The following is a 55,846-nucleotide window of genomic DNA, read 5'->3' on the forward strand; positions in this document are numbered from 1 at the left end:
CTCGAGCTGCTCCCGGAGACGATGTGGGTCGAACCGCTCTGGAAGACGCTGCTGAGCAACAAGGCGATCCTGGCGGTGCTGTGGGGCATGTACCCCGGGCACCCGAACCTGTTGCCCGCCTATCTCGATGACCCGCACGAGCTCACCGAGTACGTGCGCAAGCCCAGGCTCGGCCGCGAGGGCGCGAACATCTCGGTGGTCGGCGCAGGCATGGAGACGACCACCGGCGGCATCTACGGCGACGAGGGCTTCGTCTACCAATTGCTCGACCCGCTACCGGAATTCGACGGCATGCGCCCTGCACTCGGAGCCTGGATCGTCGGCGACACCGCCGCAGGCCTCGGCATCAGGGAAACCTCCGGGCTGATCACCGATGACGGCGCCGCCTTCGTGCCGCACCGGATCCCGCAGCCGTGACCGCACTCTGGAACCCGACGCATACCGAACGGAGCGATTGATGACGACTGAGGTGCTGGCCCTCGGCAGCGACTACTGGTCCGATCTGGGCAGGGGCGTCTCCGCGATCGCGCTGTACGCGATCGTCGGTCTGGTGCTGATGGTCCTCGGCTTCTACGCCATCGACTGGACCACGCCAGGTCATCTGCGGACGCTGGTGCGCGAGGGCAGGCCCAACGCCGCGATCGTGACGTCCGCGGGCATGGTGAGCATGGCGCTGATCATCGTGCTGGCGATCTACGCCTCCTCCGGCCGGCTGGTCGAGGGCCTGATCTACACGCTCGTATTCGGCCTGTTGGGGATCGTCGCGCAGGTGTTCTCGGTGCGGTTCATCGAGCTCGTGACCGGCATCGACATCGGCGAGGTGCTCGCCGAGGAGCGCTTCACCCCCGAGGTGCTCGTGGTGGCGGCCGCTCACGTCGCGCTCGGTCTGATCGTGGCGGTCGCAATCCTGTAGGGGCGCCCCGCATCCCAGGCTCCATGCTCGAGGTGCTCAAGCGGGTCATGCCATCTGCCAAGCGCCCCTGACCCGCCGTAGCGGGAGCGGGGCGACCTCAGGCGACCGGCTCGCGGTCGCGGGCCTCGGATCCGGGCAGTCGGCGCTCGATGATCTCGCCGTCGAAGAACACGCGGTTGCGGCTGCGCCACCACCACATCAGCTGCAGGCCCAACAGCATCGACCCGACCCCGAGGATGAACACGCCACCGACCTGCCAGTGCGGGGCGAAGGGCATCGTCCAGCTGGTCTCGCCGTAGTCCGAGGCGAACGAGGTGACCGCCGTCCAGCCTGCGGAGAACAGCAGCATCGCGCCGCCGAGAAGGGGGAGGATGCCCCGCATCCACAGTTCGCGTCGGCCGTCGCGCAGCGTGTCGCGGTACAGCCAGGCGCAGGACACGCCGGTGATGCCGTAGTAGAAGCCGACGGCGATCCCGATCGCGGAGACCGAATCGAAGATCAGGTTGCCTGCGGAGACGAAGTTGAACGCGATGTAGAGCCCTGCGGACACCCCGCCCATCGCCAGGGTGGACACCGTCGGCGTCAGGAAGCGGGGATGCACCTTCGCGAAGCTGTCCGGCAGCGCCTTGAACACACCCATCGACAGGGTGGTGCGTGCGGTCGGCAGGATGGTGGTCTGCGTCGACGCGATCGCCGAGGTCAGGATCATCAGCAGCAGGACGTGCACGAGCAGCTGCCCAAGCAGGCCCTCGCCGAACACCGCGGTCCCGATCGCGGCGAAGAAGTCGTCGAAATGCTCGGGATTGGCCAACCCCGTGCCCTCGGTGCCGACACCGGCGAAGGACTGCGCGGCGACCGTCACCAGCACGTACAACGAGACGAGCACGACGGTCGAGATGACCGCGGAGCGGCCAGGAGTACTCCGCTTGTCGACGGTCTCCTCGTTGACGGACACCACCGAGTCCCAGCCCCAGTAGATGAACACCATCAGCAGGATCGCGTTGACGAACGTGGAGAACGAACCGATCTCGAACGGGTTGAACCAGCTCCACTGCGGGGTCAGGGCCGCCGCGCCCGCGTTGCCCAACCACACCCGGACGAGGGCGACCACCGCGAACACCACAAGCGCGACGAACTCGATCGTCAGCAGCACCGACTGGAAGCGAGCCGAGATGTCGATGCCGCGGAAGCACAGGTAGGTCATGGCGAGCATGAACGCGACGCCGAGCAGGAGCACCCAGACGCTGGTCGCGTCGTGGCCGATCCCGTCCGCGCCGAACAGCAGGAAGGTGTACTGGCCCGCTACCTGGGCCATGCTCGCCATCACCAGGACGTCCGCGACCACGATGGCCCAGCCGGCCATCCAGCCCCAGGACGGGCCGAACGCACGCGTGGCCCAGACGAAGGTGGTGCCGCAGTCCGGGTCGGCGCGGTTGAGCTCCTTGTAGCCGAACGCGGCGAACAGGATCGGGACGAACGCGAGCAACGCGACCACAGGGGCCTGCAGCCCGACCGCCGCGACGACGAGGCCGAGGGTGGCGGCGATGCTGTAGGCGGGGCCGGCCGAGGCCACCCCGATCACCACGCTGGAAGTCAGGCTGAGGGCCCCCGCCCTGAGCCCCTTGGAACTGGTCACGTCATCGATCACTCGGGGGAGAGTAGTGCAGGGTCCGTGTCGGCGCCGAAGGCTACCGTCGACGGCGTACCCGACAGTTGAGGAGTAGCGATGAGCGCCGTCACGACGAACCAACCGCTTGGCACCCCCACCTGGATCGACCTGGGCATCCCCGACCTGGATCGGGCGATGTCGTTCTACGGGCAGGTCTTCGGCTGGGAATTCGACATCGGCCCCGAAGAATCCGGGCGGTACACGATGTGTCTGTTGCGGGGCAAGAAGGTCGCCGCGCTGATGCCGAACCCCGACGAGAACGCGACGGATTTCTGGTGGAACGTCTACCTGGCAACCGACGACGTCGACGAAACGGTCGCTCGATCCAGGGACGCGGGCGGTGCCGTGCTGGTCGAACCGATGGACGTGATGGGGCAGGGCCGGATGGCGATCATGCGCGATCCCTCGGGTGGACAATTCGGGCTGTGGCAGGGGCAGGCGCACGTCGGCTGCGAGTTGGTGAACGAGCCGAACACGCTGCTGCGCAACGACCTGGTGACGCCGAGACCCGGCCCGGCCCGCGACTTCTATGCCGCGGTGTTCGACTTCACGCTGGACGGGAACGACGACCTGCCCGGCATGGACTTCACATTTCTACGCCGACCGGACGGACACGAGATCGGCGGCATCGTGGGTGACCCGGCCGCGCCCGCATCGGCCTGGGGCACGCTGTTCCAGGTGGACGATGCGAACGTGGCCGTCGCCGCCGCCCGAGCAGCCGGGGGCACCGCGGACGACCCGACGGACATGCCGTACGGGCGGACGGCGGAGGTCACCGACCCGTTCGGCGCGAAGTTCACGGTGGGCTCCCCGGTTCCCGGCGCCCGGGGGTAACTCGAGGGCGTCGGGGCGGAGGTCTGGTGTTCGCCCCGGCGCGGCGTTCAATGGCCGATTCGGTCGGTGCGGTGCAGTAACGTCATTCGCCATGCATCTCAAGAGTCTGACGCTGAAGGGCTTCAAATCCTTCGCGTCCGCCACGACTCTGCGGTTCGAACCGGGCATCACCTGCGTGGTGGGACCGAACGGGTCCGGCAAGTCGAACATCCTCGACGCCCTCACCTGGGTGATGGGCGAGCAGGGCGCGAAGGCCCTGCGCGGCGGCAAGATGGAAGACGTCATCTTCGCGGGCACCTCCGGAAGGCCCCCGCTCGGCCGCGCCGAGGTGACGCTCACCATCGACAACTCCGACGGCGCGCTGCCGATCGAGTACTCCGAGGTCTCGATCACCAGGAGGATGTTCCGCGACGGCGCGGGCGAGTACGAGATCAACGGCAGCTCGTGCCGGTTGATGGACGTCCAGGAGCTGCTCAGCGACTCCGGCATCGGCCGGGAGATGCACGTCATCGTGGGTCAGGGCCGCCTGGCCGCCATCCTGGAGTCCCGTCCGGAGGACCGCCGCGCGTTCATCGAGGAGGCCGCGGGCGTCCTCAAGCACCGCAAGCGCAAGGAAAAGGCCGTCCGCAAGCTGGACGCCATGCAGGCCAACCTCGCTCGGCTGACCGACCTCACCACCGAACTGCGTCGTCAGCTCAAGCCGCTGAGCAGGCAGGCCGAGGTCGCGCGCCGCGCGCAGACCGTGCAGGCCGACCTGCGCGACGCCCGGCTGCGGTTGGTGGCCGACGACCTGGTCACCCGGCGGGCCGAGCTGGCGTCGCAGTCCAAGGACGAGGCGATGGCCCGAGCCCAGCAGGAGCACGTGCAGGCCGAGCTCGAGGCGGCGTCCGCGGAGCTCGGTGCTCACGAACAGGCGTTGGCCCGTCTGACCCCGAGCGCGGAGGCCGCGGGTCAGACGTGGTTCCAGCTCTCCGCGCTGGCCGAGCGGGTCAACGCCACGATCAGGATCGCCAGCGAACGTGCCCGCCACCTCGACAGCGCGCCCACCTCGAGTCGCGGGCAGGACCCCGACCAGCTCGAGGCGCAGGCCGAACGCGTCGCGGCGGAGGAGGCGGAGCTGGTGGCCGCGGTCGAGATGGCCAGGGCCACCCTCGATGCCGCGAAGGACACGCTGACCGAGTACGAGGAGGCCTCCGCCGCTGCCGAGCGGGCGCACATGGCCGCGGTCAGGGCCATCGCCGACCGTCGTGAGGGCCTGGCCCGGCTCTCCGGCCAGGTGGACACCCTCCGCACCCGGGCGGACTCCGTCGACGCCGAGATGGCACGGCTGACGCTGGCCATCGAGGATGCGCGCGCCCGCGGCGATGCCGCGCAGGCGGAATTCGAAGGCGTGCAGGCGCAGATCGGTGATCTCGACGAGGGCGAACTCGGGCTCGACACCCAGAACGAACGCGCCGTCGCCGCGCTCGAGGCGGCCACCGCCCGGGTCACCGAACTGCAGGACGCCGAGCGCGCCGCCGGCCAGGAGGTCGCGTCGCTGCGGGCCAGGATCGAGGCGCTCTCGATCGGACTGCAGCAGAAGGACGGCGCCGCCTGGCTGATCGAACATCGCTCCGGGGAGGGATTGATCGGCCCGCTCGCCGGGATGTTGCGCATCCGGCACGGCTACGAGGTCGCGATCGCCGCCGCGCTCGGGCCCGCCGCCGACGCCATCGCGGCACAGACGGTGGCGGCGGCGCGATCGGCCGTCGCCGCGCTCAAGGAGGCCGACGGCGGCAGGGCCGCACTGGTGGTCGGGGATGGCGCCCCGGCGGCGCCGCGTGACGACGCCGCGCTGCCCGGATCCGCGCAGCGCGCCCTCGACCTGGTCGAACATCCCGACAACCTGCGCGGGGCGCTGGGCGCGCTGCTCGGCGAGGTGGCCGTGGTGGACACGCTCGAGGAGGCCGCGGACCTCATCGCAGGACGGCCCGGCCTGCGCGCGGTCACCAGGGACGGCGACCTGCTCGGGTCCGGCTGGATGACCGGTGGCTCCGACCGGCGGCCCTCCACCCTCGAGGTGCAGTCGGCCATCGACGCCTCCACGGCCGGCCTCGCGGACGCCGAGCGGCGCGCGGACGAGCTCTCCGCCGCGCTGTCGGGGGCCACCACTGAACGCGAGCTCCGCGCCGAGTCCGCGGAGCAGACCCTTGCCGCGCTCAACGAGTCCGACGCGGCCCTTTCGGCGATCTACGAGCAGCTCGGCAGGCTCGGCCAGGTGGCCCGCGCCGCGCACGCCGAGTCCGATCGGCTGGCGGGCCAGCGCGCCGCGGCGGAGGCGGGCCGTGAGGAGGCGGTCGCGTCGTTGCGGGAGCTGGAGGAGCGCCTCGCGCTGGCCCAGCAGGAGCAGTCGCTGGACAGCGATCCGGCGGCAGGGGATCCCAGCAGCGGCGAGCGGGAGGCCGCGGCCGCGGCGCTGGCCGAGGTGCGGTCCGTGGAGATGGAAGCGCGCCTGACCCTGCGGACCGCCGAGGAACGAGCGGAATCGGTTCGTGGCAAGGCGGATTCGCTTCGGCGCGCGGCCCAGGTGGAGCGCGAGGCCAGGGCTCGCGCCGAGCGGGCCATGGCCGCGCGACAGAACGCGGCCGCCGTCGCCGCCGCGGTCGCCGAGTCGGGCCAGCGGGTGGCGGCTCACCTGGAGGAGGTGGTCGCGGCCGCCGTGGCGCACCGCGACGAGCTGACCCGGCAGCGGACCGAGCGCACGCAGCAACTGGAGACGGTCAAGGAGCGGGTGCGGCAGTACACCGGCCAGCTGACCGCGCTGACCGACGCCGTGCACCGCGACGAGGTGGCACGGGCGCAGGCCGCGCTGCGGATCGAGCAGCTCGAGGAGACCATCTCGGAGCAGCACGGTATCGGCCTGGACGACCTCGTCGCGGAGTACGGACCCGACGTTCCGCTGCCTCCGTCGGCCCTCGAGATGGCCGAGTTCGAGCAGGCGCGCGAGCGGGGCGAACAGGTGGTGGCGCCTGCACCGATGCCGTACGACCGGGAGACCCAGGAACGGCGGGCCAAACGGGCCGAACGGGACCTCGCGACCCTCGGCAAGGTCAATCCCCTTGCGCTGGAGGAGTTTGCGGCGCTCGAGGAGCGCTACAACTTCCTGGCCACCCAGCTCGAGGACGTCAAGACCGCGCGCAAGGACCTGCTCGGGGTGGTCGCTGACGTCGACGCCCGGATCCTGCAGGTGTTCACCGATGCGTGGCTGGACGTCGAGCGCGAGTTCGTCGGGGTGTTCGCGAAACTGTTCCCCGGCGGCGAGGGCAGGCTGGTGCTGACCGATCCGTCCGACATGCTCACCACCGGCATCGAGGTGGAGGCGCGTCCGCCGGGCAAGAAGGTCAAGCGCCTCTCGCTGCTCTCCGGTGGCGAGAAGTCGCTGACCGCGGTGGCCATGCTGGTGGCGATCTTCCGTGCCCGTCCCTCCCCGTTCTATGTGATGGACGAGGTGGAGGCCGCCCTCGACGACACCAACCTCCGGCGCCTGATCGGCCTGTTCGAGCAGCTCCGCGAGAAGTCGCAGCTGATCGTCATCACGCACCAGAAGCCGACCATGGAGGTGGCCGACGCGCTGTACGGCGTCAGCATGCGCGGCGACGGCATCACGCAGGTCATCTCGCAGCGCTTGCGAGGGCAGAACCTGGCCGTTCCCCAGCCGGTTGCGGAGTGACGAGCGGGTCCCCGACCGCTCGCTGACCGGGGGATCTCGCGTCGCCTCCCTGCGCCGGATCGGTGCCTGAAAGGATGGGGGGCGTGACTACCGGAGCTTGGATCGCAATCGCGGCCGTCGTGGCCGTCCTTCTCGTCGCGCTCGTCGTGGGCTGGGCGCTGTACCGGAGGCGGCGGGTCAGCCTGCAGCCCACCGAGCAGGCACCCGGTCAGATCGGAGAAGCGAAGGACCGTTCGGGCGGGTACAAGCCCGAGAGCGGGTTCAGCTTCAGCCAGGGCGCGACGGCCACCGCGCCGCCCGTGTCGCGGCCGACTCCGCCGGTGGCGGAGCCGGTCGAGGAGCCGGTGACGGAGGTGCCGCCCGCCCCGGTCGAGCCCGCGCCCGCCCCGCCTGCTCCCGTGGAGGAGGCGCCTGCGGCCGCTTCCGCCCCCGAAGCCCCCGCCGAGCGCGCTCCGGTCGAGGCGGCCCCTGTCGAGGAGGCGCCTGCTCCGGCTCCGGCAGAGCCTGCCCCCGCCGAGGAGGCACCTGTGGCCGCCCCAGCCCCGGTGGAGGAGATCGCGCCGACTGCGGGCCGGCTGGACCGGCTGCGCGGCCGGCTCTCGCGCTCGCAGTCCGCGGTCGGCAAGAGCCTGCTGGGTCTGCTCGGCGGCGGCGACCTGGACGAGGACTCGTGGGAGGAGATCGAGGACACGCTGCTGATCGCGGACCTCGGCAGCGCCACCACCGAGCAGATCGTGACCAGGCTGCGGGCCGAGATGGCCGCGGGCACGGTCAAGACCGAGGCGGAGGCGAGGGCCCTGCTGCGCGCGGTGCTGATCGACGCGCTCCATCCCGAGTTCGACCGCTCGATCAGGGCGCTGCCGCACGATGCGACGCCAGGGGTGCTACTGGTCGTCGGCGTCAACGGCACCGGCAAGACCACCAGCACCGGCAAACTGGCGCGGGTGCTCGTCGCGGACGGTCGCCGGGTGCTGCTGGGCGCCGCCGACACCTTCCGCGCGGCCGCAGCCGACCAGCTGCAGACCTGGGCCGAGCGGGTGGGCGCCGAGGTGGTGCGTGGTCCCGAGGGCGGTGACCCCGCCGCGATCGCCTTCGACTCGGTGACCAAGGGCATCGAGACCGGGGTCGACGTCGTGATCGTGGACACCGCGGGCCGCCTGCACACCAAGACCGGGCTGATGGACGAGCTGGGCAAGGTCAAGCGGGTGGTGGAGAAGCGCGCCGTCGTCGACGAGGTGCTGCTGGTGCTCGACGCCACCGTCGGTCAGAACGGGCTGGTCCAGGCCCGGGTGTTCGCCGAGGTCGTCGACATCACCGGCGTGGTGCTGACCAAGCTCGACGGCACGGCGAAGGGCGGCATCGTCTTCCAGGTGCAGCACGAGCTGGGCGTTCCGGTGAAGCTCGTCGGGCTGGGCGAGGGTGCGGACGACCTCGCGCCGTTCGAGCCCGGCGCCTTTGTGGACGCGCTGCTGGGCTGACCCGAGGGGTCAGACCCCGGACTCGGCGAGCACCGTCAACGCGTCCGCGGTCCGGGCGCAGAACGACTCCGCGTCGATCAGCCCGACCGTGAGCCCGCGCACGGTCGTGGCCGACATCAGCAGGTCGAAGACCGCGTTCGCGGTGGCCTGCGTGGTCTCGGCCGTGCGCTCCGGCGCGGCCGAGGCGAGCAGGCGGGTCATCGCCTCCCTGGCGGGCAGTTCCGAGCGGCCGACCAGCCGTTCGTAGACGCCTTCGTGGTGGTGGTAGGCCGAGAGCAGGCCGGGGATGGCCGACCGGGTCGCGGGTTCCGCGATCCGGTCGAGGAACATCCGCGTCCACGCGAGCAGGTCCGCGCGCAGGTCGCCGGTCGCGGTGGGCAGCTCCACGTCCTGCATGCCGAAGATCGCGTCCTCGACGATCGACTCCCTCGTCGCCCAGCGCCGGTAGATCGCGGCGGTGCCGACCCTCGCGCGCCGGGAGATCGCCGAGATGGTGGTCTTCTGGTAGCCCGATTCCGTCAACAGTTCGCGGGTGGCCTCGAGGATCGAACGGTCGACCTCGGGGTCGCGGGGCCTTCCTGCGCCCGGCTGCTGGATCTGTCGATCCCTGTGTTCGCTCACATCGGCGGACAGTACCGGAGAGTTTTCGCCGAAAGTATTACGTTGCGACATGCTCCGTATTATATTTCGCGGACCCTCCGTCCCAGAAAGGCTCGCCATGATCACGCCGCACGACGAACTGCTCATCCACCAGCTCCCCACCACCCTCGATCACGTCTCGCAGAGCGACCTGCGCTGGACCGAGCGCATCGTGATGTACGGCTTCGACAAGTCCGGCGAGGTCAGCATCATGACCGGCATGGCGAAGTACCCGAACCGCAACGTCATGGACGCCTACGCCATGGTCACCCGCAAAGGTGAGCGGGCCCGCGTGGTGCGCATGTCCACCGAGCTGAACCCGCAGACCGGGGCCCTGAACGCGTTCAGTGTCGGGCCGTACACATACGAGATCGTCGAGCCGCTGCGCAAGGTGAGCTCCACCGTCGAGTCCAACGAGCACGGCCTGAGCCTGCAGCTCGACTTCACCGGTGACTTCCCTGTATACGAGCAGACCGCGGCCTTCCACCGCAGCCGGGGTCGGGTCCGCGAGGATGCGCGCCGGTTCTACCAGAACGGCACCATCACCGGCTGGATCGAGATCGACGGCGAGCGCATCGAGATCGACCCCGACAACTGGTGGTTCGGTCGCGACCATTCGTGGGGTGTGCGCCACGGCGGCGGTGGCGGCAGCCTGCCCGAGGGTGGGAACATGCAGCCCTCCGAGGTGCCGGCCGGGGTCCTGTACTACATGGGCATCTTCCAGTTCGACGACGAGGTGGTGCACTTCGCGCAGCGCGAGACCCACACCGGGGAGCGTTGGCAGTTCGAGGGCGAGGTGCTCTTCCCGATCGACTCCGGCAGGGAGCCGCTGCCGATCATCGACGTCGAGCACGACCTGGACTTCCGCGACGACCTCCGCGTCGTCAAGTCCGGCACGTTCACCGTGCACCGCGCGGACCGCTCGACCGACGTCATCGAGGTCAAGCCGGTGTGCGACTTCTGGCCGGGCCTCGCCGGGTACGACGAGTACAACGGCTACGCGTCGGGCATGTACCGCGGCAAGGACTTCAGCGACAGCTTCGACGTCGACATCACCGACGTCGACGAGATCCGCAAGGTGAGCATGCTCAGCGAGACGCTGGTCGAGGTCCGGATGGGCGACAAGGTCGGACACGGACTGGTCGAGATGGTGTTCATGGGCGTGAACCCGCGCTACGGCTACACCGACTGGAGCGCCAACCGATCCGGCAACAACAATGGCTGAGCGGGTCACGCCGGAGAACCTGGCGGCCGCCCTCGAGCCGATTGTCCGACAGCGCATTCCGGGTGCCCAGAACGCGAAGATCGTCGACTTCAAGCGCACCGAACGCGGGTTCTCGACCGAGACCTACCTGTTCGACCTCGAGGGTGCCGAGCACGAGTCGGCCGGGTACGTCTTCCGGCGGCCGCCCGAGATCTCGCTGTTCCCGGACTACGACCTGCGGCGCCAGTACCTGGTCTCGGAGCGGCTCGCGCCGACCGATCTCCCGGTCCCCGGCGTCCGGTGGATCGACGCGGACGACAACCCGCTCGGAACTCCGTACTACGTGATGGACCGCATCGGAAACGCCGAGGCGCCCAGCGATTTCCCCTCCTACCACACCGCAGGCAACTACTTCGAGGCCGACGAGCAGGGTCGGGCAAAGATGTGGTGGGAGTGCATCGAGACGATGGCGCAGGTGCATCTCCTCGACCCCGAGGAGCTGCGGCTCGGGTTCCTGGCGATGCCCGAGTTCGGGGACAAGCCGGTCGAGCAGATCGTGAACTACCTCGACTGGGCCGTGCGCTGGGCGGCGCCGGAACTGCCCCCGGCGATGGAGAAGGCCCTTGCCTGGCTCGAGGCCAACCGCTACGAGCCGGAGCACGTGACGCTGGTCTGGGGCGACGCCCGCATGTCGAACATCCTGTACACGCCGGAGCTGACGGTCGCCGGCGTCCTCGACTGGGAGATGGCGTACCTGGGCGACCACGAGGCCGACCTGGCCTGGGTGCTGTTCCTGGACTGGGCGTGCAGCGAGAACGAGGGACACCCGACCCTGCCCGGCACCCCGACGCGGGAGGAGACCGTCGCCCGCTACGAGGAGCTGACCGGCTGGAAGGTGCAGAACCTGCAGTTCAACGAGGTGCTCGCGGCGGTCCTGCTCTCGGTGCCGCTGCTGCGTCTGGCCACGCACCTCCAGCTCGGCCCGCATGCCGACATCTCGGCGTTCTGCGTGCGCCGGCTCGAGCAGCTGCTCGACGGGGAGTGAGAAGGGGTCTCGAGAACCCTCTCGGTGCGGTCCGGGCCGTCGGTGGACGCCTAACGAATGAGTAACGAAGCCGCGTGGCCCGGCCCGGCCCGGCCTCCGCACAGGGACATTCACGAGGGCGACAGGTTCGTGAAACGCAGAAGCAACACATTCCCCCGATGCGTTCACTCGAGCGAAACACGGCAGCGTCACAGCGGAAACACCGGATCAGCAGTCTTCACACCAAGTCGAAAGCCGCAAGGGGCGGGACGACAGAAGGAGGAGGCTCAACGTGGAATTTCCCACAATCGGGGCGCCGGACACCGGGGACACCGCGTGGATGCTGATCAGCGCCGCGCTCGTGTTGCTGATGACGCCGGGGCTCGCGTTCTTCTACGGCGGCATGGTCCGGGCCAAGAGCGTGCTGAACATGATCATGATGAGCATCGGCGCGATGGGCGTCGTGGGCATCCTCTGGGTCCTGTACGGCTACTCGGTGGCCTTCGGTGAGGACAAGGGTGGCCTCTTCGGTGATCCGTTCCAGTACTTCGGCCTGAAGGGCATCTTCGGCGGCGCCTACCTGGCCGACGCAGACTCCGGCGCAGGCGTGGCGATCCCGCTCGTCGGCACCATCCCGGCCACCGTGTTCGTCGCCTTCCAGGCGATGTTCGCGATCATCACCGTCGCCCTGATCTCGGGCGCGGTCGCGGACCGCCTCCGGTTCGGACCCTGGCTGCTGTTCGCGGGCCTGTGGGCGACCATCGTGTACTTCCCGGTGGCGCACTGGGTCTTCGCCTTCGACGGCGTGACCGCGGAGAAGGGCGGCTGGATCGCCAACCAGCTCAAGGCAATCGACTTCGCGGGTGGTACCGCGGTGCACATCAACGCGGGTATCGCCGGCCTGGTCCTCGCCATCGTCCTCGGCAAGCGCCGCGGATGGCCGGGAACGCCGTTCCGCCCGCACAACCTGCCGTTCGTGATGCTCGGCGCGGCCCTGCTGTGGTTCGGCTGGTTCGGCTTCAACGCGGGATCCGCTGTGGGCTCCAACGGGATCGCCGGTGCCACCTTCCTCACCACCGTCATCGCCACCTGCGCCGCGATGCTGTCCTGGCTCCTCGTCGAGCGGATTCGTGACGGGCACGCCACCACCCTCGGTGCCGCCTCCGGCATCGTCGCCGGTCTGGTCGCCATCACTCCCGCCTGTTCCTCGGTGAACGTGCTCGGTGCGCTTGCCGTCGGCATCGTCGCGGGCGTCCTCTGCGCCCTCGCGGTCGGCCTGAAGTACCGCTTCGGCTACGACGATTCGCTCGATGTCGTCGGTGTCCACCTCGTCGGTGGTCTGGTCGGCACCCTGCTGGTCGGATTCGTCGCGACGGCGGAGGCGCCCGCGGGCGTCAAGGGACTGTTCTATGGTGGGGGCTTCGACCAGCTGTGGCGTCAGGCAGTCGGCGCGGGTGCGGTTCTGCTGTACTCGCTCGTCGCCACGACGATCGTCGCGCTCATCGTCAAGTACACGATCGGCCTCCGGGCCAGCGACGAGGCCGAGTCGCTCGGCGTGGACGAAGCAGAACACGCTGAGAACGCATACGATTTCGCCGCGCTCGGCGGAAGCTCGGTACCGGGGCGCTCGACCGTCAGGGAGGCATGAGAAACATGAAGCTGATCACCGCAATCGTCAAACCGTTCACCCTCGAGGACGTCAAGACCGGCCTGGAGCAGGCCGGGGTGCTCGGTATGACCGTCAGTGAGGTCCAGGGCTACGGCCGCCAGAAGGGCCACACCGAGGTTTACCGCGGTGCCGAGTACTCGGTCGACTTCGTGCCGAAGGTTCGCGTCGAGGTCGTCGTCGACGACGCCGCCGTGGACAAGGTCGTCGAGGTCATCGTCGAGGCCGCGCGTACCGGGAAGATCGGAGACGGCAAGGTGTGGGTATCGCCCGTCGAATCCGTCATCCGCGTACGCACGGGTGAACGGGGCGCGGATGCGCTCTGACCCAACAGGGTCCGGATCTGGTGGCCCCGATCCCGCCGCGACGTCGGCGGGATCGGGGCCACCCGCGTCCGGGGGCATGGTTGCCGCCGACGACCTGGTCCGCGCCCGGAAGCAGCTGCTGGACGGTGGTTCCCGGAGCCGCCGCCTCGACACCGTCGCCCTTCGCCAGGCACTGGTGGACCTGCACGAGTTCTGGCTGACCACCAAGGGGGCCGAGCTCGGCATCAAGCCGGACAGCGGATTCGCCATCGTCGCCGTCGGCGGGCTCGGGCGCCGCGAACTGCTCCCGTACTCCGACCTGGACCTGGTGCTGCTGCACGACGACCTCGACCCGGCCGTCGTCTCCGAGGTGGCCGACCGGCTCTGGTATCCGCTGTGGGACGCGCACATCAAGCTCGACCACAGCGTGCGGACCGTCCCGCAGGCGCTGCAGGTGGCGTCCTCGGACCTCACCGCGGCCCTCGGCCTGCTGGAGGCCAGGCACATCGCGGGCGATGTGGAGCTGAGCAACCTGCTGATCGGCGGGGTGCGGCGGCAGTGGCGCACCGGGATCCGTTCGCGTTTCGACGAACTCGTCGAGCAGTCCCGCGCGAGGTGGGCACGCAGCGGCGAGATCGCGCACAGGGCCGAACCGGACATCAAGAACGGTCGCGGCGGGCTGCGCGACATCCAGCTGCTGAGCGCGCTCGCGATCGCGCAGCTGACCGATGCGGTGCCGGGGTTGGGGCCGCAGACACCCGGCGGCGGACTGGCATTCGCGCACGAGCGGCTGCTGGACGTGCGCACCGAACTGCACCGGGTGGCCGGACGCGCCCGCGACCAGCTCCGTGCCCAGGACGCCGACGAGATCGGCGCGGCCCTGCGGATCGGGGACCGCTTCGACCTGGCCCGGATGCTCAGCGACTCGGCCCGCACGATCAGCTACTCCGTCGACGTCGGGCTGCGGACGGCGGGCAACGCGCTGCCACGCCGGGGTCTGTCGCGGCTGCGCCGGGTACCGGTGCGGCGACCCCTCGACGAGGGCGTCGTCGAGCACGCCGGTGAGGTGGTGCTGGCGCGCGACGCCAAGCCGAACAAGGACCCGGGGCTCATCATGCGGGTGGCGGCCGCGGCCGCGCAGACCGGCATGCCGATCTCCGCGTCGACGTTGAACCGGCTCTCGGACAGCGCACCCGAGCTCAGGGAGCCGTGGCCGAAGGAGGCCCTCGACGACCTCCTCGTGCTGCTCGGGTCCGGTCGGAACACGATCGCGGTGATCGAGGCACTCGACCGCACCGGCCTGTGGGGGCGGCTGCTGCCGGAATGGGGTGCGATCCGCGACCTGCCGCCGCGGGACGCGGTGCACACCTGGACGGTGGACCGGCACCTCGTCGAGACCGCCGCCTACGCCAGCGGGTTCACCACCCGGGTCTCGCGGCCCGACCTGCTGGTGCTCGGCGCCCTCCTGCACGACATCGGGAAGGGGCGCGGCGGCGACCACAGCCTCGTCGGTGCCGAGCTCGCCAACCAGATCGGCAATCGGCTCGGGCTGTGGCCCTCGGACGTGGCGGTGCTCAGCGCGATGGTGCGCTACCACCTGCTGCTGCCGGAGACCGCCACCCGCCGCGACCTGGACGATCCGGCGACGGTCCGGATGGTCGCGGAGGCCCTCGGCGGCGACACGGTACTGCTCGAACTGCTCTACGCGCTCGCCGAGGCCGATTCCCTGGCCACCGGTCCCGGTGTGTGGGGGGACTGGAAGTCCTCGCTGATCCGGGAACTCGTCCGGCGCTGCCGGATGGTGATGGCGGGCGAGCACTTGCCGACGCCGGATCCGATCGACCCGGAGCATGCGGCGCTGGCGGCGGACGGGGGAGTGCACGTGCTGCTGCAGCCGGCGGAGGGCGCGCACACCTACGTCGTCACCGTCGTCGCGCCGGACACCCCTGGCCTGCTCTCGGATGCCGCGGGCGTGCTGGCGCTGCACTCGCTGCGGGTGCTCTCGGCCTCCCTCGGCAGTCACGAGGGGGCCGCCGTGAACTCGTTCACCGTTGCGCCCCGGTTCGGTGCGCCGCCGCAGGCAGGCCTGCTGCGCCAGGAACTGATCCGGGCCATCTCCGGGGAACTGGACCTGGTCGCGATGCTCGAGGCGAAGGAGAATCAGGCGCTGGCCGAACAGGCCCTCGAGCGGGGAGCCGAGGGGGTGCCCGTCCAGTACGCGCAGGCGCCGCCGCGGATCATCTGGTTCGACACCCAGGTGGACGGCCAGGTGATCCTCGAACTGAGGGCCGAGGACCGGCTCGGCCTGCTGTGCCGGCTGGCGAGCGTGCTCGAGCGGCACGGTGCCGACATCCGCTGGGCACGGGTCTCCACGCTCGGCTCGTCGGTGGTCGACGCGTTCTGTCTCCATCTCGGTGACACCGACTCGCGGGTCACCAGGGAAGAGTTCGAGGAGGCGATGCTCGCGGTGGTCCCTGCGCCCCGGCCGCGCACGGGCGAGGGCGCCGAGGATGGCGCCACGGACGGGGGCGCCGGGTAGAGCGGCTAGGCTTGACCGAAACGCCCACGCGACAGCCAGGAGCCCGATCGGTGTTCGAATCCCTTTCCGACAGGTTGACCGGTGCCCTCAAGGACCTCCGGGGCAAGGGGCGCCTCTCCGGCGCCGACATCGACGCCACCTGCAGGGAGATCCGGCTCGCCCTGCTCGAGGCCGACGTTGCGCTGCCCGTGGTGCGGGCCTTCATCGCGAAGATCAAGGAGCGCGCCAAGGGCGCCGAGGTCTCCGGCGCGCTGAACCCGGCCCAGCAGGTCGTCAAGATCGTCAACGAGGAGCTCGTCGGGATCCTCGGCGGCGAGACCAGGCGGCTCCGGTTCGCGAAGAACCCGCCGACCGTCATCATGCTGGCCGGCCTGCAGGGCTCCGGTAAGACCACCCTCGCGGGCAAGCTCGCGAAGTGGCTGACCGGGCAGGGCCACACGCCGCTCCTGGTGGCCTGTGACCTGCAGCGTCCCGGCGCGGTCAGCCAGCTGCAGATCGTCGGCGAGCGTGCAGGCGTGCCGGTGTTCGCGCCGCACCCGGGCACGTCGATCGGCGGTGGCGAGAACCCGCTGGGCGTCTCGGCAGCGGACCCGGTCGAGGTCGCCAGGCAGGGCATCGCTGAGGCCCGAACCAAGCAGCACGACGTGGTGATCGTCGACACCGCGGGACGCCTCGCCATCGACGACGAGTTGATGGGGCAGGCCGCGGACATCCGCACCGCGGTCGAACCGGACGAGGTGCTGTTCGTCCTCGACGCGATGACCGGTCAGGATGCGGTGCACACCGCGGAGGCGTTCAAGTCGGGCGTCGGCTTCACCGGTGTGGTGCTCACCAAGCTCGACGGCGACGCCCGCGGCGGTGCCGCACTGAGCGTCCGCGAGATCACCGGCGAGCCGATCCTGTTCGCGTCAACCGGCGAGAAGCTCGAGGACTTCGACGTCTTCCACCCGGACCGGATGGCCAGCCGGATCCTCGGCATGGGCGACGTGCTCAGCCTGATCGAGCAGGCCGAGCAGGTCTTCGACCAGAAGCAGGCCGAGGCCACCGCCCAGAAGATCGGTTCCGGCCAGCTCACCCTCGAGGACTTCCTCGAGCAGATGATGGCCGTGCGGAAGATGGGCCCGATCGGCAACCTGCTCGGCATGCTGCCCGGCGCCGGGCAGATGAAGGACGCGCTCGCGAACGTCGACGAGAAGCAGCTCGACCGCGTCCAGGCGATCATCCGGGGCATGACGCCCGCGGAGCGCGAGGATCCGAAGATCATCAACGCCTCCCGTCGGCTGCGCATCGCCAACGGCTCCGGCGTCAAGGTCTCCGACGTCAACCAGCTGGTGGACCGGTTCTTCGAGGCACGCAAGATGATGGCCGCGATGGCGGGCCGGATGGGGATGCCAGGGGCCCGCTCGAGCCAGCGCAGCAAGAAGGGCAAGAAGGGCAAGAAGGGCGGCAAGGGGCCGACGCAGCCGAAGATCCGCGGCGGCTTCCCCGGCATGCCCGGCGGCATGCCGGGCGGGATGCCCGCCGGGTTCCCCGGACTGCCCCCGGGCATGGACCTGTCGAAGATGCCGAAGGGGCTCGACGAGCTGCCGCCCGGCCTCGACGGCATCGACCTGTCCCAGTTGAAGCTGCCCAAGAAGTAGCCGTGGCGCCCGCCCGTCCAGGGTCCTTCCGGCTGCGCGGTGTCGGTCTGCCCGACGGGCAGCCGTTGGAACTGTGGGTCGACGGCGGGGTGATCTCCGATCAGCCGGTGCCCGGCGCGGAGTCCCTGTGCGAATCGGGCTGGATCCTGCCCGGGCTGGTCGACGCGCACTGTCACGTCGGCATCAAGTACGGCGGAGGTCACGAGGACGAACAGGGACTCATCGCGCAGGCCGAGGCCGAACGCGCTGTCGGCGCGCTGTTGCTGCGCGATGCGGGGTCGCCGGTGGACACCAGGGACCTCGACGCGCGCGAGGACCTGCCACGGATCATCCGGGCCGGTCGGCACATCGCGATGCCGAAGCGGTACATCCCCGGGCTGGCGGTCGACCTCGAGGACGAGTCGCAGCTGCCGGAGGCGGTCACCCAGCAGGCGCTGCTGGGCGACGGCTGGGTCAAGATCGTCGGGGACTGGATCGACCGCTCGGTGGGCGACCTGCGCCCGTTGTGGAGCGACGACATCCTCAAGGAGTCCATCGAGGCCGCGCACCGGGTCGGTGCCAGGGTCACCGCGCACGTCTTCTCCGAGGACGCGCTGCCTGGCCTGATCAACGCGGGCATCGACTGCATCGAACACGGAACCGGCCTGACCTCCGAGACGATCGAGCTGATGGTCGAACGCGGCACCGCGCTGGTGCCGACGCTGATCAACATCGACACCTTCCCCGGCATCGCGGATTCGGCCACCCGGTACCCCGTCTACGCGCGCCACATGCGCGAGCTGCACGCGCGGGTCCGTCGCACGGTCGGCGACGCGCACGACGCAGGCATCCCGATCTACGCGGGCACCGACGCGGGCGGCTCGATCGTGCACGGGCGGGTCGCGGACGAGGTCGCCGCGCTCGCGCAGGCCGGGCTCGGCCCGACCAAGGCCCTCGGCGCGGCGTGCTGGGACGCCCGGTCCTGGCTCGGTCGGCCCGGTCTCGAGCCCGGCGCGCCTGCAGACCTGCTCGTCTACGAACAGGACCCGCGCACCGGGCCCGAGGTGCTCGCCGCCCCTGACCTGGTCATGCTGCGCGGCCGGGTGGTCGAGGTGCGCGGTCGGGTCGTGTGATGCGGTCTATTTGACGCAGGGATCGGACCCGGCGTCGGCGCGACCGGTGAATCGGACCTCGCTGACCGAGGTGACGTCGTTGAACGGCGCGGATTCTTGGCCTGCTGCGTTCTTCACCGGCTGACCCTCCACCGTCTCGTTGATCGTCATCGTGACCGTCTTGGCCGCCTTGTCGACCTCGAGCGCCTGGATGCCGCGCTCCGGCCGGACCTCCTGGGCGACCGAGGTGCCGTCGTCGAAGGCCCAGGTCACCTTCGTGACCTTGCGATTCTGGGCGAACCGGTCCGAACCGTCCACGTCCTTTTTGTCGTAGCCGGGATCGATCCCGACGGAGGTGAGGTCCAGCTTGCACGCGAAGCTCACCGAGAGCACCTGGCCCTTCGTGCCCCCGCAGCGCCACGCGGTGGTGACGTCGCCGTCGGTGGCATTCGGGGCCTCGTAGGAGTTCTTGCGTCCTGTCGAGTCGACCGCGGGTGGGTAGGCGGCGCAGGTGGGGACGGCGCCGGTCGGGGTGATCGGGGTGCGGTTACCGCCGCCGTCGGCGTCGTCCCCGCCTGCACCGAGGGCGATGCCGACGGTGACGCCCTCGTCGGCCGTCGCCTCGCCGTCGGTGTCGCGGGCCAGCGTCCAGTTGAGCAGGAACCCGCCGCCCGCGAGCAGCACGACCGCGGCGGTCACGGCGGCGATGATGCCGAGCCAGCCCTTCCAGGACAGCGGCCCGCGCCCGGGTGCGGGCCCAGTCGGTGCGTCGAACCCAGCCGGTGCGTCGAAAAAGGGCTGGGCGGGCGGCGGAGGCGGTGGCGGCGGCGGGGGAGTCGCCTCGGCGGCGGGGCGAGGACCGTCGTCGGGGGTCACGGGGCCTCCACCTTCTCGGTGGCTTTACCCGCGGCCTTGTCCGCGGACTGCTTCGCGGCCTTGTCGGTCTTGTCCTTGTCGGTTGCCTCGTCCGCCGCCTTGTCTCCGGACTTGGCCTCGGGGCGGTCCGGACGTGCCTTCAGCGCGGCGTCCACCTCGGGGTCGCCCAGTTCCGCCAGCCAGTCCAGCAGGTCGGGGTAGGTGCTGGGGTTCGCCGCGACGTACGGACGCAACGCGGCATCGGACTGGGCGATGTGGCCGAGCGTCTGTAGAGGGGTGTACGGGTCGAGCGCGAGCGCCTGCGTGTACGGCTTGGTCGGCGCGGGCACCCCGACCGCGGGCGGCTGCGTCCCCTGCACCTCCGCGTCGGTGGGCTCCGCCGGTGCGGGCGGGAGGCCGGCGCCCTGATCGAGCACGCGGGCCGCCCGGGGCTGCACCAGCCCGAGGTCGTAGGCCAGGGCGAGGAATGCCGCCACGGTCTGCAGGATCGACAGGGCCAGGATCGCGATCCCGCCCCAACCGAGCGAGACGCCCAGGCTCTCGTCATCGGAGTCGTCGAAGAAGTTGCCGGTGAAGGTGGGGACGTTGCTGATCGCGATCAGCAGGAACAGGGCCAGCAGGGCGCCGACCGCGGCCGCGGCGGTCGCGATGGCACGCAGGACCGGCGCGGCGCCGGGGAACTGGGACAGCCGGGACACGGTGGACAGGCCGGCGCTGATGCCGGAGAACAGCAGGAAGACCACGACGAGCAGGGCCTGTGGGAGGAGGAAGCCGCTGATGTTGAACACGTCGCCCGAGGCTCGGACGACGAAGTACGGGCCGAAGCCGAGCAACAGATTGAGCAGACCGAGCGTGAGCACGGCGATGCCGAGTGCGTTCGGTCGGCCGACGGCCGGAACCGGTGGTCCCGCGGTGGGCGCTGCGAGCGGCGCGTTGGACATGATCCCCCTCGTGAACGAGCGACGACTTCGGTCGAATTCGTCACCGACCTGCGATGATGATGTGCCAACGAAGTCTAGGCCGAGGGTGAGCCCTGCGAAGCGAGAAACACCGGCGGCCGCCCGCGATTAACGGCGCGACCCCATCATCTGGCACAATGGACCGCTGTTCGCCCGTCTCCGGTTACGTACCGCGCGGCGGTCACGACAACCCCTCAACGCGAAACCGGGTGCGCAGGCCTTGCGCATCGCTGAATTGCGCCGTGACCATCTGAAAGGCTCCACCATGGCTGTCAAGATCAAGCTCATGCGGCTCGGCAAGATCCGTACCCCGCACTACCGCATCGTCATCGCCGACTCTCGCACCCGCCGCAACGGCCGTGCGATCGAGACCATCGGCAAGTACCACCCCAAGGAAGAGCCCTCCCTGATCGAGATCGACTCGGAGCGTGCGCAGTACTGGCTGGGTGTCGGCGCGCAGCCGACCGAGCCGGTCGAGAACCTGCTCAAGATCACCGGCGACTGGCAGAAGTTCAAGGGCCTGCCGGGCGCCGAGGGCACCCTGAAGGTCAAGGAAGCCAAGCCGTCCAAGCTGGAGCTCTTCCAGGCCGCGCTGGCGCAGGCCGACAGCGAGCCGGTGGCCGAGGCCATCACCCCGAAGAAGAAGAAGGCCGCCAAGGCCGACGAGGCCGAGGCTGCTGCCGAGGCTCCCGCCGAGGCCGAGGCCGCCGCGGACTCCGAGGCTTCTGACAAGTGAGTGCCGTTGTCGCCGATGCCGTCGAACAGCTCGTTCGCGGCATCGTCGCCAACCCCGACGATGTCCGGGTCGAGCTCTCGACCGGACGCCGTGGGCGGACGGTCGAGGTGCACGTGAACCCCGAGGACCTGGGCAAGGTCATCGGTCGTGGCGGACGCACCGCCACCGCGTTGCGGACCCTGGTCACCGGTATCGGTGGCCGTGGCATCCGCGTCGACGTGGTCGACACCGATCAGTAAATCAGTGGAGCTCGTCATCGGGCGTGTGGCCAAGTCACACGGCATCAGGGGTGAACTGGCCGTAGACATACGGACCGACGATCCCGAAGAGCGTTTTGCGGTCGGCACCGTGCTGCACGGCCGCAAGCCCCGCGAGCAGAAACTCACCAGTTACACGGTGGAAGCCGCCCGGGAACACTCCGGGCGGCTTCTGCTGCGTCTCAAGGGAATCGACGACCGCACGGCCGCGGACGCGATTCGCGGCACGCTGTTCATCGTCGACACCGCGGACCTGCCGCCGTCTGATGATCCCGACGAGTTCTACGACCACGAGCTCGAGGGTCTCGCCGTCCGGTTGGTCGACGGCACCCCGGTCGGCTCCGTCAACGAGGTGCTGCACTCGGCCGCGGGTGAGCTGCTCTCTGTGCGTCCGGAGGGGCAGAAGTCCGGCGAGATCCTGATCCCGTTCGTCGCGGCCATCGTCACCTCCGTGTCCGTCGCCGACGGAGTCATCGAGATCGATCCGCCTGAGGGACTTCTGAATCCGGAGTAGCTGTGCGCCTCGACGTCATCACGATCTTCCCCGAGTACCTCGAGCCGTTGCGAACGGCGTTGCTGGGCAAGGCCATCGACAAGGGCCTGATCTCCGTCGGCGTGCACGACCTGCGCGACTGGACGCATGACGTCCACAAGGCGGTCGACGACTCGCCGTACGGCGGCGGCCCCGGCATGGTGATGAAGCCGACCGTGTGGGGCGAGGCCCTGGACGAGGTGCTCGGCACCGAGGAGGACCCCGACACGCTGCTGGTGGTCCCGACCCCGGCGGGCGTGCCCTTCACGCAGGACACCGCGCACCGATGGGCGGGGGAGAAGCGCCTCGTGTTCGCCTGCGGCCGGTACGAGGGCATCGATCAGCGGGTGTTCGACGACGCGGCAAGGCGGGTGCGGGTCGAGGAGGTCAGCATCGGCGACTACGTCCTCATCGGGGGCGAGGCCGCTGTGCTGGTGATGGCCGAGGCCGTCGTCCGGCTGCTCCCCGGCGTGCTCGGCAATCAGCAGTCGCACCAAGAGGATTCGTTCTCCGACGGCCTGCTGGAGGGCCCGAGCTACACCCGGCCGGTGAGCTGGCGCGAGCTCGACGTGCCGCCGATCCTGCTCTCCGGCGACCATGCCAAGGTGGCCCGCTGGCGCAGGGACCAGTCGCTGTTGCGCACCGGCGAACGCCGCCCCGACCTGCTCGAACACGTCGAGCTCTCCGACGCGGATCGCGCAGTTCTCGAGTCCTGACGGTCGCGAGGTGTCGGGTGGTGTCGGCGCCTGCCGGTAGGGTCGATCGCCGTGACCTCAGCTGTGAACGCACCCGTTCTGAAATCAGTCAACGCACGTATCGCCACCGAACTCGACGTCCGGGAGGAGCAGGTCCGCGCCGCGGTGGACCTGCTCGACGGCGGCGCGACGGTCCCGTTCATCGCCCGCTACCGCAAGGAAGTCACCGGCACCCTCGACGACGCCCAGCTGCGTCTGCTCGAAGAGCGCCTGCGCTACCTGCGTGAGCTCGACGAGCGTCGGGGCGCTGTGCTCGAGTCGATCCGCTCCCAGGACAAGCTCACCGACGAGCTCGCGGGCCAGATCATGTTGGCGGACACCAAGGCTCGGCTCGAGGACATCTACCTGCCGTTCAAGCCGAAGCGTCGCACCAAGGCACAGATCGCGCGCGAGGCCGGGCACCAGCCCGTCGCCGACGCCCTGCTGTCGGACCCGACCACGGATCCCGCGCAGTATGACGCCGAGCAGCTCGAGGGCGCCCGCGCCATCCTGGTCGAGCAGTTCGCCGAGGACGCCGACCTGGTCGGCGAGCTGCGCGAGCTGATGTGGACCCGCGGCCAGGTCAAGTCCGCGGTCCGCAAGGGCAAGGAGACCGAGGGCGCCAAGTTCGCCGACTACTTCGAGTTCTCCGAGCCCTTCGGCAAGCTGCCCAGCCACCGCATCCTCGCCATGTTCCGCGGCGAGAAGGAGGAGGTGCTCTCGCTGACCCTCGACCCCGAGACCGAGGAGCTCCCGCTCGGCGAGGTCAGCGTCTACGAGGGCCGCATCGCAGGCCGGTTCGGCGTCGCGGACCGCGGCCGTCCCGCGGACCGGTGGCTGCTCGACACGGTCCGCTGGGCCTGGAAGACCAAGATGCTCATCACGCTCGGCATCGACACCCGGATGCGGCTGCGTCAGTCCGCCGAGCAGGACGCGGTCGACGTGTTCGCGATGAACCTCAAGGACCTGCTGCTCGCCGCCCCGGCCGGCACCCGCACCACGATGGGCCTCGATCCCGGCTTCCGTACCGGCACGAAGGTCGCCGTCGTCGACTCCACCGGCAAGGTGCTCGCGCACGACACCATCTACCCGCACCAGCCGGCCAACAAGTGGGACCAGTCGCTGGCCACGCTCGCCGCGCTGGCCGCCAAGCACAAGGTCGACCTGATCGCGATCGGCAACGGCACCGCCTCGCGCGAGACGGACGCCCTGGCGGCGGACCTGATCAAGAAGTTCCCTGAGGCCGGGCTCACCAAGGTGATGGTCTCGGAGGCGGGCGCCTCGGTGTACTCCGCCTCGGCGTACGCCTCCGCCGAGCTGCCGGACCTGGACGTGTCCATCCGCGGCGCGGTCTCGATCGCGCGCCGCCTGCAGGACCCGCTGGCCGAGCTGGTGAAGATCGACCCGAAGTCGATCGGCGTCGGCCAGTACCAGCACGACATCTCCGAGACGCTGCTGGCGCGCTCGCTGGCCGCGGTGGTCGAGGACGCGGTGAACGCGGTCGGGGTCGACGTCAACACCGCATCGGTGCCGCTGCTCTCGCGGGTCTCGGGCATCACCGGCTCGCTGGCCGAGTCCATCGTCGCGCACCGCGACGCGAACGGTCCCTTCCGGGCCCGCGCGGGCATCCTCGACGTGGCCCGGTTGGGCCCGAAGGCCTTCGAGCAGTGCGCGGGCTTCCTCAAGATCACCGACGGCGACGACCCGCTGGACGCCTCGGCGGTGCACCCGGAGGCGTACCCCGTCGTGCGGCGGATCGTCGAGGCAACCGGAACCGGGGTCAAGGAGATCATCGGCAACACCACGGCGCTGCGGGCGCTGCGTCCGCAGGACTTCGCCGACGAGAAGTTCGGCCTCCCGACCGTCACCGACATCATCGCCGAGCTGGAGAAGCCGGGCCGCGACCCGCGCCCGGAGTTCAAGACCGCGACGTTCGCGTCGGGCGTGGAGAAGGTCGCCGACCTCAAGCCCGGCATGACGCTCGAGGGCGTGGTCACCAACGTCGCCGCCTTCGGTGCCTTCGTCGACGTCGGCGTGCACCAGGACGGGCTCGTGCACGTCTCCGCGATGTCGCACAACTTCGTCAAGGACCCGCGCGAGGTGGTCAAGTCCGGTGACGTGGTCAAGGTGAAGGTGATGGAGGTCGACATCCCGCGCCAGCGCATCGGGCTGAGCCTGCGCCTGGACGACGAGCCCGGCGCCGCGAAGCAGGACGGCCCGCGCGGTCAGGGCGGTGGCCAGCGTCAGGGCGGCCAGCGGGACGGCGGATCCCGTCAGGGTGGCGGCCAGCGTGGCGGCGGGCAGCGAGGAGGCCAGCGTCAGGGCGGCGGCTCGGGCAGCAGCCCCGCGGGCGGCTCGATGGCCGACGCGCTCCGCAAGGCCGGCTTCGGCAAGTAGGCGGCTCCGCCGCCCGTGAGTCCTTTTGGTCCGCCTAGGGACCAGAAGGACTCACGGGCGCGCAGCGCCTAGTAGCCGCCGAGGCCCTTGCCGATCATCACCACACCGATCACCAGCAGCAGCGTCGCCATCACGGCCGCGTTGTTGGCGGTCAGCCAGGACTTGAGGTTCTGCAGCCAGGCCGTCGCCTTCTCCCGAGCGACGAAGTAGGCGATGACCGGCACGGCCACCGTGCTGGCGGCCAGGATCGTGAAGACCACCCCGGTGACCACCAGCGTGGCGCCGCTGACCCCGAGGTTGGCGACCGCCACGGCCGCGCCGACGATCATCAGCAGGTTCTTCGGGTTCACCGCGGACAGCGCGAAGCCGAGCCCCATCGCCTTGCCGGGGGTGACCTTGTCGATGGCGGCGAGCCAGCCGGGCATGGTCGGTTCCGCGCCGGGCGCGGGCCTGCCCCGCCACTGCTTGAGCGCCAGCCAAAGCAGCGCGACGCCGAGGATGATCTTGATCGTTGCGGTCGTCGCGTTCCCGTCCGACGAGGTGTCGAGGCCGACCGCGCTGGCGATCGCCACGATCACCGTGTACGCGACCGCGATGCCGAGAACCCAGCCGGCGGTGAACGCCGTCGCGGTGCTCCCCGCCTTCGGCGTCAGCAGCATGAGGATCGCGGCGATGATCGGGATCGGACTGATCGCCACGCCGAGTGCGAGCGGAAGGATGTCACCTATGGCTGTTCCCATGGTTGGCATGCTCGCAGTCGGAGGATGGGCGGGAACCACCCGAAAAGGGTGACTGCGGGTGGCTGCGCGTGGTGCGGGTGAGATGACATGCTTCGTTCCATGGCGTCGAACTCCCAGTCGTTGAACATCGAGTCCCCGAAGGCGGGATCGCTCAAAAACATGTCCTGGGTGCCGGGCGGGCTGTTCTGGATGGGCTCGGAGGACTTCTACCCTGAGGAGAGGCCCGTCCATCAGGTCGAGGTCGACGGCTTCTGGATGGACACCCACCAGGTGACCGTCGCGGAGTTCCGGCGTTTCGTGAAGGACACCGGGCACGTGACCGTCGCCGAGACCGCGCCCGACCCGGCCGACTACCCCGGCGCCGACCCGGCGCTGCTGGTGCCCGGCTCACTGGTGTTCACCCCGCCGCCAGGGCCGGTCTCGCTCGACGACTACCAGCAGTGGTGGTCCTGGGTGCCCAGCGCGGACTGGCGTCACCCGGAGGGCCCGGACAGCAACGTCGGCGGCCGCGAGCGGCACCCTGTGACGCACGTCGCCTACGCGGACGCCAAGGCCTACGCCGCGTGGGCGGGCAAGGAACTGCCGACCGAGGCCGAGTGGGAGTTCGCCGCCCGCGGCGGTCTGGACCGCAAGGCCTACGCGTGGGGCGACGAGTACACGCCCGGCGGGAAGCAGCAGGCCAACACCTGGCAGGGCCAGTTCCCGTGGCAGAACCTCGCCGAGGACGGGTTCGTCGGGACCTCCCCGGTCGGGAGCTTCCGGCCCAATGGCTACGGGCTCGTGGACGTCGCGGGCAACGTCTGGGAGTGGACCACCGACTTCCACACCGCCGACCACAGCGCGGGCGGGAAGAACGTCAACCCGGCGAGCTCGTGCTGCATCCCGCGCAACCCGAGGTCGGAGTCGGCGGCGCAGGCGGAGGGTGAGAGCTACCCGCGCCGGGTGATCAAGGGCGGATCGCACCTGTGCGCGCCCAACTACTGCCTCCGCTACCGCCCCGCCGCCCGCCAGGGGGAGACCGAGGAGACCTCGACCTGCCACCTCGGGTTCCGGTGCATCGTCAGGGCGCCCGGGCCACGCTGATGGACGGGTGGCTGCAGCGCGAGATCATCGAGCCGGGCAAGCTGCCGCTGCTCATGTTCTTCCTGGGTTTCATCGGCGGCTTCGCGTTCATCCGGCTCAGCGTGCGGATGATCCGGGCGAAGGTCCGGTGGTGGCCCGGCAACGTCACCCCTGGCGGCCAGCACGTGCACCACGTGGTGTTCGGCGTCGTGACGATGCTCATCAGCGGCGTGTGGGTGATCGCCGTCTACGAGGACGGCAGTTCGACCACCGGCGCGGTGCTCGCGGCGGCGTTCGGCATCGGCGCCGCCCTGGTGCTCGACGAGTTCGCACTGATCTTCTATCTCAAGGACGTGTACTGGGCCGAGCAGGGCCGGACCTCCGTCGACGCCGTGTTCGTCGCCATCGCCGTCACCGGACTGCTGCTCCTCGGTGCCAGACCGACGGCGATCCTGGACGTCGAGGACTTCCGCGGGGAACTCCCTGGGTGGGCGCGCGTGGTGGTCGCGCTGCTCACCCTGCTGAGCTTTCTGATCGCGGCCGTCGTGATCGCGAAGGGCAAGATCTGGACGGGCCTGTTCGGGATGTTCTTCTTCCCGGCCCTGCTGGTCGGCGCGATCCGGCTCAGTCGCCCTGGCGCGCCGTGGGCGCGCTGGCGCTACGGGGACCGGCCGAAGCGGATGCGCAGGGCCCTCGAACGGGAGAAGCGGTACCACAGGCCGGTGGTCCGGGCGAAGATCTATGTGCAGGACCTCGTCGCGGGCAAGCCGAGCGTCGAGCACGCGAGAGCGGCGACGGAGGAGGAGCTCGAGCGGACCGTGCGTGCCGCGCCCCCGGCCCCGCACCACGAACGGGTGCCTCGGTAGTCCGGATTTCGTCCCGTCCTGGTCGTCTGGCACAATTGACGGGTTGCCTGTACAGGCGACACCTACCTAATCGGAGTACGAACCAGCCGAGCACAGCGTGAGCAGTGCCGCTCGGTTCCTCTACTCGTGCGAAAACGCAAGGATGGAACAACCGATGAACACCCTGGACTTTCTGGACGCCCGCTCTCTCCGCGACGACATTCCGGAGTTCCGTCCCGGCGACACCCTGAACGTGCACGTCAAGGTCATCGAAGGCTCGAAGGAGCGCGTGCAGGTCTTCAAGGGCGTCGTGATCCGTCGCCAGGGCGGCGGCATCCGCGAGACCTTCACCGTTCGCAAGGTGTCCTTCGGCGTCGGCGTCGAGCGCACCTTCCCGGTGCACAGCCCCAACATCGCTCAGGTCGAGGTCCTCACCCGTGGTGACGTCCGTCGCGCCAAGCTGTACTACCTCCGCGATCTGCGTGGCAAGGCCGCCAAGATCAAGGAAAAGCGCTGATCTTTCTCACGCATTTTTCAGGTTGGCCCGGCCCCGGAACAGCACGACCGTTCCGGGGCCGGGCTAACCTGTTCCGGTGGTAAATACCCCTCAGGAATCGACGGCGCCGGACGGTGCCGAATCCCCCGAACCGACGTCGGGGAGGGTCGAGAAGAAACCCCGCTCGTTCTGGCGGGAACTCCCCGTCCTCATTCTCGTCGCGCTCGTGATGAGCTTTCTCCTCCAGACCTTCATCGTCAGGGTGTACCTGATCCCGTCGGAGTCGATGGAACCCACGTTGCACGGCTGCGCCGGCTGCACCGGCGACCGGATCGCCGTCGAGAAGATCAGCTACCGCTTCGGCGATCCGCAGCCCGGTGACGTGATCGTGTTCAAGGGCCCGGAGTCCTGGAACAGCGGCTGGTCGTCCACCCGCTCCGACAACCCGGTTGTCCGCGGATTGCAGGAGTTCGGTTCACTGGTGGGGCTGGTGCCGCCGGATGAGAACGACCTGGTCAAGCGGGTCATCGCGACCGGTGGTCAGACCGTGGAATGCTGCGACGACCAGGGTCGGATCCTGGTCGACGGCAAGCCGATCGACGAGCCGTACGTCGTCACCGACTTCCCCTTCACCCCCGGCACCCAGACCTGCGACACCCCGCTCAAGTCGGGGCGCTGCTTCGGCCCCGTCACCGTCCCCGAGGGCAACCTCTGGATGATGGGCGACAACCGCAGCAATTCCGCGGACTCGCGCTACCACGTCGGCGACGAGTACAACGGAAGCGTGCCCGTGGACAACGTCATCGGCAAGGCCGTCGCCATCGTGCTGCCGCCCTCGCGTTGGGGCCTCATCGATTCGCCTGATATCCAAGGACAGTGAGTACCTGGCCACCGAGGACGATCATCCGCAGAGCGGCTGGTCTGCGGACGATGGAATCCGCCCTCATCCGGAGCGGCCTCGGCCCCGTGGTCGGCGTCGACGAGGCCGGCCGCGGCGCCTGCGCGGGCCCGCTCGTGGTCGCCGCCTGCGCGCTGGGGCCCAAGCTGCATCCGGCCCTTGCGAACCTCGACGACTCCAAGAAGCTGACCGAGCGGATGCGGGAGGAACTGTTCCCCGTCATCACGCGGATCGCCAGGGCCTGGTGCATCGTGGAGATCCCGGCATGGGAGGTCGACTCGCTCGGCGTGCACGTGGCGAACATCGAGGGCATGCGGCGCGCGGTCGCGGGTCTGACGCTGTCCCCGGGATACGTTCTGACGGACGGGTTTCGGGTGCCGGGCCTGCCCGCGCCGTCGCTGCCGGTCATCGGCGGCGACGCGTCGGCGGCCTGTATCGCGGCGGCCAGCGTGCTGGCGAAGGTCTCGCGCGACCGCACGATGGTGGCGATGGACACGGAGCTGCCCGGGTACGGGTTCGCGGCGCACAAGGGGTACAGCACGGCCGCGCACACCGCGGCGATGGCCGCGCTCGGCCCGAGCCGGGAGCACCGGATGTCCTACGCGAACGTCGCCGCCGCGCGACTGATGCAGCGCGATCCGGTGCGCGAGGACCGCTCGGCACCCGTCGGGGTGGGCGAAATGTACACCGCGGCGGTGCGTGCGGGATGATGATGGTTCACCACAGAGCAGGAGGACGGCGAAACAGATGAGTGCCGAAGATCTCGAGAAGTACGAAACGGAGATGGAGCTCTCGCTCTACCGTGAGTACAAGGACATCGTCGGCCAGTTCGCCTACGTAGTGGAGACCGAACGCCGGTTCTACCTGGCGAACTCCGTCGAGTTGGTCCCGCACAACGCGGACGGGGAGATCTACTTCGAGGTGCGGATGGCCGACGCCTGGGTGTGGGACATGTACCGCCCCGCGCGGTTCGTCAAGCACGTCCGGGTGATCACCTTCAAGGACGTCAACATCGAGGAGCTGGAGAAGTCCGACCTGCGGCTGCCCGAGAACGGCCCGTTCGGGGAGTAGGGCGGATCCGGGTCAGGCGATCCGGACGCCGTTCTCCAGCATCGTGGTCCGCAGCAGGAAGGCGGCCTCGCCGCCGATGATCTCGCCGACCAGGACGAGGTAGCGGTCGACGAACTCCGGGCCGTGCGGGGCGAGCGCCGCCCCGCCCGGCTCGAGGTGATGGGCCAGCTCGTGCAGGACCACCAGCTCGCGCAGCGCCCAGGCGGTGCCGCGGGTGTGCAGCGGCACCGCGATGGTCGCCGCCCCCGGCTCGTAGTGGGCGGCGGCCGCCCCCGCCCGTGCGCGGACGGCGACGGGGACGTGCGCGCCCGCCCAGCGCTCGCGCACCCAGTTCAGGGCCAGCACCCGGTCCGCGTAGTCCTGCACCGAGTCGATCGAGGCGAACTTCCGCTCGACCGGCAGCGTGATCGTGGAGCCGAACAGCTCCAGCTCCCGCGCACCCCTGTCGGCGCGGTCGAAGACCGTGCGCACCACGGCCTCGGCCTCGTACACCCGGCTGCGCTGGCCGTCACGGTCGGTGCTCACTCGAGCTGCTTCGTCGCGGCCGCGAGCTCAGGGGCGTGACCGAGGCGCGCGGCCCGGCCGGCCCGGTCGCCCGCCCGCCGCGCGGTCGACGAGTGTCCCGCGGTGGCCTTGGATCCCCGCCACGTCCCGCGTGCCTGCGACGTCTGACGGTAGAAATCCGACAGCTCGAGCTGCTTGTCGCGCAGCACCAGTGCGGTGCCGGTCAGTTCGGCGCCCGTGGCGTCGTCCGCGCGCACCGCCTCGGCCTCGGCGGCCTTCTTGGCGGTGGCCAGCCGCTCGCCGATCCGGGCGGCGAACGCGAGTTGGAAGTTCAGCCGGGCGGTGACCCCCGCGACCGGCCGGTGCGCCCCCGACTTGATGAACGCGTCCGACGCCCGGACCATCTGCACGAGCAGGCTCGAGTACAGCGCCTCGCAGGCGTCGATGTCGGTGCCGAACCCGTAGGCGAACACCTGGGTCGAGTTGTGCGCGACGTCGCACTGCACGTCGTTGGCGGCCGCGATGCTGACGAACAGGTGCACGTAGGTGCGCAGGCCCTTCTTGCCGGTCTCGCCGATCGAGATGACCCGCTGGGTGGGGGTGGCACGCTGCTCGCGACGCGAGGTGTGCGAACGCGCGACGGCGAGGTCGATCGAGGTGGCGGTGGCCAGCCGCTGCGCGGCCTCCATGAAGGCCTGGGCCTCGTGCGGATTGGTGGTGGACTCGGCCTGGCGGAGCAGACCGCCGATCCGGGCCAGCATCTTCTCGGAACTCACCCGGACGAGCGTAGACCGCGGCACCGACGCGCGCCCCCGCCTATCGCGGGACGTCGAGCTCGAAGTACAGCGCGTCGGACCAGTGGCCGAGTCCGAGCTCGTGCAGGGGTTCCTCGATGCTCTCCTTCGCCGGCGGGAACACCCGCTGCCAGAAGTTCGGCTTGGCGGGCGTGAGCCGAGCCAGCGCGGCCTCCATCTCGGCGTCGATGTCCGCCAGCCCGGCCAGCAGCGCCGCGCCCTGCTCGGCGAACGGCTCGTCGTCCATCGCGAAGATCTCGCCGCATTCGAGGACGAAGTGGTCGTCGGGCCCGGTGTGGGCGCGCAGGAAGCGCAGCGCGTCCTCGGCCATCGTGCCGAGTCCCGGGTGGTGGATGCGGCTCAGGAACTTCTCGAGCCGGGCGATGCCGGGTCCGCAGCGCGCGGTGACCGCGATCAGGTCGGGGGTGTCGTCCCAGATGATCGACTGTCGGGCACGTGGGTCGACGGACACGAGGATCCGGGGGACCAGCGGTATCGCGTACGGCCACTCGGAGATGCCCGCGAGGCGCTGGGTGCAGTCCGCGGCCGGATCAGACTGTGGGGCAAGGGGAGTGGTGTAGAGGTACGTGCGGTTGGCCACGCCATTCCTGTCTGTGGTCGGGATCGGGTGACCGGCAGAGTGTAGGTGGCACCGGTGACAAGGACGGGTCTTGTGCGTTCTCCACAGGCCTGATTCCGTCCACAGGCACCGCGAGATCGGCCGCCGACGGGCGTGCGGCGTCCCGGCCGCGGTGCATCGTCTGGTCATGGCACGAAACCTGGAGCTGGGGGCATTGGGTGAGGACATGGCCGCGGGGCACCTCACCCGGGCGGGCATGACGATCCTCGCGCGGAACTGGCGCTGCCGGTACGGCGAGCTGGACCTGATCGCCCGGGACGGGGAGGCGGTCGTCTTCGTCGAGGTGAAGACGCGGTCGGGCCGGGGCTACGGCACGCCCGCCGAGGCGGTGACGTTCGCGAAGCGGGGCCGGATCCGCCGGCTGGCCGGGTTGTGGCTGGCCGAGCAGCCGCATGGCTGGCGGCAGGTGCGATTCGACGTGGTCGCCGTCGTCGTCGAGTCCGGCCGGGACCCGGTGCTCGAGCACCTGCGCGCGGTGTTCTGATGGCGCTCGGACGGGCCTACGCGGTGGCGGTGCGCGGGGTCGAGGGGCAGTTGGTGGAGATCGAGGCGGACATCGGGCGCGGGCTGCCGGGGGTGCACCTGGTCGGGCTGCCCGACACCGCGCTGCAGGAATCGCGGGACCGGGTGCGGGCGGCGGTCACCAATTCGGGTGAGCGATGGCCGGATTCGCGGGTGATCCTTGCGCTCTCGCCCGCGACCCTGCCGAAGGGCGGCAGCGGCTTCGACCTCGCCCTGGCCTGCGCGGTCCTGGTGGCGGACGGACGGGTGCCGAGCGCGGATCTGGACAAGTCCGTGCTGCTGGGCGAGCTCGCGCTGGACGGGCGGCTGCGCGGGGTCCGCGGCGTGCTGCCCGCGGTGCTGGCGGCCAAGGCCGCGGGCAGGCCCGCCGTGGTGGTGCCGTACCCGGCGCTGGCCGAGGCAGGCCTGGTGGACGGCATCGAGGTGCTGGGAGCACGCAACCTGCGCGAGGTGATCGAGTGGCTGCGCGGGGAGCTGATGCTGTCCGGCCCGGCCCCGGCCGAGGTGGTGCCCGAGCGCACGACGGCCGACCTCAGCGACGTGGCGGGCCAGGGGGACGCGCGCCTGGCGCTCGAGGTGGCGGCCGCGGGCGCACACCACCTGATGCTGACCGGTCCGCCCGGTGTCGGGAAGACGATGCTGGCGCAACGTCTTCCCGGGGTGCTGCCGCCGCTGAGCGAGCAGGAGGCGCTCGAGGTGACCGCGATCCACTCGGTGGCGGGGCTGCTCACCAGCGAGCGGCCGCTGATCACCGAACCGCCGTTCGTCGCCCCGCACCACACCTGTTCGATCAGCGCGCTGGCCGGCGGCGGGTCCGGGATGGCCAGGCCCGGCGCGGTGAGCCGGGCGCACCGGGGCGTGCTCTTCCTCGACGAGTGCGCCGAGCTGGGAGTGAAGGCGCTGGAGGCGCTGCGGACCCCGCTCGAGGACGGTGAGGTCCGGATCGCGCGGCGGGACGGGGTGGCCTGCTATCCGGCACGGTTCCAGCTGGTGCTGGCGGCGAATCCGTGCCCGTGCGCGCCGCCCCGCACGGAGGACTGCGTCTGCGCACCGACCGCGCGCAGGCGCTACCTGGGGAAGCTGTCGGGTCCGCTGCTCGACCGGGTGGACCTGCGGGTGAGCATGCAGCCGCTCTCGGTCGGCGCGCTGAACGGGGAGGCGGCCGAGTCGACGGCGGAGGTGCGGGCGCGGGTGGCGGCGGCCCGGGCGACGGCGGTCGAGCGGTGGCGTGAGTTCGGTTGGCGGACCAACGCGGAGGTGCCGGGTCCGGCTCTGCGGCAACGGTTCCGGATCTCGCGTCAGGCGATCCGCCCGCTGGAAGGCGCGCTGCGGGAGGGGCAGATCACCGCCCGCGGCGCCGATCGCGCCCTCAGGGTCGCGTGGACGCTCGCGGACCTCGCCGGCCTGGCGTTGCCGGGCGAGGACCAGGTGGGGTGCGCGCTGGGCTACCGGGATCGGCGGGGCGAATGAGTGCGCGGCGGGCGGCCTGGGCGTATCTGTCGCAGGTGGCGGCGGGCCCGTGTGCCCCGCTGGTGGAACTGGTCGAGGCGGTCGGACCGGAGGAGGCGGCGCGGGCGGTGCGCGGGGCGGCGCTGCCGGAGGCCCTGCGCACCAGGACGCAGGCGCGCAGGCACATCGACTCCGCCGACCGCGACCTCGACATGATCGGGCGGCTCGGCGGCAGGTTGCTCACGCCCGACGACGAGGACTGGCCGGCGTGGCGGCTGTTGGCTTTCGACGGCCTCGACTCGCGGCGCGAGCGGGAGTCGGCGCCGCCGTTGGCGCTGTGGGTGCTGGGGGAGCGGCCGCTGACCGAGCTGACCGAGCGGGCGGTCGCCGTGGTCGGCACCCGGGCCGCCAGCGGCTACGGGGAGCACGTCACCGGGCAGTTCGTCGACGACCTCGCGGGCAGGGGCTGGACCGTCGTCTCGGGGGGTGCCTACGGCATCGACGGCGCCGCGCACCGCGCCGCCCTGGCCGCGGGCGGGGCGACGGTGGCGGTGCTGGCGTGCGGGGTGGACCGGGCCTATCCGGCCGGTCACGCGCGGTTGCTGCGGGAGATCGCCAGGGAGGGCGCGGTGGTCAGCGAGTATGCGCCGGGCACGACCCCCGCCCGGCACCGCTTCCTGGCCCGCAACCGGCTGGTGGCGGCGCTCGCGGACGCGGTGCTGGTGGTGGAGGCTGGTGCCCGCAGCGGGGCGCGCAACACCGCCACGTGGGCGACGCGGCTGGGCCGGCCGGTGCTGGCGGTGCCTGGCCCGGTGACCTCGGCCTCCTCGGTGGGGTGCCACCGAATGATCAGGGAGGGCGAGGCGCTGCTCGCGGCGCGGGCAGCGGACGTCGTGGAGGCCGCCGGACCCGTGGGGGTGAGCAGCGACGACAGCGGGCCGGTGCGGCCGCTCGACGGACTCTCCGCCAAAGCGGCGCTGGTGTACGAGGCGCTGCCCGCGTCGGGTTCGGTCGGCGTGCCCGAGCTCTCGGAGAGCTCGGGCGTGCCGATCGAGTCGGTGCGGGGTGCGTTGCCGGTGCTGGAGCTGGCCGGGCTGGTCGGGTCCGACGGGACGGGGTGGTTCCGGCGAGCGACGATGTGACTTGACCCTGACCCTGGGGCAGGCTTGCAGGATGGTCGGCATGACGAGCACAGAGACGCCGAGTGGGTCCCGAGGGTGCGGTGATCGGTGATGCTCACGGTCGGTGAGCTCGCGTCGCTAGCGGGCACCACGGTGAAGACCGTGCGGCACTACCACGCCCGGGGTCTGCTTGCGGAGCCCGAGCGGGAGGCGAACGGGTACCGCAGCTACGGCGCGCAGGACCTGGTCCGGCTCAGCCGCATCCGCAGGCTTCGTGACCTCGGCCTGTCCATCGCCCAGATCGGTGATCTGCTCGAGGGCGAGACGAGCGGCATCCACCAGGCGCTCGACACGCTGGACGAGGAACTGGCCGAGCAGTCACGGCTCATCGCGATCCGCCGCCGCACGATCGCGGACCTGCGCAGCAGCCTCGACCCGGAGCTGCCCGACGAGTTCGCGGAGGTGATGTCGCAGTACCTCGCCGCGGGGGTGTCGCCGGTATGGGTCGCGCAGGAGAAGGAGTTCCTGCTGCTCGTGCTCGCGGTCTCGGCCGGGAGCCCTGACGTGAGCGAGCGGCTGCTCGGCATCCACCGACGGGTGCTTGCGGAACCCCACCGTGCGCGTGGCGTCGATCTGATCGGCCGAGTCTCCCGGCTCGACGACCACACCGGCCCCGCCGAGATCGACACGCTCGCAACGGACTACTGCGCCTTTATGGCGGAGGTGCTGCCCGACCAGATGCGTCCGAGCGAGGTCCCGTACATCAGGGACGACGAGCGGATGTCGGCCCTGATGGATGAGCATCGCTTCGGCAATGCCTCATCCGGCTATGCGCGATTCGTCCGGGCGGTGGCCGCCCGGCTCGCCGACGGCGCCTAGCGCCGCACACCACCGATTCACTCGCCCAGGCCCGCGTCACATGCGGGTCCTACTGCCATGCCCGAATTCAGGAGGTACAACGCGCATGCGAAAAACGACAGTCATCACAGCCGCCGCGGCGGCCGTGGGCACCATCCTCGCCGGATGTGCTCAGCCCCAGCCGGATCCGGCGCCCCCGGCCCCGAGCGCGTCGGCCGCCGCCCTCGACCGCTACTACCGGCAGCCCGTCTCGTGGGCGGCGTGCGCCGATGAGCAGCTCGCGGCGACCGGCAGCGAGTGCGCGGCCGTCGAGGTTCCGCTCGACTACCGGGATCCGCAGGGCACGATCATCGAACTCGCGATCTCCCGGATGGCGTCCACCGACCCCGACGGCAGGCGCGGGATCATTCTGACCAACCCCGGTGGGCCGGGCGGCCGCGGCCTCGGCATGCCCGCGAACCTGCGTGAAGGGATGACCTCAGAGGTGTCCGCCGCCTATGACGTCATCGGGATGGACACCCGCGGGCTCGGCGCCAGCACCCCGCTCGACTGCGGGCTGACGGACATGACCTGGTTCCGCGCGACCGGCATCGATCGGTCGGGGTTCGACGAGAATGTGCAACGGGCCTCTCAGGCCGCCGACCTGTGCTGGGACAAGTACCCGGAAGTGTTGCCGCACATCAACACCGCCAACATCGCCAGGGACCTCGACTTGATCCGCGCGGCACTGGGGGAGGAGAAGGCTTCGTACTTTGGCTGGTCCTACGGCACCGTGCTGGGCGCGACATACAGCCAGATGTTCCCCGAGAGGATCGACCGCCTGGTGCTCGACAGCGCGGCCGATCCGGCCAAGTACGGCATCGAGATGTTCCGGGACATGGGCCCGGCCAACGAAAAGGCCATCGACGACCTCGCCGGCTGGGCCGCGCAACGCGACGACGAGTACGGGCTCGGCGCCACCCCTCACGAGGTGCGGGCGGGCATCGAGCAACTGATCGCTGACGCGGCGACCACCCCGATCACGGTGGGGCAGTTCGCCCTCGACGACCACACGCTGCCGTTCGTCCTGTACTTCAATGCCACCAGCGATACCGACAATGCCGCCTTCGCTGAGGTCCTGGTGCAGCTCCGTCAGCTCGCGGCAGGCAAGCAGGTGACGCCGACGCCGAAACTCGAGGGCCTGCTGCAGGCGATGTTCCGCCCGGAGTCGGGCACCGGTCCCGATTACGCTTCCACGCTGGCGATCCTCTGCGGCGACCGTAGGATGCCGTCCGATCCGGAGTGGTACTGGCAGAACATCGAACGCGCTCGCGCCGACCAGCCTATTTTCGGATCCGTGCACAACACCATCACGCCGTGTGCGTTCTGGCACGCGCAGCCGATCGAGCAGGTCGAGATCGGTAATGACACCCCGGCGCTTCAGGTGCAGTCGCTCGGGGACACCAGGACCACCTACGAGGAGGGTCTGGGCATGCACCGGGCCATGCGCGGGTCGAGGCTGGTCACCGTGCCGGGACGCACGCACGCCGTGTTCCCGGACTATCCCAACGATTGCGCGCGCGACACGGTGAACGACTACCTCCGGGACGGCACGTTGCCGAGTGAGGACCTCATCTGCGAGTCGTAACCGGGCATCAGCCGAATTGCGGACAGATGTGTTGCCGCGCCGCCTCCAAGGCCCGGGTCTCCTCCTCCAGCGCTTGCTGCTCGGTTGTGGAGTCGCGACCCGCTGCCTTCGCGGCGTCGAGGGCGGACTGTCGGGCGCCGACCATCGACACCGTGAAACCCGCCCAGTCCTTCCAGGATCCGGTCGACACAGCGGCGGGCAACATCTGCTCGTACGCATCGCAGTAGCCGTGGCCCGCGGAGACGATGGCGGCGCGTTCGGCGCGCGGGCTCAGCGTGACCGCGCCCGCGGTGATGTCGTCCCAGCGGCTGTCCGCGCAGACGGCGCCCGCGAATCCCGCGTCGCCGTCCTCGGGCACGTTCTTGAAGACCGCGCTCTGCTCGACCCGCTCGATCTGGGCCGGGCGCGCAGCGGCGAACTGGTCCGCCAGGTTCTGCTCGACGGAGTCGGCGGTCCCGTCGCCCCGCGGCCGCAGCACGTCGACGAGCTCCTCGGCGGTGGCGTTGGGGAGCGTCGCGTCGACGCATGCCGCGCCGTCCGCCGAGGCGGGCTCGGAGGACGCGGCCGAGCATCCGCCGAGTAGGACGGCGGTCAGCGGCAGCAGGGCGGCGAGTGAACGGATGCGGCGGATATGTGTCATTGCCCCTCGAGAAAGAACGCGGAAGTCGTTGGCGGCGGCGCTGGTTCACCTCGCCGCGGCGTGGACGGTCGATCGCACGCGACGAATCGGCCAGGCAGCAGTATCTCAGGCAAACGCCGAACGAGATAGGGAATCTCGCCATCCGGTCCGATGCACCCGTACTGTGTTAGGTAACGCTAACTAGTGGAGGAGTCGGAATGGCCAGACGAATCACCACGCTCACGGTCTCGCGCACCGAGCGGCTGACCCCGCACCTCGTGCGTGTCTATCTCGGAGACCCCGGCTTCGAGGAGTTCGTCCCCAACGACTTCACCGATGCCTACGTCAAGCTGATCTTCGGGCCGGACGACGATCAGGTGCTGCGCACGTACACGGTGAGCTCGGTGGATGACGAGAATCGTGAGGTCGCCATCGATTTCGTCGTGCACGGCGACGAGGGGGTGGCCGCGCCGTGGGCCGCCTCTGCCGAGCCCGGGGAGAGCGTGCGACTGTACGGCCCCGGCGGGGCCTACGCCCCGCGCGCGGACGCCGACTGGCACCTGATCGCGGGCGACGAATCCGCGATCCCCGCGGTCGCGGCGGCGGTCGCCGCGCTGCCTGCGGGCGCGGTGGCGCGGGTGGTGCTCGAGGTCGCAGGCCCGGACGACGAGGTGCCTCTGCCCTCGGCCGCGCTGGTGGAGGTCACCTGGGTGCACCGCGGCGGCGGCGCCGACGAGGTGGGCGACGACCGGGCGGGCGACAACGCACCGCTGATCGACGCGGTCAAGGCCGTGCCGTGGTTGCCCGGTCAGCCGCACGTGTTCATCCACGGCGAGGCGCATGCCGTCATGCACGGTCTGCGCGCCTACATCCGCAAGGAGCGCGGTGTCGCGGCCGAGTGGGCGTCGATCTCCGGCTACTGGCGGCGCGGCCGCACCGAGGAGGGCTTCCGGGCCTGGAAGTCGGAGCTCGCGGCCGCCGAGAATCCGGAGCGCTCGCGCTAGCCGACGGCGACCGGCGCGCCGCGGCGAACCAGGCGAATCCCGGTGCCGCTGAGCACCATCGCGATGATCAGCCCCATCGCGAGGCCGATGGTGGGGAAGGCGAGCCAGGTGGGCCCGAGGTCGATGTGCCACGGCAGCGATGCGGTGGTGGGATCGCCGGTCGGTGCGCGGTCCAGCGAGAAGGGCTCGCCCAGCTTGGGGGGATGGATGCCGCCGACGAGCGCGACGATCGCGCCGTAGACCAGGCCGCAGAACGCGAAGACGGCGAAGACCGGCCATCGTCCGGCCCCCCCACGTCGGACCAGTCGCCAGCCGGACAACCCCACCAGCGCACCGACGACGGCCAGCATCGTCGCGCCGACGGCCGGGAAGATCAGCAGCGCCGGGAGCCACGGCGGGCCGGGAAAGTACATGAACCCGTAGTAGATCGTCCTGACGCCGAGGCGGCCGTTCGGCTCGGTGGGTGAGTAGTCGGCGTACGGGGTCGCGTGGCGCCACCCCGCCGCGCCGAGTACCCCCGCTGCCAGCCCGAACACGGCCAGCGCGAGGACCACTGCGGCGAACCCGCTGCCCCTCTCTTTGCGGTTGCTCACCGGATCATCATCGCGGACACCGGGTCCCAGACGGTGTAGTCGACGCCGGGCGCGTCACATCGGCGTGCCGGACTAGGTCCGGGCCGCCACCACGTCGGCATCGGTGGCCGCCGGCTTCGCGGGCCTGCCGAGGGTGAGCAGCGCCGTCATCGCCACGACCGCGCACACCACGATGCCGATCGACATCCCCACCGCCGACCCGCCCACCAGAGGCGAGATCAGCGCCGCGAGGCCGAACTGGCCCGCGCCCATCAGAGCCGAGCCGGTGCCTGCGGCGGCGGTCACCTCGGACTGCCCGAGCGCGGTGGCGTTGCCCATGATGAACCCGAGGCTGGTGGTCACCAGGAACAGCAGGGGCAGCACGACCGGGGTCGCGGCGCCGCCCACGGTGACCTCGAGCAGCAGCAGGGTGCCGGCCGTGAGCAGCATCGACACCCCGAACCTCAGCAGCGAACGCGCGTGGAATCGTCCGATCAGCCTGGTGTTGACGATGCTGCCCGCGACGATGCCGATCGAGTTGACGCCGAACACGATCGAGAACTGGCCGGGGGTCAGCCCGAGCACGTCCTGGACCACGAACGGCGAGGCGGAGATGTAGGAGAACAGCGCTCCGAATCCGAACATGAAGGTCAGCGCGTACCCGACGTAGCGACGGTTGCCCGTCACGTACCGCATGTTGTGCGCGAGGGCAGTGAGTCCGCCGCCGTGCCTGCGCTCGGCGGGCAGCGTCTCGGGCACCACCGTCAGCACGCCGACGAGCATCACCACGGAGGCGGCGGCGAGCACCCAGAAGATGCCCCGCCAGCCGATCGGTCCGAGCAGCGCGCCGCCCATCAGCGGGGCCAGCACGGGGGCGACGCCGCCGATGATCATCATGATGCTGAAGAGCTTTGCTGCGTTGTCGCCCCTGGCTCGGTCGGCGATCACCGCGCGCGCCAACACGATTCCCGCGCCGCCGCTGAGGCCCTGCAGCAGTCGGGCGCCGATGAGTACCTCAGCCGATGGCGCGAGCGCGCAGGCCACGCCGCTGATCGCGCAGACGATGGTGCCGCCGATGAGCAGCCTGCGCCGCCCCCATCCGTCGGAGAGCGGGCCGATGATCAGCTGGCCGATGCCGAGGCCCGCCATGAAGGTGGTCAGGGTGAGCTGGACCGTCGAGGCCGAGGTGCCGAGGTCCTCGCCGAGGGCGGGCAGGCCCGGCAGGTACATGTCCGTCGCGAGCGGTGCGATCGCGGACAGCAGGGCGAGGGTCAACAGCATCGGGATCGGAATGGTTCGGCTCACATGAGTGACCCAGCGGCGCGGGTGCTTGATTTATTCCCCCCGGGGGGAGACGGTGCGAACATGAGTTCGCATGCGAAGCGGCAGGAACCGGGCGAGGTGCCCGCGCGGTTGGCGGCGCACCTCGACGCCTACGCCGAGTATCTGTCGCTCGAGCGGGGCCGGTCCGAGCACACCGTCCGTGCCTACCTGGCCGACGCCCGGTCACTGCTCGCGCACCTCGCCGCCGCGTCGCCGGACGCGGACCTCGAGGACATCGACCTGCGGGCGCTGCGGTCCTGGCTGTCCGCACAGGCGTCGGCGGGGGTGGCGCGCACCACCCTTGCTCGTCGGACCGCGGCCGCCCGCACGTTCACCGCCTGGCTGACCCGCACCCGCCGGATCCCGCGCGATCCCGGCGTCCGCCTCGTCGCGCCCAAGGCGCACCGCACCCTGCCCGCCGTGTTGCGCCAGGGCCAGGCGGCCGAGGCCATGCAGGCAGCGGAATCCGGTGCGGCGCAGCTCGAACCGATCGCGGTGCGGGACCGCCTGATCGTGGAGTTGTTGTACGCCAGCGGAATCCGGGTCGGGGAGCTCTGCGGCCTCGACCTCGACGACGTCGACCTCGAACGCCGGGTGCTGCGGGTGCTGGGCAAGGGCAACAAGCAGCGTTCGGTGCCGTTCGGTGCACCGGCGGCCGCCGCCGTCGACGCCTGGCTGACGTCGGGGCGCCCTGCGCTGGTGAACGAGCGCTCCGGCCGGGCGCTGCTGCTCGGCCGTCGCGGCGGCCGGATCGATCAGCGGCAGGCCAGGAGCGTCGTGCACGAGGTCCTCGAGGCGGTGCCCGGCGCGCCGAGCCTCGGCCCGCACGGGCTGCGGCACTCGGCGGCGACCCACCTGCTCGAGGGCGGCGCCGACCTCCGGGTGGTGCAGGAGCTGCTGGGCCACAGCAGCCTGGCCACCACGCAGCTGTACACCCACGTGTCGGTGGCGCGGCTGCGCGCGGTGCACGACCAGGCGCACCCACGGGCCTGACGGCCGCTACCGCTTCGCGTAGTCGGCGAAGCCCTGCCAGTCGATCAGGACACAGGCCTCGTCGCCGACCACCCACGCGTCGTGCCCTGGCGGGGCGATCATGACGTCGCCGGGACCGAACTCCAGCTGTTCGCCGTCGTCCATCACCACGACCATGCGTCCCGAGAGGCAGTAACCCGTGTGGGCCGCCTGGCAGCTGTCGGTCTTCGCGATCGGCTTGACGTGGTCGGACCACTTCCAGCCGGGTTCGAATACTCCCCGGCCGACCGAACCTGCGCCGAGGTCGACCACGTCGACCCTGCCCTTGCCGTCCTCGAAAGGTCGGGTCTCCTCGGGGGAATCGAAACTCTTGCGAACCAATCCGGACATGGCCTGCCTCCTGTGGTTGCCTGTCACCGATGCTTCTCCCTGCCAGGGGTGATGTCCAGGCTCCACTTGATAGCCTCGCCCCGGAACCACTGCGGGTGACACCCGTGGATCTGCCACACATTCGGGGGAATTGTGAACCGCGATCATTCGACGCCGGCCTGGCTGCAGGGGGCCGCCGCGCCCGCGGGGGAGCCGGTCTGGGCGGATCGGGATGCGCCACTTGCCGCCGTGCCCGCATGGTCGCCGGCCGCGCCCGCCGCCCCCGAGGAACCGTGGACAGGGCCGGGCCACGCCGTCGAACCGGCCTGGTCGCCGCCCGAACCCGCCCCGGTCGAGCCGACCTGGACCGAGCCGGTTCGCCCACCGGCGCCGCCCCACCAGCCCACCAACAGGGACCTGGTCGCCGGGGCGCTGCTCAAGCGGCCGCGCCGGACCCCCGACGCGGGCTGGCGCGCGGCGGTGCACCGCCTCTCCGGCGGGGTCATCAACCCCGGGCAGTCCGGGGACGAGCTTCGCCTGCAGGCCCTGGTCGAGCGGATCAAACAGCCGATCCGCGGCGACTACCGGATCGCCTTCCTCTCGCTCAAGGGCGGCGTCGGCAAGACCACGACCACGGTCGGGCTCGGCTCGACCTTCGCCTCGCTGCGCGGGGACCAGGTGATCGCGGTGGACGCGAACCCGGACATGGGGACACTGGCGACGCGGGTTCCGCTGCAGACCGACTCCACGGTGCGCGACCTGCTTGCCGACGCGCCGAACCTGAAGCGCTACTCGGATGTGCGCAGGCACACCTCGCAGGCCGCGAGCAGGCTGGAGGTGCTGGCCAGCGAGCAGGACCCGGCCATGTCGGAGGCGTTCAGCGAGGCCGACTACCGGTCGGTCATCGACATCCTGCAGGTGTACTACAACATCATCCTCACCGACTGTGGCACCGGGATCATGCACTCCGCGATGAACGGCGTTCTGCAGCTTGCCAATTCACTCGTGCTGGTGAGCTCGCCCGCGATCGACGGGGCCCGTAGCGCCGCGGCAACCCTGGACTGGCTGCAGCATCACGGCTACGGGCACCTGGTCGAACGGACGGTTGTGGTGATCAGTTCCGCCAGGCCGGGCGCGACGACGATCGACCTCGACGAGCTGAGCAGGCATTTCCTCGCCCGGTGCCGCGCCGTGCAGGTGGTGCCTTTCGACGAGCACCTCGCCGAGGGCGCCGAGATCGACCTGGACCTGCTCCGGCCCGCCACCCGCCGGGCCTTCGTCGAACTCGCCGCGATGGTCGCCGACGACTTCCCGGCCTCCGCGGGCAGGCACGCCGTGGCCGAGTGGAGCTAGGGCCCGGCGCCGTCCGCGCGTAGCGGCTTGAGCCGAACCGGCGCCGCCCGCACCAGGCCGAGCGGGTCGAGGTACTCCCGGCCCCGCCGCAGCCCCCAGTGCAGGCACGTCCCGCACCCCGGATGTCCCGGCTCCAGGGTGCCGAGCGGTGTCCCGCGCCCCACTCGGGCGCCGACGCCGACCGTCGCCAGGACCGGCTCGTAGGTGGTCCGCAGGCCGCCGGGATGATCGACCGAGACCACCGGCTTGCCCGCGACCACGCCCGCGAACGCCACCACCCCCTCGCCTGCGGCGAGCACCGCCTGGCCGGGCGCGCCGACCAGGTCGACGCCGCGGTGGCCGGGCAGCCAGTCGTGTTCGGGTGGGTCGAAGGCCCGCGCGAGCGCGGGGCGGGGGCGCAGCGGCCAGGAGTAGCCCTCGGGTGCGCCGGCCGCCGGCGAGGGACCGCTGAACAGCACCACGGCGCACAATCCGAGAACGGTCAGGATCCGCATCCGTCCACCCTGGGCCACACCAGGGCGCACCTGGGGCGTCGCCGGACGATCTGTGGATGGCCGATCGGCTGTCCACAGCGCCGGTTATGACCTGCTGGGGCCAGCCCGTACACTGTCCATGCGGTCTGTGCTCGCACAGTCCGACTTCGCGCGCCCGCGCATGAACAACGGCCTCCGGCTGGTCCTGCACCCGTGCAGGTCCGGAGGCTGGTGGGCGCCAGGGCAGGGATCACCGATCGCCTGCGTCAACCGGCTATGAAAGAGGTACACAGCCATGGCTGTCGTAACCATGAAGCAGATGCTCGACAGTGGTACCCACTTCGGGCACCAGACCCGTCGCTGGAACCCGAAGATGAAGCGTTTCATCCTCACGGACCGCAACGGCATCTACATCATCGACCTGCAGCAGACCCTCACGTACATCGACAAGGCGTACGAGTTCGTCAAGGAGACCGTTGCCCACGGCGGCACCGTCCTCTTCGTCGGCACCAAGAAGCAGGCGCAGGAGTCCATCGCCGAAGAGGCGACCCGCGTGGGCATGCCCTACGTGAACCAGCGCTGGCTCGGCGGCATGCTGACCAACTTCACCACCGTCCACAAGCGTCTGCTGCGTCTCAAGGATCTCGAGGCGATGGAGCAGACCGGTGGCTTCGAGGGTCGCACCAAGAAGGAAATCCTCATGCTCACGCGTGAGATGACCAAGCTCGACCGCACCCTCGGTGGTATCCGGGACATGGCCAAGGTCCCGTCGGCCATCTGGGTCGTCGACACCAACAAGGAGCACCTCGCGGTCTCCGAGGCCCGCAAGCTGAACATCCCGGTCATCGCGATCCTGGACACCAACTGCGATCCCGACCTGGTCGACTACCCGATCCCGGGTAACGACGACGCGATCCGCTCCGCCGCTCTGCTGACCAAGGTCGTCGCCTCCGCGGTGGCCGAGGGCCTGCAGGCCCGCGCGGGCCGCGGTTCCGCGGACGACGCGAAGCCCGAGGCCGGCGCCGAGCCGCTCGCCGAGTGGGAGCAGGAGCTGCTCTCGCAGGCCGCCCCCGCCGCCGAGGCGGAGGCAGCAGCCGAGGCTCCCGCAGCCGAGGCGACCGAGGCTCCCGCAGCCGAGGCCCCGCAGGCCTAGTGACTCGGCCCTGACCTTCCAAGGTCAGGGCCGCTTCACTTCACGCTCCACCCCAGGCATCGAATCTCACTCAAGGAGGCTCGCCCCCAATGGCGAACTACACCGCCGCTGACGTGAAGCGGCTCCGCGAGCTCACCGGCTCCGGAATGATGGACTGCAAGAACGCGCTTGCAGAGACGGACGGCGACTTCGACAAGGCCGTCGAGCTGCTCCGCATCAAGGGCGCCAAGGACGTGGGCAAGCGCGCCGAGCGCACCACGGCCGAGGGCCTGGTCGTCGCCAAGGACGGCGTCATGGTCGAGCTCAACTGCGAGACCGACTTCGTCGCCAAGAACGCCGAGTTCCAGGAGCTCGCGGACAAGGTCGTCACCGCGGCCGCCGCGGCCAAGGCTGCTGACCTCGACGCCCTCAAGGCCGCCTCCGCGGGCGACCAGACCGCCGACGAGCTCGTGGCGGCGCTGTCCGCGAAGATCGGCGAGAAGCTCGAGCTGCGTCGCGTCGTCGCGTTCGACGGCCCGGTCGCGACCTACCTGCACAAGCGCAGTGCCGACCTGCCGCCCGCCGTTGGCGTGCTGGTCGAGTACCAGGGCGAGGGTGACGGAGCAGCGGAGGCCGCTCGCGCCGCCGCCATGCAGGTCGCCGCGCTCAAGGCGAAGTACGTGACCCGTGACGAGGTCCCCGCCGAGATCGTCGAGGCCGAGCGCCGCGTCGCCGAGGAGACCGCCAAGGAGGAGGGCAAGCCCGAGGCTGCACTCCCCAAGATCGTCGAGGGCCGTGTCAACGGCTTCTTCAAGGACGTCGTGCTCACCGAGCAGTCCTCCGTCACCGACTCGAAGAAGACCGTCAAGGCGCTTCTCGACGAGGCAGGCGTGACCATCACCCGCTTCGCGCGGTTCGAGGTCGGCGCCAGCTAGACGGCACCAGCTCCACCGAAAGGCCCCGCCCTGGTTTCCGGGTGCGGGGCCTTTCTGCGTGTGCGGAGCGCGCCGACGGCCCCGGGGTCCGTTCCCGGGGGCGGATAAGGCAGGATGGAGTGGTCATCTGTGGCCAGAACACCGGGTGGCCTATTCATGCTGGCCGCACACCGCCCACGGCGGCACCGACGATCGAGGAGAGCCATGACCGAACCCGCACCGACCGATTCCGCACCCCGACGGGACGGCTTCAAGCGCGTTCTCCTCAAGCTCGGTGGCGAGATGTTCGGTGGTGGCGAGGTCGGCCTTGATCCCGACGTGGTGCAGACGGTGGCGGAGCAGATCGCCGAGGTGGTAAACACCGGCGTGCAGGTTGCGGTCGTCATCGGCGGCGGCAACTTCTTCCGTGGCGCCGAGCTGCAGCAGCGGGGCATGGACCGGTCCCGGTCCGACTACATGGGCATGCTCGGCACCGTGATGAACTGCCTTGCACTGCAGGACTTCCTCGAGAAGCAGGGCGTCGCCACCCGCGTGCAGACCGCCATCACCATGGGCCAGGTCGCCGAGCCGTACCTGCCGCTGCGGGCGCGCAGGCACCTCGAGAAGGGCCGCGTCGTCATCTTCGGCGCGGGCATGGGCATGCCGTACTTCTCCACCGACACGACGGCCGCGCAGCGCGCCCTCGAGATCGGGGCCGAGGTCGTGCTGATGGCCAAGGCCGTCGACGGCGTCTACACCGCGGACCCGCGGGAGGACCCGGACGCGACCATGTACACCGACATCACCCACCGCGAGGTGATCGAGCAGGGGCTGAAGGTCGCCGACGCCACCGCGTTCAGCCTGTGCATGGACAACCAGATGCCGATCATGGTGTTCAACCTGCTCACCGAGGGGAACATCGCACGCGCGGTGGCCGGTGAGAAGATCGGAACACTCGTCAAGTCATGAACCATCCCACCGCACCCGCCGAGCCTGGAGGAACACCGTGATTGATGAAGCTCTCTTCGACGCCGAGGAGAAGATGGAGAAGGCCGTCGCGGTGGCCAAGGAGGACCTCGGCGGAATCCGCACCGGGCGCGCGAACCCGGGCATGTTCAACCGGATCCACATCGAGTACTACGGCTCGATCACCCCGATCACGCAGCTGGCGAGCATCAACGTGCCCGAGGCGCGCATGGTGATCATCAAGCCGTACGAGGCCGCGCAGCTCGGGCCGATCGAGACCGCGATCCGCAACTCGGACCTGGGCCTGAACCCCAGCAACGACGGCAGCATCATCCGCATCTCGGTGCCGCAGCTGACCGAGGAGCGGCGCCGCGAGTTCGTCAAGCAGGCCAAGGGCAAGGGCGAGGACGCCAAGGTCTCCATCCGCAACGTCCGCCGCAAGGCGATGGACGAGCTCTCGCGCATCCAGAAGGACGGCGACGCGGGCGAGGACGAGGTCGGGCGCGCCGAGAAGGAACTCGACAAGACCACCGCCAAGTACGTGGCGCACATCGACGAACTTGTGAAGCACAAGGAAGCCGAATTGCTGGAGGTTTAGTGTCAACCGAAGGCTCGGCGCCCCAGGGCGCCGCCGCGGCCGTGAACGCCAAGGCAGGCCGGGACCTGCCTGCGGCGATCGCGGTCGGTGTCGGGCTCGGGGCGATGCTGGTCGTCGCGCTGCTCTACTTCCCGAACCTGTTCTTCGCCATCGTGGCGGCCGCCATGGCCGTCGCGACGTGGGAGGTCACCAAGCGATTGCGGGAGGGCGGGATCGCGGTCCCGTTCATCCCGCTGCTGCTCGGTGGGCAGGCCACGATCTGGCTGGGCTGGCCGTACGGCACCACCGGCGTGCTCGGCGGGTTCGCGGGCACGGTGCTCGCGTGCATGCTGTGGCGGCTGCTGCAGGGCGGGCTGAAGGCCACCCCGCAGAATTTCCTCCGCGACACCGGGGTCGCGGTCTTCGTGGCCGCGTGGATCCCGCTGTTGGCCTCGTTCGCGACGCTGATGGTGCGCCAGGACGACGGTCCTGGACGGATCTTCTGCCTGATCATCGGGGTGGTGTGCTCCGACGTCGGCGGCTATGCCGCGGGCGTGCTGTTCGGCAAGCACCCGATGGTCCCGGCGATCAGCCCGAAGAAGTCCTGGGAGGGTTTCGCGGGTTCGCTGGTCTTCTGCGTGATCGGCTCGGTCCTCACCGTCACCCTCATCCTCGATGCCGACGCGCTGGTCGGCGTCGTGCTCGGCGTCGTGCTGGTCCTGGTGGCCACCACAGGCGACCTGATCGAGTCGCAGGTCAAGCGCGAGCTCGGAATCAAGGACATGGGCACCCTGCTGCCCGGACACGGCGGGATCATGGACCGGCTGGACTCGCTGCTGCCGTCCGCGTTCGTCACCTGGCTGGTGTTCACCGCGCTGCTGTGACCGGGCGAGCGCTGTCGTGACGGCACCGATCCCGAGCCCCAACATCTGGCACTGGCCGGACGTCTACGAGGTGGAGAACCGCGCCCAGGACGCGGACGGCGCCGTGTTCGCCGAGCTGCGGCGGGTCGCCGACTGGGCCGGGCGCGACGTGCTGGACCTCGGCTGCGGCGCAGGCTTCCACCTGCCGGTGTTCGCGGCGCTGGCCCGGTCGGTGGTCGGCGTCGAACCGCACCCACCGCTGGTCGACCGGGCGCGGAACCGGACGGCCGGGGACGATGCCGTCACGGTGCTCGCCGGTTCCGCCGAGCGGATCCCGCTGCCCGACGCCTCCGTTGACCTCGTGCACGCGCGGACCGCGTACTTCTTCGGGGCGGGCTGCGGGCCCGGCATCACCGAGTCCATGCGGGTGTTGCGGCCAGGGGGAGTGCTCGCGGTGGTGGATCTGGACGCCACGGTCGGCCCGTACGGCGAGTGGATGCGCGCGGACCTGCCGCACTACGACCCGGCAAGGGTCGAGTCGTTCTTCGCCGCACAGGGATTCGAGCTCTCGAGGGTCAGGACACGGTGGGAGTTCGACAGCAGGGCGGCCCTGCGGGCCGTGCTCGGGATCGAGTTCAGCGGCAAGATCGCGCAGCGCGCCTACGCGCAGACCCCGGGACTGGCGCTCGAGGTCGGGTACCGGATCCACACCAGGCGCGCGCCCGCCGGGCTGCTGTACTGAGGCGTTCTGCTGGGCCCGGACGGGGTGGCGGGGCATGATGACCTGATGGCTGAGCTGACCGATTACCTCGCGACGCTCGAGGAACCCGAGCGGTCCCTGCTCGACGCCATCCGGGTGCGCGCGCTGGAACTGGCCCCCGACGCGACCGAGGGCGTGAGCTACGGCATGCCTGCGTTGCGCTATCGGGGTCGGCCGCTACTGAGCGTGCGCGCCGCAGCCAAGCACCTGTCGGTCTTCCCGTTCAGCCCGGCCGTGGTCGAGGCGGTCGCGCCCGAGCTGGGCGGGTTCTCCCTGTCGAAGGGCACGATCCGGTTCTCCGCGGACCGGCCCCTGCCCGCGCGGGTGCTCACCCGCATCGTCGCCCTGCGCCGCGAGGAGATCGACGCGGCCCTGGACTGAGTCCTAGTCCAGGTCGAAGGCCCTGGCGAGGTCCGTGACCTTCTTTGCCTTGGCCAGGCGCGGCAGATCGCTGCCGTCGCGGACGCGTTCGCCGTCCTCGCCGAGCTCGGCGATCACCTCCCGCGCCCAGATGATGTCGTCCTGGCTCGGGCTCAGCGCCCGATTGACGGCGAGGGCCTGATCGGGGTGCATGCAGAGCTTGCCGGTCAGCCCCATCGACGCGGTCAGTGCCGAATCACGTTGCAGGACGGTCTCGTTCGTGCTGATGGTCGGGCCGTCGATCGGTCCGGCCAGCCTGGCCGCGCGGCTGGCGACGACGAGGCGGGATCGGGGGTACGCCATTGCCATCGGGTCGTCGCTCATGCCGGTGTCGCGGCGGAAGTCACCGCTGCCGAACGCGAGCCGGAACACACCGTCCGCCCTGGCGATCTCGGGCGCGGCCTCCAAACCCATCGCCGATTCGATCAGCGCGAGGATGCGGGTGCCTTCGGGCAGCCGGTCCGCGGTCGCGTCGGCCTGGTTGCCGCTCTCGGTCTTGGCGAGCATCACCCCGGCCAGGCCCGGTGCCGCCGCGAGGGCCGCGAGGTCGTCGGCCCAGTACGGCGTGGTGGCGTCATTGATCCGGACCCAGGCACTGCCGCCGCGGCCCAGCCACTCCACCACCCGGTCGCGGGCGGCGGGCTTGGCGGGTGGGGACACCGCGTCCTCGAGGTCGAGGATCACCGCGTCCACGCCGGATTCCGCTGCCGGCGTGAAGCTCTCGGGCCTGGTGGCGGGTACCAGCAGCCACGACCGGGCGAGATCGGGTGGGGCCGCAACCCCTCGATGCTCTGCGTGAATGGTCACAGCAACTCCTCCGGTGATCGGGACGACGTTTCCATCGTCCTCCCGTCGGGGTTGCCGAGCCAGTTTGCGTAAGTAATGTGCGCTGACGCACACGCCGGGTCAGCGGCTGGTGGATCTGGCCTTCTTCGCCACCCGGCGAATCTGCACGATGCGGACGCCGCCGGCGAGGGCCATGATCAGCGCGCCTGCGATCGCGGCGAGCAGCAGGCTCACGCCGAGCGGCAGCGAGAACTCCCAGAAGAACAGTTGGAGCGCGACTTGGTCGAGGTTCTGCAGGATGAACACGAGCAGCAGGATCAGGACCACGACGCCGATGACGAGGCCGGTCCAGGTGGCGGCCGCCTTGGTGTGGCCGAGGCTGGTGTGCCGATCGAGGGCGGCCTGGGCGGGGTCCACCGGCGGCTCGGCCGCCGGTGCCGGCTGGGTCGCACCACGCGGGTCGTCGATCGGGTCGGAAGTGGCATCCGGGTTGGGACCGTCGCTGTGTGCCATGCTCCGATCATTTCGCACCGGATGTGTGATTGCACGCGCATCGGGGCGAGAATTCGCATGTCGCGGGTGCCGGATGGGACACTGGAGCACACTATGGCCGTTTCAGTCCCGCTCGTGTTCAACGCTCCGCGTCGCGGCATGCCGCCGACGCACCTCGCCGACCTCGACGCCGAAGGCAGAAAGGCGGCCGTTCAGGAGCTGGGGTTGCCCGGATTCCGGGCGGACCAGCTGGCCCGTCAGTACTACGGCCGGCTCGAGGCCGATCCCGAGAAGATGACGGACCTGCCCGCGTCCGTGCGCGAGAAGGTCGGCGAGGCGCTGTTCCCGACGCTGCTCACCGCGGTCAAGCACGTCGCCTGCGACGACGGCAGCACCCGCAAGACGCTGTGGAAGGCGAACGACGGCACTCTGCTCGAGAGCGTGCTCATGCGCTACCCGGATCGGGCGACGCTGTGCATCTCCAGCCAGGCCGGCTGCGGGATGGCCTGCCCGTTCTGCGCGACCGGCCAGGCCGGACTGACCAGGAACCTGTCCACCGCCGAGATCGTGGATCAGGTCCGCTCGGCGGCCGCGGCGATGCGGGACGGTGACGTCGCGGGTGGCGAGGGCCGGCTCTCGAACGTGGTCTTCATGGGCATGGGGGAGCCGCTCGCGAACTACAAGCGCGTGGTCGCCGCGGTCCGACGGATCACCTCGCCCGCGCCGGACGGCCTCGGGCTGTCGCAGCGCTCGGTGACCGTGTCGACGGTCGGGCTGGCGCCCGCCATCCGCAAGCTGGCCGACGAGGGACTGTCGGTGACGCTCGCGGTGTCGCTGCACACCCCGGACGACGAGCTGCGCGACACCCTGGTCCCGGTCAACAACCGCTGGACGGTTGCCGAGGTGCTCGATGCCGCCAAGTACTACGCCGATCAGACCGGTCGCCGGGTGTCGATCGAGTACGCACTGATCCGCGACATCAACGACCAGCCGTGGCGCGCCGACATGCTCGGCAAGAAGCTGCACAAGGCGCTGGGCTCGCGGGTGCACGTGAACCTGATCCCGCTGAACCCGACACCGGGCAGCAAGTGGGACGCGAGCCCGAAGGACGTCGAGCGCGAGTTCGTGCGCCGGGTCATCGCGCAGGGCGTGTCCTGCACCGTCCGCGACACCCGCGGCCAGGAGATCGCCGCCGCGTGCGGGCAGCTCGCCGCGGAGAACTGACCTCACCGAACAGCACAACGGCCGCGCGGCTCCGGGTGGAGCGGCGCGGCCGTTGTCGAAAGTTCTTTCTCTACCGGGGCTTGCGGCGCCGGATGATGTCGCGCACGAGCAGGAACACCATGCCGGCGGAAATGCCGACGAGCCACAGGTCCTCGACCTTGCCCTCGTGGTTGCCGATCGTGTAGACGAGCAGGAAGGCTGCGAAGAACCAGCCAAGGAAGCGGAACAGTCGCGGCGCCTCGCCGCTCCAGCCCCAGGCTGCGGACGGAACTTCTGCCGTGTCGACGTGTGCGGCGACGAGGGGCTCGTTCACGCTGGGATCCAGCTCGGTGGCCACGGTCGATCCTCCTGCTCGTACGGGTGTGCGTGTGCCTGCATATCGTGGCATACGACCGTGCGTCGTACCTAGCTGGGTCGGCGCGTCCGCGCGGTGCGCGTGAACGCGCCGAGGTAGCGGCGCGTGATCCACCGCTGCACCGCCCGATTCGCCGGTCCGCCGATCCGGGCGAGTGCGCTGCCGCCGGTCGAGAACGCGTCGATCACCACCCGCACCCGGCCGTCGTCGCCGAGCTCGATCGCGAAGCGTTCCTCGCCGCGCTCGGGGTGTCCGGGCAGGGTGCCGTATGCGAAGCCGGACCGCCGCGGCTCGTCGATCCGGTACACCACCCGGCACGGCGCCGTGACGGCCAGCGGACCCGGTCCCAGCCGCAGGATCACGACGGCGCCCTCGACGGCCTCCTCGTGGGTGGACCGGACGCGCAGGCCCGCGCGACGGTGCATGTCCCAGTGCAGCAGCACGTGTTCGGCCCGCTCGAAGTCCTCGGCGCCGACGCCGATGACGGCGCTCTCGTGCACGTGGTGGTACCTGTCCGGCAGGGCGGCGCGGGTGCCGCCGACCTCGGGGTAGGTCAACGGCACGGTGCGCAGCGCGTCCGGGTTCACGGACGCCATCCTGTCAGGGTGGCCGGGCGGCGGCATGAACCGTACGGTGTACTACATGACGATTCTGGTGACCGGGTCCACCGCGAACATCGGCAGGCTGGTCGTCGACCACCTCCTGGCGGCGGGCGCGACCGATGTCCGAGCCCTGACGAACAACCCCTCGAAGGCGATGCTGCCGGACGGCGTCGAGGTCGCCGAGGGCTATCTGCGCCGGCCGGGGTCGCTGCCTGCCGCCTTCGAGGGCGTCGAGAGGATGTACCTGGCGCCGACCCCGGAGACCGTGGAGGAGGTCGTGGCCCTGGCCCGCGACGCCGGGGTCCGGCACATCGTCGACCTGTCCGGGGAGCACGAATCGTGGTGGGGCGCGGTCACCTCGGCGGTCGAGCGGTCGGGGATCGCCTGGACGCACCTGTGGGCGGGGGAGTTCCTCGAGAACGACCTCGTCTGGGCCGACCAGGTGCGGCGCACCGGACAGGTTCGCGACCCGTTCCCCGATGTGGTCAGCGCCCCGATCGCGATGGACGACATCGCCAGGGTCGCGGCATCCGTCCTGCTCGGAGACGGGCACGAGGGCAGGACCTACGAGCTGACCGGGCCGCGGGCCGGTTCGCGCGCCGAGCGGGTGCACGAACTCGGCACGGTGCTCGGGCGGCCCGTGGAGTACGTCCGGGTGCCCGTCGAGGAGGCCGTCGAGATCCTCGAGCCGGTGATGGGCCCGAACGCCCGGTTCTATCTCGAGACCGCCGTCGCGTCGCTGGTCGGTGCGCCGCAGCGGGCGACCGCCACCGTCGAGGAGGTCTCCGGCCGCCCGGCCACGACCTTCGCGCACTGGGTCGCCGCGAACGCAGACGCCTTCCGCTAGGCCGCGCCCGATATCGCCTTCGAGGCCCCGGCGGTGTCCTGTCAGCTTCTTCTCAGGTGCCGTCGTGAAGAATGGACGGGTGGCAGAACCTACGCGCGTGCTCCTGCTCGGCAGCACCGGATCCATCGGCACCCAGGCCCTCGAGGTCATCGCGGCCAACCCCGACAAGTTCACCGTCGTCGGTCTGGCCGCGGGCGGCGGCAACATCGACCTGCTAGCCCGGCAGATCCGCGAGACCGGGGTGAACGCGGTCGCGGTCGCCGACCCGGCGGCCGCCGCCCGCCTCGACGGCCCCGCGCTCAGCGGGGCGGGCGCCGTCACCGAACTGGTCCGCACCACCGAGGCGGACGTGGTGCTGAACGCGCTCGTCGGCTCCCTCGGCCTCGAACCGACGCTCGCGGCACTCGAATCCGGCGCCCGACTGGCGCTCGCGAACAAGGAGTCGCTCGTCGCGGGCGGCCCGCTGGTCACAGCCGCTGCCGCGCCGGGGCAGATCGTGCCGGTCGACTCCGAGCACTCCGCGCTCGCGCAGTGCCTGCGCGGCGGGCGGGCCGAGGAGGTGGACCGGCTGGTGCTCACCGCCTCCGGCGGCCCGTTCCGCGGCTGGACCGCCGACGCCCTCGAATCCGTCACCCCCGAGCAGGCGGGCGCGCACCCGACCTGGTCGATGGGCCCGATGAACACCCTCAACTCGGCAACCCTCGTCAACAAGGGGCTCGAGCTGATCGAGACGCACCTGCTGTTCGGCATCGACTACGACCGCATCGACGTCACCGTGCACCCGCAGTCGATCGTGCACTCGATGGCCACCTTCACCGACGGCTCCACCCTCGCCCAGGCCAGCCCGCCGGACATGAAGCTGCCGATCGCCCTCGCCCTCGGCTGGCCGGACCGGGTGCCGGGCGCGGCCGCGGCCTGCGACTTCACCACGGCCGCGACCTGGACGTTCGAGCCCCTCGACTCGTCGGTGTTCCCGGCCGTCGACCTGGCAAGGGCCGCGGGCAAGGGCGGCGGTTGCCTGACCGCGGTCTACAACGCGGCCAACGAGATCGCCGCGCAGGCGTTCCTCGATGGGACCGTCCGGTTCCCGGCGATCGTGCGCACCGTCGAACGCGTCCTCGCTGGTGGCGACGAGTGGACCGCGCCACCGGCTACCGTGGAGGATGTGCTCGCCGCAGACGCGTGGGCGCGCGCACGGGCACACGAGCTCGTCAAGCAGGAGGACTAGAGCCGCATGGTGTTCGTCATAGGTGTGGTGCTGTTCGCGTTGGGCATCACCATCTCCATCGCGCTGCACGAGGCAGGTCACATGTGGACCGCCCGCGCGCTGGGGATGAAGGTCCGCCGCTACTACATCGGATTCGGACCGAAGATCTTCTCCTTCCGCCGCGGCG

Annotated in this window: 59 protein-coding genes (2 of these 59 running past the window's edge); 42 read left to right on the forward strand and 17 right to left on the reverse strand. The window is 70.4% G+C overall.

Translation table 11 applies throughout. From position 1 onward, the window contains the following. Both BR31_RS0100840 and BR31_RS0100845 read left to right on the forward strand, forming a co-directional pair. Positions 1 to 417, forward strand: the 3' end of a protein-coding gene (locus BR31_RS0100840; protein ID WP_027499270.1) for a glutathionylspermidine synthase family protein. The gene continues 750 nt to the left of window position 1, outside the view; 417 of the gene's 1,167 nt are visible here — the last part of the coding sequence; its start codon lies off the left edge, out of view; the stop codon is at positions 415 to 417. A gap of 40 nt (positions 418 to 457) precedes the next feature. After that, positions 458 to 913 carry a DUF350 domain-containing protein gene (locus BR31_RS0100845; protein ID WP_027499271.1) on the forward strand — a complete coding sequence of 152 codons (456 nt, stop codon included), beginning with the start codon at positions 458 to 460 and terminating at the stop codon, positions 911 to 913. Positions 914 to 1,010: 97 nt separating this feature from the next. Here BR31_RS0100845 and BR31_RS0100850 read toward each other — a convergent pair whose 3' ends face one another. After that, positions 1,011 to 2,561, reverse strand: a complete 1,551-nt coding sequence (locus tag BR31_RS0100850) for an APC family permease (protein WP_027499272.1) — start codon at positions 2,559 to 2,561, stop codon at positions 1,011 to 1,013. Positions 2,562 to 2,639: 78 nt separating this feature from the next. On the opposite strand from BR31_RS0100850, the gene BR31_RS0100855 reads away from it, so the two are divergent. The 3 genes from BR31_RS0100855 (at position 2,640) to ftsY (ending at position 8,603) form a co-directional block, all read left to right on the forward strand. Beyond that, positions 2,640 to 3,416, forward strand: coding sequence for a VOC family protein (locus BR31_RS0100855; protein ID WP_027499273.1), 777 nt, complete (start codon positions 2,640 to 2,642; stop codon positions 3,414 to 3,416). Between the two features lie 91 nt (positions 3,417 to 3,507). Next, the gene (gene smc, locus BR31_RS0100860; protein WP_027499274.1) at positions 3,508 to 7,125 is read left to right on the forward strand and encodes a chromosome segregation protein SMC; all 3,618 of its coding nucleotides are present in this window, start codon (positions 3,508 to 3,510) and stop codon (positions 7,123 to 7,125) included. Positions 7,126 to 7,208: 83 nt separating this feature from the next. Continuing rightward, positions 7,209 to 8,603, forward strand: a complete 1,395-nt coding sequence (gene ftsY, locus BR31_RS0100865) for a signal recognition particle-docking protein FtsY (RefSeq protein WP_027499275.1) — start codon at positions 7,209 to 7,211, stop codon at positions 8,601 to 8,603. Between the two features lie 9 nt (positions 8,604 to 8,612). Here ftsY and BR31_RS0100870 read toward each other — a convergent pair whose 3' ends face one another. Further along, entirely contained in the window at positions 8,613 to 9,224 is a 612-nt protein-coding gene (locus tag BR31_RS0100870; RefSeq protein WP_231496327.1) for a TetR/AcrR family transcriptional regulator, read from the reverse strand. Between the two features lie 97 nt (positions 9,225 to 9,321). Between BR31_RS0100870 and BR31_RS0100875 the strand changes: the two genes are divergently transcribed. From BR31_RS0100875 to BR31_RS0100905, 7 genes are all read left to right on the forward strand, one after another. Further along, positions 9,322 to 10,467 carry an Rv3169 family protein gene (locus BR31_RS0100875; RefSeq protein ID WP_027499277.1) on the forward strand — a complete coding sequence of 382 codons (1,146 nt, stop codon included), beginning with the start codon at positions 9,322 to 9,324 and terminating at the stop codon, positions 10,465 to 10,467. After that, entirely contained in the window at positions 10,460 to 11,491 is a 1,032-nt protein-coding gene (locus BR31_RS0100880) for a phosphotransferase family protein (RefSeq protein WP_027499278.1), read from the forward strand. The genes BR31_RS0100875 and BR31_RS0100880 overlap by 8 nt, the downstream gene beginning before the upstream one ends. A 319-nt stretch (positions 11,492 to 11,810) precedes the next feature. Beyond that, on the forward strand, positions 11,811 to 13,118 hold the full coding sequence (locus tag BR31_RS0100885; protein ID WP_197023537.1) for an ammonium transporter: 1,308 nt from the start codon (positions 11,811 to 11,813) through the stop codon (positions 13,116 to 13,118). A gap of 5 nt (positions 13,119 to 13,123) precedes the next feature. Next, a complete protein-coding gene (locus BR31_RS0100890) occupies positions 13,124 to 13,462 on the forward strand; it encodes a P-II family nitrogen regulator (protein WP_005240467.1) in 339 nt (112 codons plus the stop codon). After that, entirely contained in the window at positions 13,452 to 15,980 is a 2,529-nt protein-coding gene (locus BR31_RS0100895; RefSeq protein ID WP_027499280.1) for a [protein-PII] uridylyltransferase, read from the forward strand. The genes BR31_RS0100890 and BR31_RS0100895 overlap by 11 nt, the downstream gene beginning before the upstream one ends. Positions 15,981 to 16,030: 50 nt before the next feature. After that, complete coding sequence (ffh, locus tag BR31_RS0100900; protein WP_027499281.1) at positions 16,031 to 17,620, forward strand: signal recognition particle protein; 1,590 nt, start codon at positions 16,031 to 16,033, stop codon at positions 17,618 to 17,620. A gap of 2 nt (positions 17,621 to 17,622) precedes the next feature. Beyond that, positions 17,623 to 18,732 (forward strand): amidohydrolase family protein, encoded by a 1,110-nt coding sequence (locus BR31_RS0100905; protein ID WP_037175168.1) that lies wholly within the window; start codon positions 17,623 to 17,625, stop codon positions 18,730 to 18,732. Between the two features lie 6 nt (positions 18,733 to 18,738). On the opposite strand, the gene BR31_RS30405 is transcribed toward BR31_RS0100905, so the two are convergent. Together BR31_RS30405 and BR31_RS0100915 are read right to left on the reverse strand one after the other, a co-directional pair. Further along, positions 18,739 to 19,587: an NADase-type glycan-binding domain-containing protein gene (locus BR31_RS30405; protein WP_156042323.1), complete on the reverse strand. Its 849-nt coding sequence runs from the start codon at positions 19,585 to 19,587 to the stop codon at positions 18,739 to 18,741. Beyond that, positions 19,584 to 20,528, reverse strand: coding sequence for a DUF5336 domain-containing protein (locus tag BR31_RS0100915; RefSeq protein ID WP_027499284.1), 945 nt, complete (start codon positions 20,526 to 20,528; stop codon positions 19,584 to 19,586). Before BR31_RS0100915 ends, BR31_RS30405 begins: the two co-directional genes overlap by 4 nt. A 283-nt stretch (positions 20,529 to 20,811) precedes the next feature. On the opposite strand from BR31_RS0100915, the gene rpsP reads away from it, so the two are divergent. The 5 genes from rpsP to BR31_RS0100940 are packed head-to-tail and all read left to right on the forward strand — an operon-like array spanning position 20,812 to position 25,202. Beyond that, complete coding sequence (gene rpsP, locus BR31_RS0100920; RefSeq protein WP_027499285.1) at positions 20,812 to 21,282, forward strand: 30S ribosomal protein S16; 471 nt, start codon at positions 20,812 to 20,814, stop codon at positions 21,280 to 21,282. Then, positions 21,279 to 21,521: an RNA-binding protein gene (locus BR31_RS0100925; RefSeq protein ID WP_027499286.1), complete on the forward strand. Its 243-nt coding sequence runs from the start codon at positions 21,279 to 21,281 to the stop codon at positions 21,519 to 21,521. Before rpsP ends, BR31_RS0100925 begins: the two co-directional genes overlap by 4 nt. Before the next feature lie 4 nt (positions 21,522 to 21,525). Then, on the forward strand, positions 21,526 to 22,053 hold the full coding sequence (rimM, locus tag BR31_RS0100930; protein ID WP_027499287.1) for a ribosome maturation factor RimM: 528 nt from the start codon (positions 21,526 to 21,528) through the stop codon (positions 22,051 to 22,053). Positions 22,054 to 22,055: 2 nt separating this feature from the next. After that, entirely contained in the window at positions 22,056 to 22,787 is a 732-nt protein-coding gene (gene trmD, locus BR31_RS27085; RefSeq protein WP_051636851.1) for a tRNA (guanosine(37)-N1)-methyltransferase TrmD, read from the forward strand. Between the two features lie 51 nt (positions 22,788 to 22,838). After that, positions 22,839 to 25,202, forward strand: a complete 2,364-nt coding sequence (locus tag BR31_RS0100940) for a Tex family protein (RefSeq protein ID WP_231496328.1) — start codon at positions 22,839 to 22,841, stop codon at positions 25,200 to 25,202. A 68-nt stretch (positions 25,203 to 25,270) separates the two neighbouring features. Here the strand turns inward: BR31_RS0100940 and BR31_RS0100945 are convergent, their stop codons facing one another. After that, entirely contained in the window at positions 25,271 to 25,942 is a 672-nt protein-coding gene (locus BR31_RS0100945) for a GAP family protein (RefSeq protein WP_027499289.1), read from the reverse strand. Positions 25,943 to 26,101: 159 nt separating this feature from the next. Between BR31_RS0100945 and BR31_RS0100950 the strand changes: the two genes are divergently transcribed. The 6 genes from BR31_RS0100950 to BR31_RS0100975 all read left to right on the forward strand — a co-directional run bounded on the left by BR31_RS0100950 (position 26,102) and on the right by BR31_RS0100975 (position 30,314). Then, positions 26,102 to 27,025 carry a formylglycine-generating enzyme family protein gene (locus tag BR31_RS0100950; RefSeq protein WP_027499290.1) on the forward strand — a complete coding sequence of 308 codons (924 nt, stop codon included), beginning with the start codon at positions 26,102 to 26,104 and terminating at the stop codon, positions 27,023 to 27,025. After that, positions 26,995 to 27,870 carry a hypothetical protein gene (locus BR31_RS0100955; RefSeq protein ID WP_442970167.1) on the forward strand — a complete coding sequence of 292 codons (876 nt, stop codon included), beginning with the start codon at positions 26,995 to 26,997 and terminating at the stop codon, positions 27,868 to 27,870. Before BR31_RS0100950 ends, BR31_RS0100955 begins: the two co-directional genes overlap by 31 nt. Before the next feature lie 154 nt (positions 27,871 to 28,024). Further along, positions 28,025 to 28,366, forward strand: coding sequence for a 50S ribosomal protein L19 (gene rplS, locus BR31_RS0100960; RefSeq protein WP_027499292.1), 342 nt, complete (start codon positions 28,025 to 28,027; stop codon positions 28,364 to 28,366). Positions 28,367 to 28,442: 76 nt separating this feature from the next. After that, complete coding sequence (gene lepB, locus BR31_RS0100965) at positions 28,443 to 29,225, forward strand: signal peptidase I (protein WP_027499293.1); 783 nt, start codon at positions 28,443 to 28,445, stop codon at positions 29,223 to 29,225. Continuing rightward, on the forward strand, positions 29,222 to 29,953 hold the full coding sequence (locus tag BR31_RS27090; RefSeq protein ID WP_081830258.1) for a ribonuclease HII: 732 nt from the start codon (positions 29,222 to 29,224) through the stop codon (positions 29,951 to 29,953). Before lepB ends, BR31_RS27090 begins: the two co-directional genes overlap by 4 nt. A 37-nt stretch (positions 29,954 to 29,990) precedes the next feature. Further along, positions 29,991 to 30,314 (forward strand): DUF2469 domain-containing protein, encoded by a 324-nt coding sequence (locus tag BR31_RS0100975; protein ID WP_027499294.1) that lies wholly within the window; start codon positions 29,991 to 29,993, stop codon positions 30,312 to 30,314. 12 nt (positions 30,315 to 30,326) lie between these two features. Here BR31_RS0100975 and BR31_RS0100980 read toward each other — a convergent pair whose 3' ends face one another. The 3 genes from BR31_RS0100980 to BR31_RS0100990 are packed head-to-tail and all read right to left on the reverse strand — an operon-like array spanning position 30,327 to position 32,213. Continuing rightward, positions 30,327 to 30,839 carry a TIGR04338 family metallohydrolase gene (locus BR31_RS0100980; RefSeq protein WP_037175173.1) on the reverse strand — a complete coding sequence of 171 codons (513 nt, stop codon included), beginning with the start codon at positions 30,837 to 30,839 and terminating at the stop codon, positions 30,327 to 30,329. Beyond that, the gene (locus tag BR31_RS0100985; protein WP_027499296.1) at positions 30,836 to 31,594 is read right to left on the reverse strand and encodes a DUF2786 domain-containing protein; all 759 of its coding nucleotides are present in this window, start codon (positions 31,592 to 31,594) and stop codon (positions 30,836 to 30,838) included. Before BR31_RS0100985 ends, BR31_RS0100980 begins: the two co-directional genes overlap by 4 nt. Positions 31,595 to 31,634: 40 nt before the next feature. Beyond that, on the reverse strand, positions 31,635 to 32,213 hold the full coding sequence (locus BR31_RS0100990; RefSeq protein WP_027499297.1) for a DUF7822 domain-containing protein: 579 nt from the start codon (positions 32,211 to 32,213) through the stop codon (positions 31,635 to 31,637). Between the two features lie 166 nt (positions 32,214 to 32,379). Between BR31_RS0100990 and BR31_RS0100995 the strand changes: the two genes are divergently transcribed. The 5 genes from BR31_RS0100995 (at position 32,380) to BR31_RS0101015 (ending at position 37,829) form a co-directional block, all read left to right on the forward strand. After that, positions 32,380 to 32,736 carry a YraN family protein gene (locus BR31_RS0100995; protein ID WP_027499298.1) on the forward strand — a complete coding sequence of 119 codons (357 nt, stop codon included), beginning with the start codon at positions 32,380 to 32,382 and terminating at the stop codon, positions 32,734 to 32,736. Further along, on the forward strand, positions 32,736 to 34,244 hold the full coding sequence (locus BR31_RS0101000) for a YifB family Mg chelatase-like AAA ATPase (RefSeq protein ID WP_027499299.1): 1,509 nt from the start codon (positions 32,736 to 32,738) through the stop codon (positions 34,242 to 34,244). The genes BR31_RS0100995 and BR31_RS0101000 overlap by 1 nt, the downstream gene beginning before the upstream one ends. After that, entirely contained in the window at positions 34,241 to 35,365 is a 1,125-nt protein-coding gene (gene dprA, locus BR31_RS0101005) for a DNA-processing protein DprA (protein WP_027499300.1), read from the forward strand. The genes BR31_RS0101000 and dprA overlap by 4 nt, the downstream gene beginning before the upstream one ends. Positions 35,366 to 35,455: 90 nt before the next feature. Next, a complete protein-coding gene (locus BR31_RS0101010; protein ID WP_027499301.1) occupies positions 35,456 to 36,223 on the forward strand; it encodes a MerR family transcriptional regulator in 768 nt (255 codons plus the stop codon). Positions 36,224 to 36,308: 85 nt separating this feature from the next. Then, positions 36,309 to 37,829, forward strand: a complete 1,521-nt coding sequence (locus tag BR31_RS0101015) for an alpha/beta hydrolase (protein WP_027499302.1) — start codon at positions 36,309 to 36,311, stop codon at positions 37,827 to 37,829. A gap of 7 nt (positions 37,830 to 37,836) precedes the next feature. On the opposite strand, the gene BR31_RS0101020 is transcribed toward BR31_RS0101015, so the two are convergent. Next, positions 37,837 to 38,469, reverse strand: coding sequence for a hypothetical protein (locus tag BR31_RS0101020; RefSeq protein ID WP_027499303.1), 633 nt, complete (start codon positions 38,467 to 38,469; stop codon positions 37,837 to 37,839). Between the two features lie 197 nt (positions 38,470 to 38,666). Between BR31_RS0101020 and BR31_RS0101025 the strand changes: the two genes are divergently transcribed. After that, complete coding sequence (locus BR31_RS0101025) at positions 38,667 to 39,452, forward strand: siderophore-interacting protein (protein WP_027499304.1); 786 nt, start codon at positions 38,667 to 38,669, stop codon at positions 39,450 to 39,452. On the opposite strand, the gene BR31_RS0101030 is transcribed toward BR31_RS0101025, so the two are convergent. Together BR31_RS0101030 and BR31_RS27095 are read right to left on the reverse strand one after the other, a co-directional pair. Next, positions 39,449 to 40,045, reverse strand: a complete 597-nt coding sequence (locus BR31_RS0101030) for a hypothetical protein (protein ID WP_027499305.1) — start codon at positions 40,043 to 40,045, stop codon at positions 39,449 to 39,451. The two genes, BR31_RS0101025 and BR31_RS0101030, sit on opposite strands and share 4 nt — an antisense overlap. Before the next feature lie 72 nt (positions 40,046 to 40,117). Further along, positions 40,118 to 41,305 (reverse strand): multidrug effflux MFS transporter, encoded by a 1,188-nt coding sequence (locus BR31_RS27095; protein WP_051636852.1) that lies wholly within the window; start codon positions 41,303 to 41,305, stop codon positions 40,118 to 40,120. 84 nt (positions 41,306 to 41,389) lie between these two features. Here BR31_RS27095 and BR31_RS0101040 point away from each other — a divergent pair, with 84 nt between their 5' ends. Next, positions 41,390 to 42,340, forward strand: a complete 951-nt coding sequence (locus tag BR31_RS0101040; protein WP_051636853.1) for a tyrosine recombinase XerC — start codon at positions 41,390 to 41,392, stop codon at positions 42,338 to 42,340. Positions 42,341 to 42,346: 6 nt separating this feature from the next. On the opposite strand, the gene BR31_RS0101045 is transcribed toward BR31_RS0101040, so the two are convergent. Beyond that, entirely contained in the window at positions 42,347 to 42,709 is a 363-nt protein-coding gene (locus BR31_RS0101045) for a cupin domain-containing protein (protein WP_027499307.1), read from the reverse strand. Positions 42,710 to 43,105: 396 nt separating this feature from the next. Here BR31_RS0101045 and BR31_RS0101050 point away from each other — a divergent pair, with 396 nt between their 5' ends. Next, positions 43,106 to 44,041, forward strand: coding sequence for a MinD/ParA family ATP-binding protein (locus tag BR31_RS0101050; RefSeq protein WP_442970183.1), 936 nt, complete (start codon positions 43,106 to 43,108; stop codon positions 44,039 to 44,041). Here the strand turns inward: BR31_RS0101050 and BR31_RS0101055 are convergent. Beyond that, positions 44,038 to 44,535, reverse strand: coding sequence for a M23 family metallopeptidase (locus BR31_RS0101055; protein WP_027499309.1), 498 nt, complete (start codon positions 44,533 to 44,535; stop codon positions 44,038 to 44,040). The two genes, BR31_RS0101050 and BR31_RS0101055, sit on opposite strands and share 4 nt — an antisense overlap. A 274-nt stretch (positions 44,536 to 44,809) precedes the next feature. On the opposite strand from BR31_RS0101055, the gene rpsB reads away from it, so the two are divergent. The 7 genes from rpsB (at position 44,810) to BR31_RS0101090 (ending at position 50,107) form a co-directional block, all read left to right on the forward strand. Then, on the forward strand, positions 44,810 to 45,667 hold the full coding sequence (rpsB, locus tag BR31_RS0101060; RefSeq protein ID WP_027499310.1) for a 30S ribosomal protein S2: 858 nt from the start codon (positions 44,810 to 44,812) through the stop codon (positions 45,665 to 45,667). 89 nt (positions 45,668 to 45,756) lie between these two features. Then, positions 45,757 to 46,581 (forward strand): translation elongation factor Ts, encoded by an 825-nt coding sequence (gene tsf / locus BR31_RS0101065; RefSeq protein WP_027499311.1) that lies wholly within the window; start codon positions 45,757 to 45,759, stop codon positions 46,579 to 46,581. A 204-nt stretch (positions 46,582 to 46,785) separates the two neighbouring features. After that, positions 46,786 to 47,529: a UMP kinase gene (gene pyrH, locus BR31_RS0101070; protein WP_027499312.1), complete on the forward strand. Its 744-nt coding sequence runs from the start codon at positions 46,786 to 46,788 to the stop codon at positions 47,527 to 47,529. A 37-nt stretch (positions 47,530 to 47,566) separates the two neighbouring features. Further along, a complete protein-coding gene (gene frr / locus BR31_RS0101075) occupies positions 47,567 to 48,124 on the forward strand; it encodes a ribosome recycling factor (protein WP_027499313.1) in 558 nt (185 codons plus the stop codon). Beyond that, positions 48,124 to 48,987 carry a phosphatidate cytidylyltransferase gene (locus BR31_RS0101080; RefSeq protein ID WP_051636854.1) on the forward strand — a complete coding sequence of 288 codons (864 nt, stop codon included), beginning with the start codon at positions 48,124 to 48,126 and terminating at the stop codon, positions 48,985 to 48,987. Before frr ends, BR31_RS0101080 begins: the two co-directional genes overlap by 1 nt. A 16-nt stretch (positions 48,988 to 49,003) precedes the next feature. Further along, positions 49,004 to 49,708, forward strand: a complete 705-nt coding sequence (locus tag BR31_RS0101085; protein ID WP_027499315.1) for a class I SAM-dependent methyltransferase — start codon at positions 49,004 to 49,006, stop codon at positions 49,706 to 49,708. 45 nt (positions 49,709 to 49,753) lie between these two features. Further along, complete coding sequence (locus tag BR31_RS0101090; protein WP_027499316.1) at positions 49,754 to 50,107, forward strand: iron chaperone; 354 nt, start codon at positions 49,754 to 49,756, stop codon at positions 50,105 to 50,107. A gap of 3 nt (positions 50,108 to 50,110) precedes the next feature. On the opposite strand, the gene BR31_RS0101095 is transcribed toward BR31_RS0101090, so the two are convergent. Together BR31_RS0101095 and BR31_RS27100 are read right to left on the reverse strand one after the other, a co-directional pair. Continuing rightward, on the reverse strand, positions 50,111 to 50,953 hold the full coding sequence (locus BR31_RS0101095; RefSeq protein ID WP_051636855.1) for an HpcH/HpaI aldolase/citrate lyase family protein: 843 nt from the start codon (positions 50,951 to 50,953) through the stop codon (positions 50,111 to 50,113). A 99-nt stretch (positions 50,954 to 51,052) separates the two neighbouring features. Continuing rightward, a complete protein-coding gene (locus BR31_RS27100; protein WP_037175176.1) occupies positions 51,053 to 51,445 on the reverse strand; it encodes a lipopolysaccharide assembly protein LapA domain-containing protein in 393 nt (130 codons plus the stop codon). A 93-nt stretch (positions 51,446 to 51,538) separates the two neighbouring features. Between BR31_RS27100 and rlmN the strand changes: the two genes are divergently transcribed. Then, positions 51,539 to 52,648: a dual-specificity RNA methyltransferase RlmN gene (gene rlmN, locus BR31_RS0101105; RefSeq protein ID WP_027499318.1), complete on the forward strand. Its 1,110-nt coding sequence runs from the start codon at positions 51,539 to 51,541 to the stop codon at positions 52,646 to 52,648. Between the two features lie 70 nt (positions 52,649 to 52,718). Here the strand turns inward: rlmN and BR31_RS0101110 are convergent, their stop codons facing one another. Together BR31_RS0101110 and BR31_RS27105 are read right to left on the reverse strand one after the other, a co-directional pair. Then, a complete protein-coding gene (locus BR31_RS0101110; protein WP_223263706.1) occupies positions 52,719 to 52,985 on the reverse strand; it encodes a DUF2631 domain-containing protein in 267 nt (88 codons plus the stop codon). 68 nt (positions 52,986 to 53,053) lie between these two features. After that, positions 53,054 to 53,599: a DUF1990 family protein gene (locus BR31_RS27105; protein WP_051636857.1), complete on the reverse strand. Its 546-nt coding sequence runs from the start codon at positions 53,597 to 53,599 to the stop codon at positions 53,054 to 53,056. Positions 53,600 to 53,645: 46 nt separating this feature from the next. Between BR31_RS27105 and BR31_RS0101120 the strand changes: the two genes are divergently transcribed. From BR31_RS0101120 to BR31_RS0101130, 3 genes are all read left to right on the forward strand, one after another. Then, positions 53,646 to 54,452: an NmrA family NAD(P)-binding protein gene (locus BR31_RS0101120; protein WP_027499320.1), complete on the forward strand. Its 807-nt coding sequence runs from the start codon at positions 53,646 to 53,648 to the stop codon at positions 54,450 to 54,452. Positions 54,453 to 54,531: 79 nt separating this feature from the next. Continuing rightward, positions 54,532 to 55,680 carry a 1-deoxy-D-xylulose-5-phosphate reductoisomerase gene (gene dxr / locus BR31_RS0101125; protein ID WP_156042324.1) on the forward strand — a complete coding sequence of 383 codons (1,149 nt, stop codon included), beginning with the start codon at positions 54,532 to 54,534 and terminating at the stop codon, positions 55,678 to 55,680. Between the two features lie 6 nt (positions 55,681 to 55,686). Then, positions 55,687 to 55,846, forward strand: partial view of a M50 family metallopeptidase gene (locus BR31_RS0101130; RefSeq protein ID WP_027499322.1) — the 5' end (the start) only. It continues 1,070 nt past the right edge of the window; 160 of the gene's 1,230 nt are visible here — the first part of the coding sequence; its start codon is at positions 55,687 to 55,689; its stop codon lies off the right edge, out of view.

This window comes from Rhodococcus sp. UNC363MFTsu5.1 (genome assembly GCF_000686785.1).
GTDB classification, from domain to species: Bacteria; Actinomycetota; Actinomycetes; order Mycobacteriales; family Mycobacteriaceae; genus Rhodococcus_G; species Rhodococcus_G maanshanensis.

Coding starts and splice junctions, on each gene's coding strand:
- BR31_RS0100995 (WP_027499298.1), top strand. CDS start 32,380: ATGGCACGAAACCTGGAGCTGGGGGCATTGGGTGAGGACATGGCCGCG.
- BR31_RS0100975 (WP_027499294.1), top strand. CDS start 29,991: ATGAGTGCCGAAGATCTCGAGAAGTACGAAACGGAGATGGAGCTCTCG.
- BR31_RS0101040 (WP_051636853.1), top strand. CDS start 41,390: ATGAGTTCGCATGCGAAGCGGCAGGAACCGGGCGAGGTGCCCGCGCGG.
- smc (WP_027499274.1), top strand. CDS start 3,508: ATGCATCTCAAGAGTCTGACGCTGAAGGGCTTCAAATCCTTCGCGTCC.
- BR31_RS0101000 (WP_027499299.1), top strand. CDS start 32,736: ATGGCGCTCGGACGGGCCTACGCGGTGGCGGTGCGCGGGGTCGAGGGG.
- BR31_RS0101015 (WP_027499302.1), top strand. CDS start 36,309: ATGCGAAAAACGACAGTCATCACAGCCGCCGCGGCGGCCGTGGGCACC.
- BR31_RS0101020 (WP_027499303.1), bottom strand. CDS start 38,469: ATGACACATATCCGCCGCATCCGTTCACTCGCCGCCCTGCTGCCGCTG.
- tsf (WP_027499311.1), top strand. CDS start 45,757: ATGGCGAACTACACCGCCGCTGACGTGAAGCGGCTCCGCGAGCTCACC.
- BR31_RS0100915 (WP_027499284.1), bottom strand. CDS start 20,528: ATGTCCAACGCGCCGCTCGCAGCGCCCACCGCGGGACCACCGGTTCCG.
- BR31_RS0100890 (WP_005240467.1), top strand. CDS start 13,124: ATGAAGCTGATCACCGCAATCGTCAAACCGTTCACCCTCGAGGACGTC.
- rlmN (WP_027499318.1), top strand. CDS start 51,539: ATGGCCGTTTCAGTCCCGCTCGTGTTCAACGCTCCGCGTCGCGGCATG.
- BR31_RS0100880 (WP_027499278.1), top strand. CDS start 10,460: ATGGCTGAGCGGGTCACGCCGGAGAACCTGGCGGCCGCCCTCGAGCCG.
- BR31_RS0101090 (WP_027499316.1), top strand. CDS start 49,754: ATGGCTGAGCTGACCGATTACCTCGCGACGCTCGAGGAACCCGAGCGG.
- BR31_RS0101055 (WP_027499309.1), bottom strand. CDS start 44,535: ATGCGGATCCTGACCGTTCTCGGATTGTGCGCCGTGGTGCTGTTCAGC.
- BR31_RS0100895 (WP_027499280.1), top strand. CDS start 13,452: ATGCGCTCTGACCCAACAGGGTCCGGATCTGGTGGCCCCGATCCCGCC.
- BR31_RS0100950 (WP_027499290.1), top strand. CDS start 26,102: ATGTCCTGGGTGCCGGGCGGGCTGTTCTGGATGGGCTCGGAGGACTTC.
- BR31_RS0100845 (WP_027499271.1), top strand. CDS start 458: ATGACGACTGAGGTGCTGGCCCTCGGCAGCGACTACTGGTCCGATCTG.
- BR31_RS27095 (WP_051636852.1), bottom strand. CDS start 41,305: ATGCTGTTGACCCTCGCCCTGCTGTCCGCGATCGCACCGCTCGCGACG.
- BR31_RS0101025 (WP_027499304.1), top strand. CDS start 38,667: ATGGCCAGACGAATCACCACGCTCACGGTCTCGCGCACCGAGCGGCTG.
- BR31_RS0100855 (WP_027499273.1), top strand. CDS start 2,640: ATGAGCGCCGTCACGACGAACCAACCGCTTGGCACCCCCACCTGGATC.
- rpsP (WP_027499285.1), top strand. CDS start 20,812: ATGGCTGTCAAGATCAAGCTCATGCGGCTCGGCAAGATCCGTACCCCG.
- BR31_RS0100875 (WP_027499277.1), top strand. CDS start 9,322: ATGATCACGCCGCACGACGAACTGCTCATCCACCAGCTCCCCACCACC.
- BR31_RS0100945 (WP_027499289.1), bottom strand. CDS start 25,942: ATGGGAACAGCCATAGGTGACATCCTTCCGCTCGCACTCGGCGTGGCG.
- BR31_RS0101010 (WP_027499301.1), top strand. CDS start 35,456: ATGCTCACGGTCGGTGAGCTCGCGTCGCTAGCGGGCACCACGGTGAAG.
- rplS (WP_027499292.1), top strand. CDS start 28,025: ATGAACACCCTGGACTTTCTGGACGCCCGCTCTCTCCGCGACGACATT.
- BR31_RS0101120 (WP_027499320.1), top strand. CDS start 53,646: ATGACGATTCTGGTGACCGGGTCCACCGCGAACATCGGCAGGCTGGTC.
- BR31_RS27100 (WP_037175176.1), bottom strand. CDS start 51,445: ATGGCACACAGCGACGGTCCCAACCCGGATGCCACTTCCGACCCGATC.
- BR31_RS27105 (WP_051636857.1), bottom strand. CDS start 53,599: ATGGCGTCCGTGAACCCGGACGCGCTGCGCACCGTGCCGTTGACCTAC.
- dprA (WP_027499300.1), top strand. CDS start 34,241: ATGAGTGCGCGGCGGGCGGCCTGGGCGTATCTGTCGCAGGTGGCGGCG.
- BR31_RS0101045 (WP_027499307.1), bottom strand. CDS start 42,709: ATGTCCGGATTGGTTCGCAAGAGTTTCGATTCCCCCGAGGAGACCCGA.
- pyrH (WP_027499312.1), top strand. CDS start 46,786: ATGACCGAACCCGCACCGACCGATTCCGCACCCCGACGGGACGGCTTC.
- BR31_RS0100885 (WP_197023537.1), top strand. CDS start 11,811: ATGCTGATCAGCGCCGCGCTCGTGTTGCTGATGACGCCGGGGCTCGCG.
- rpsB (WP_027499310.1), top strand. CDS start 44,810: ATGGCTGTCGTAACCATGAAGCAGATGCTCGACAGTGGTACCCACTTC.